59 protein-coding genes, 3 tRNA genes and 1 other RNA gene (2 of these 63 cut by a window edge) are annotated in these 55,205 nt (G+C 56.7%); 24 read left to right on the plus strand and 39 right to left on the minus strand.

Annotated features, from left to right (window positions below; translation table 11 throughout):
* On the plus strand, nt 1–1,638 hold the 3' portion of the coding sequence (locus HEQ61_RS06800; protein WP_168020153.1) for an SLC13 family permease. 150 nt of this gene lie to the left of the window's left edge; the window shows 1,638 of its 1,788 coding nt (coding positions 151–1,788); its start codon lies beyond the left edge, outside the window; its stop codon occupies nt 1,636–1,638.
* A 30-nt stretch (nt 1,639–1,668) separates the two neighbouring features.
* On the opposite strand, the gene bioB is transcribed toward HEQ61_RS06800, so the two are convergent.
* Entirely contained in the window at nt 1,669–2,703 is a 1,035-nt protein-coding gene (bioB, locus tag HEQ61_RS06805; protein WP_168020154.1) for a biotin synthase BioB, read from the minus strand.
* Nucleotides 2,704–2,904: 201 nt separating this feature from the next.
* On the opposite strand from bioB, the gene HEQ61_RS06810 reads away from it, so the two are divergent.
* From HEQ61_RS06810 to HEQ61_RS06820, 3 genes are all read left to right on the plus strand, one after another.
* Nucleotides 2,905–4,503, plus strand: a complete 1,599-nt coding sequence (locus tag HEQ61_RS06810) for a hypothetical protein (protein WP_168020156.1) — start codon at nt 2,905–2,907, stop codon at nt 4,501–4,503.
* 330 nt (nt 4,504–4,833) lie between these two features.
* On the plus strand, nt 4,834–5,598 hold the full coding sequence (locus tag HEQ61_RS06815) for a PhoH family protein (RefSeq protein WP_168020158.1): 765 nt from the start codon (nt 4,834–4,836) through the stop codon (nt 5,596–5,598).
* Between the two features lie 223 nt (nt 5,599–5,821).
* Nucleotides 5,822–6,535 carry a response regulator transcription factor gene (locus HEQ61_RS06820; RefSeq protein ID WP_066132907.1) on the plus strand — a complete coding sequence of 238 codons (714 nt, stop codon included), beginning with the start codon at nt 5,822–5,824 and terminating at the stop codon, nt 6,533–6,535.
* Nucleotides 6,536–6,551: 16 nt separating this feature from the next.
* On the opposite strand, the gene HEQ61_RS06825 is transcribed toward HEQ61_RS06820, so the two are convergent.
* Both HEQ61_RS06825 and thrC read right to left on the minus strand, forming a co-directional pair.
* Nucleotides 6,552–7,814: a M16 family metallopeptidase gene (locus HEQ61_RS06825; protein WP_168020160.1), complete on the minus strand. Its 1,263-nt coding sequence runs from the start codon at nt 7,812–7,814 to the stop codon at nt 6,552–6,554.
* Nucleotides 7,815–7,850: 36 nt separating this feature from the next.
* Nucleotides 7,851–9,254, minus strand: a complete 1,404-nt coding sequence (gene thrC, locus HEQ61_RS06830; RefSeq protein ID WP_168020162.1) for a threonine synthase — start codon at nt 9,252–9,254, stop codon at nt 7,851–7,853.
* Nucleotides 9,255–9,789: 535 nt separating this feature from the next.
* Here thrC and HEQ61_RS06835 point away from each other — a divergent pair.
* The gene (locus HEQ61_RS06835) at nt 9,790–11,481 is read left to right on the plus strand and encodes a BCCT family transporter (RefSeq protein WP_168020164.1); all 1,692 of its coding nucleotides are present in this window, start codon (nt 9,790–9,792) and stop codon (nt 11,479–11,481) included.
* A 45-nt stretch (nt 11,482–11,526) separates the two neighbouring features.
* On the plus strand, nt 11,527–12,252 hold the full coding sequence (locus HEQ61_RS06840) for an SDR family NAD(P)-dependent oxidoreductase (protein WP_168020165.1): 726 nt from the start codon (nt 11,527–11,529) through the stop codon (nt 12,250–12,252).
* Here HEQ61_RS06840 and HEQ61_RS06845 read toward each other — a convergent pair.
* The 8 genes from HEQ61_RS06845 to HEQ61_RS11510 form a co-directional block, all read right to left on the minus strand.
* Entirely contained in the window at nt 12,225–13,772 is a 1,548-nt protein-coding gene (locus HEQ61_RS06845) for a YifB family Mg chelatase-like AAA ATPase (RefSeq protein ID WP_168020166.1), read from the minus strand. The two genes, HEQ61_RS06840 and HEQ61_RS06845, sit on opposite strands and share 28 nt — an antisense overlap.
* 177 nt (nt 13,773–13,949) lie before the next feature.
* Entirely contained in the window at nt 13,950–14,792 is an 843-nt protein-coding gene (locus HEQ61_RS06850; RefSeq protein WP_168020167.1) for an OmpA family protein, read from the minus strand.
* Between the two features lie 285 nt (nt 14,793–15,077).
* On the minus strand, nt 15,078–15,593 hold the full coding sequence (locus HEQ61_RS06855) for a cold-shock protein (RefSeq protein ID WP_168020168.1): 516 nt from the start codon (nt 15,591–15,593) through the stop codon (nt 15,078–15,080).
* Nucleotides 15,594–15,969: 376 nt separating this feature from the next.
* Entirely contained in the window at nt 15,970–16,563 is a 594-nt protein-coding gene (gene recR, locus HEQ61_RS06860) for a recombination mediator RecR (protein WP_168020218.1), read from the minus strand.
* 20 nt (nt 16,564–16,583) lie between these two features.
* Complete coding sequence (locus HEQ61_RS06865; protein WP_168020169.1) at nt 16,584–16,907, minus strand: YbaB/EbfC family nucleoid-associated protein; 324 nt, start codon at nt 16,905–16,907, stop codon at nt 16,584–16,586.
* 16 nt (nt 16,908–16,923) lie between these two features.
* Entirely contained in the window at nt 16,924–18,711 is a 1,788-nt protein-coding gene (locus HEQ61_RS06870; protein ID WP_168020170.1) for a DNA polymerase III subunit gamma/tau, read from the minus strand.
* 51 nt (nt 18,712–18,762) lie between these two features.
* An RNA gene (gene ffs / locus HEQ61_RS06875) (signal recognition particle sRNA small type) lies at nt 18,763–18,860 on the minus strand.
* A 111-nt stretch (nt 18,861–18,971) separates the two neighbouring features.
* Nucleotides 18,972–20,372, minus strand: coding sequence for a PAS domain-containing protein (locus HEQ61_RS11510; RefSeq protein WP_168020171.1), 1,401 nt, complete (start codon nt 20,370–20,372; stop codon nt 18,972–18,974).
* 158 nt (nt 20,373–20,530) lie between these two features.
* On the opposite strand from HEQ61_RS11510, the gene HEQ61_RS06885 reads away from it, so the two are divergent.
* Entirely contained in the window at nt 20,531–21,313 is a 783-nt protein-coding gene (locus HEQ61_RS06885; protein WP_168020172.1) for a substrate-binding periplasmic protein, read from the plus strand.
* Between the two features lie 25 nt (nt 21,314–21,338).
* On the opposite strand, the gene HEQ61_RS06890 is transcribed toward HEQ61_RS06885, so the two are convergent.
* Complete coding sequence (locus HEQ61_RS06890; RefSeq protein ID WP_168020173.1) at nt 21,339–22,169, minus strand: lipid-binding SYLF domain-containing protein; 831 nt, start codon at nt 22,167–22,169, stop codon at nt 21,339–21,341.
* A gap of 381 nt (nt 22,170–22,550) precedes the next feature.
* Between HEQ61_RS06890 and HEQ61_RS06895 the strand changes: the two genes are divergently transcribed.
* The 3 genes from HEQ61_RS06895 to upp are packed head-to-tail and all read left to right on the plus strand — an operon-like array spanning nt 22,551 to nt 25,493.
* The gene (locus tag HEQ61_RS06895) at nt 22,551–23,579 is read left to right on the plus strand and encodes a hypothetical protein (RefSeq protein WP_168020174.1); all 1,029 of its coding nucleotides are present in this window, start codon (nt 22,551–22,553) and stop codon (nt 23,577–23,579) included.
* Nucleotides 23,580–23,620: 41 nt separating this feature from the next.
* Nucleotides 23,621–24,787: an Acg family FMN-binding oxidoreductase gene (locus tag HEQ61_RS06900; RefSeq protein WP_168020175.1), complete on the plus strand. Its 1,167-nt coding sequence runs from the start codon at nt 23,621–23,623 to the stop codon at nt 24,785–24,787.
* A gap of 55 nt (nt 24,788–24,842) precedes the next feature.
* Nucleotides 24,843–25,493: a uracil phosphoribosyltransferase gene (gene upp / locus HEQ61_RS06905; protein WP_066132859.1), complete on the plus strand. Its 651-nt coding sequence runs from the start codon at nt 24,843–24,845 to the stop codon at nt 25,491–25,493.
* A gap of 34 nt (nt 25,494–25,527) precedes the next feature.
* On the opposite strand, the gene HEQ61_RS06910 is transcribed toward upp, so the two are convergent.
* From HEQ61_RS06910 to HEQ61_RS06935, 6 genes are all read right to left on the minus strand, one after another.
* Nucleotides 25,528–26,085 carry a 6-carboxytetrahydropterin synthase gene (locus tag HEQ61_RS06910; RefSeq protein ID WP_168020176.1) on the minus strand — a complete coding sequence of 186 codons (558 nt, stop codon included), beginning with the start codon at nt 26,083–26,085 and terminating at the stop codon, nt 25,528–25,530.
* Nucleotides 26,085–26,747 carry a 7-carboxy-7-deazaguanine synthase gene (gene queE / locus HEQ61_RS06915; protein ID WP_415877252.1) on the minus strand — a complete coding sequence of 221 codons (663 nt, stop codon included), beginning with the start codon at nt 26,745–26,747 and terminating at the stop codon, nt 26,085–26,087. Before queE ends, HEQ61_RS06910 begins: the two co-directional genes overlap by 1 nt.
* Nucleotides 26,723–27,433, minus strand: a complete 711-nt coding sequence (queC, locus tag HEQ61_RS06920; protein ID WP_168020177.1) for a 7-cyano-7-deazaguanine synthase QueC — start codon at nt 27,431–27,433, stop codon at nt 26,723–26,725. Before queC ends, queE begins: the two co-directional genes overlap by 25 nt.
* Before the next feature lie 108 nt (nt 27,434–27,541).
* A complete protein-coding gene (locus tag HEQ61_RS06925) occupies nt 27,542–27,805 on the minus strand; it encodes an Lrp/AsnC ligand binding domain-containing protein (RefSeq protein WP_168020178.1) in 264 nt (87 codons plus the stop codon).
* Between the two features lie 76 nt (nt 27,806–27,881).
* Nucleotides 27,882–30,464 carry a protein translocase subunit SecD gene (gene secD / locus HEQ61_RS06930; protein ID WP_168020179.1) on the minus strand — a complete coding sequence of 861 codons (2,583 nt, stop codon included), beginning with the start codon at nt 30,462–30,464 and terminating at the stop codon, nt 27,882–27,884.
* A 150-nt stretch (nt 30,465–30,614) separates the two neighbouring features.
* The gene (locus HEQ61_RS06935) at nt 30,615–31,397 is read right to left on the minus strand and encodes a hypothetical protein (protein ID WP_168020180.1); all 783 of its coding nucleotides are present in this window, start codon (nt 31,395–31,397) and stop codon (nt 30,615–30,617) included.
* A gap of 128 nt (nt 31,398–31,525) precedes the next feature.
* On the opposite strand from HEQ61_RS06935, the gene HEQ61_RS06940 reads away from it, so the two are divergent.
* The 3 genes from HEQ61_RS06940 to HEQ61_RS06950 all read left to right on the plus strand — a co-directional run bounded on the left by HEQ61_RS06940 (nt 31,526) and on the right by HEQ61_RS06950 (nt 33,462).
* Entirely contained in the window at nt 31,526–32,212 is a 687-nt protein-coding gene (locus tag HEQ61_RS06940; RefSeq protein WP_168020181.1) for a response regulator, read from the plus strand.
* Nucleotides 32,213–32,295: 83 nt separating this feature from the next.
* Nucleotides 32,296–33,306, plus strand: a complete 1,011-nt coding sequence (pip, locus tag HEQ61_RS06945) for a prolyl aminopeptidase (RefSeq protein ID WP_168020182.1) — start codon at nt 32,296–32,298, stop codon at nt 33,304–33,306.
* Between the two features lie 79 nt (nt 33,307–33,385).
* Nucleotides 33,386–33,462: transfer RNA gene (locus tag HEQ61_RS06950), tRNA-Arg, on the plus strand.
* Nucleotides 33,463–33,485: 23 nt separating this feature from the next.
* Here HEQ61_RS06950 and folE read toward each other — a convergent pair.
* Nucleotides 33,486–34,148, minus strand: a complete 663-nt coding sequence (gene folE, locus HEQ61_RS06955) for a GTP cyclohydrolase I FolE (RefSeq protein ID WP_168020183.1) — start codon at nt 34,146–34,148, stop codon at nt 33,486–33,488.
* Between the two features lie 295 nt (nt 34,149–34,443).
* Between folE and HEQ61_RS06960 the strand changes: the two genes are divergently transcribed.
* Nucleotides 34,444–34,517: transfer RNA gene (locus HEQ61_RS06960), tRNA-Gly, on the plus strand.
* Between the two features lie 121 nt (nt 34,518–34,638).
* Here the strand turns inward: HEQ61_RS06960 and HEQ61_RS06965 are convergent.
* Both HEQ61_RS06965 and HEQ61_RS06970 read right to left on the minus strand, forming a co-directional pair.
* Nucleotides 34,639–34,821 (minus strand): helix-turn-helix transcriptional regulator, encoded by a 183-nt coding sequence (locus tag HEQ61_RS06965; protein ID WP_168020184.1) that lies wholly within the window; start codon nt 34,819–34,821, stop codon nt 34,639–34,641.
* A 664-nt stretch (nt 34,822–35,485) separates the two neighbouring features.
* Nucleotides 35,486–36,388, minus strand: coding sequence for a hypothetical protein (locus HEQ61_RS06970; RefSeq protein ID WP_168020185.1), 903 nt, complete (start codon nt 36,386–36,388; stop codon nt 35,486–35,488).
* A 33-nt stretch (nt 36,389–36,421) separates the two neighbouring features.
* Here HEQ61_RS06970 and HEQ61_RS06975 point away from each other — a divergent pair, with 33 nt between their 5' ends.
* The 3 genes from HEQ61_RS06975 to HEQ61_RS06985 all read left to right on the plus strand — a co-directional run bounded on the left by HEQ61_RS06975 (nt 36,422) and on the right by HEQ61_RS06985 (nt 38,868).
* A complete protein-coding gene (locus HEQ61_RS06975) occupies nt 36,422–37,315 on the plus strand; it encodes a hypothetical protein (protein ID WP_168020186.1) in 894 nt (297 codons plus the stop codon).
* A 240-nt stretch (nt 37,316–37,555) separates the two neighbouring features.
* Nucleotides 37,556–38,245 (plus strand): reverse transcriptase domain-containing protein, encoded by a 690-nt coding sequence (locus HEQ61_RS06980; RefSeq protein WP_168020188.1) that lies wholly within the window; start codon nt 37,556–37,558, stop codon nt 38,243–38,245.
* A gap of 53 nt (nt 38,246–38,298) precedes the next feature.
* Nucleotides 38,299–38,868: a hypothetical protein gene (locus HEQ61_RS06985; protein WP_168020190.1), complete on the plus strand. Its 570-nt coding sequence runs from the start codon at nt 38,299–38,301 to the stop codon at nt 38,866–38,868.
* On the opposite strand, the gene HEQ61_RS06990 is transcribed toward HEQ61_RS06985, so the two are convergent.
* The 6 genes from HEQ61_RS06990 to HEQ61_RS07015 form a co-directional block, all read right to left on the minus strand.
* Entirely contained in the window at nt 38,865–39,233 is a 369-nt protein-coding gene (locus tag HEQ61_RS06990; protein ID WP_168020192.1) for a hypothetical protein, read from the minus strand. The genes HEQ61_RS06985 and HEQ61_RS06990 overlap by 4 nt on opposite strands.
* A gap of 9 nt (nt 39,234–39,242) precedes the next feature.
* Complete coding sequence (locus HEQ61_RS06995; protein WP_168020194.1) at nt 39,243–39,407, minus strand: hypothetical protein; 165 nt, start codon at nt 39,405–39,407, stop codon at nt 39,243–39,245.
* A 643-nt stretch (nt 39,408–40,050) separates the two neighbouring features.
* On the minus strand, nt 40,051–40,365 hold the full coding sequence (locus HEQ61_RS07000) for a hypothetical protein (protein ID WP_168020196.1): 315 nt from the start codon (nt 40,363–40,365) through the stop codon (nt 40,051–40,053).
* Between the two features lie 51 nt (nt 40,366–40,416).
* Nucleotides 40,417–40,623, minus strand: a complete 207-nt coding sequence (locus HEQ61_RS07005) for a hypothetical protein (protein WP_168020198.1) — start codon at nt 40,621–40,623, stop codon at nt 40,417–40,419.
* A gap of 145 nt (nt 40,624–40,768) precedes the next feature.
* On the minus strand, nt 40,769–41,473 hold the full coding sequence (locus tag HEQ61_RS07010; protein ID WP_245183172.1) for a recombinase family protein: 705 nt from the start codon (nt 41,471–41,473) through the stop codon (nt 40,769–40,771).
* Between the two features lie 220 nt (nt 41,474–41,693).
* Entirely contained in the window at nt 41,694–42,605 is a 912-nt protein-coding gene (locus HEQ61_RS07015; RefSeq protein ID WP_168020200.1) for a hypothetical protein, read from the minus strand.
* A 112-nt stretch (nt 42,606–42,717) separates the two neighbouring features.
* Between HEQ61_RS07015 and HEQ61_RS07020 the strand changes: the two genes are divergently transcribed.
* Nucleotides 42,718–43,095: a MarR family winged helix-turn-helix transcriptional regulator gene (locus HEQ61_RS07020; protein ID WP_168020202.1), complete on the plus strand. Its 378-nt coding sequence runs from the start codon at nt 42,718–42,720 to the stop codon at nt 43,093–43,095.
* A 9-nt stretch (nt 43,096–43,104) separates the two neighbouring features.
* On the opposite strand, the gene HEQ61_RS07025 is transcribed toward HEQ61_RS07020, so the two are convergent.
* The 3 genes from HEQ61_RS07025 to HEQ61_RS07035 form a co-directional block, all read right to left on the minus strand.
* Nucleotides 43,105–43,671 carry a hypothetical protein gene (locus HEQ61_RS07025; protein WP_168020204.1) on the minus strand — a complete coding sequence of 189 codons (567 nt, stop codon included), beginning with the start codon at nt 43,669–43,671 and terminating at the stop codon, nt 43,105–43,107.
* 508 nt (nt 43,672–44,179) lie between these two features.
* Nucleotides 44,180–44,374 (minus strand): hypothetical protein, encoded by a 195-nt coding sequence (locus HEQ61_RS07030; RefSeq protein WP_168020206.1) that lies wholly within the window; start codon nt 44,372–44,374, stop codon nt 44,180–44,182.
* A gap of 566 nt (nt 44,375–44,940) precedes the next feature.
* Nucleotides 44,941–45,246, minus strand: coding sequence for a hypothetical protein (locus tag HEQ61_RS07035; RefSeq protein ID WP_168020207.1), 306 nt, complete (start codon nt 45,244–45,246; stop codon nt 44,941–44,943).
* Nucleotides 45,247–45,481: 235 nt separating this feature from the next.
* Between HEQ61_RS07035 and HEQ61_RS07040 the strand changes: the two genes are divergently transcribed.
* Nucleotides 45,482–45,571 (plus strand) — tRNA-Ser (locus tag HEQ61_RS07040).
* Between the two features lie 35 nt (nt 45,572–45,606).
* Here HEQ61_RS07040 and HEQ61_RS07045 read toward each other — a convergent pair.
* The 9 genes from HEQ61_RS07045 to HEQ61_RS07085 form a co-directional block, all read right to left on the minus strand.
* Nucleotides 45,607–45,996: a hypothetical protein gene (locus HEQ61_RS07045; protein WP_167820890.1), complete on the minus strand. Its 390-nt coding sequence runs from the start codon at nt 45,994–45,996 to the stop codon at nt 45,607–45,609.
* Between the two features lie 29 nt (nt 45,997–46,025).
* Entirely contained in the window at nt 46,026–46,808 is a 783-nt protein-coding gene (locus tag HEQ61_RS07050; protein WP_209315651.1) for a class I SAM-dependent methyltransferase, read from the minus strand.
* Nucleotides 46,798–47,811, minus strand: coding sequence for an AAA family ATPase (locus tag HEQ61_RS07055; protein ID WP_168020209.1), 1,014 nt, complete (start codon nt 47,809–47,811; stop codon nt 46,798–46,800). The genes HEQ61_RS07050 and HEQ61_RS07055 overlap by 11 nt, the downstream gene beginning before the upstream one ends.
* Complete coding sequence (locus HEQ61_RS07060) at nt 47,798–48,427, minus strand: hypothetical protein (RefSeq protein WP_209315652.1); 630 nt, start codon at nt 48,425–48,427, stop codon at nt 47,798–47,800. The genes HEQ61_RS07055 and HEQ61_RS07060 overlap by 14 nt, the downstream gene beginning before the upstream one ends.
* The gene (locus HEQ61_RS07065; RefSeq protein ID WP_167812232.1) at nt 48,427–48,705 is read right to left on the minus strand and encodes a DUF2312 domain-containing protein; all 279 of its coding nucleotides are present in this window, start codon (nt 48,703–48,705) and stop codon (nt 48,427–48,429) included. Before HEQ61_RS07065 ends, HEQ61_RS07060 begins: the two co-directional genes overlap by 1 nt.
* Before the next feature lie 173 nt (nt 48,706–48,878).
* Nucleotides 48,879–49,307, minus strand: a complete 429-nt coding sequence (gene ssb, locus HEQ61_RS07070; protein ID WP_168020210.1) for a single-stranded DNA-binding protein — start codon at nt 49,305–49,307, stop codon at nt 48,879–48,881.
* Between the two features lie 12 nt (nt 49,308–49,319).
* Nucleotides 49,320–49,661, minus strand: a complete 342-nt coding sequence (locus tag HEQ61_RS07075) for a hypothetical protein (protein WP_168020211.1) — start codon at nt 49,659–49,661, stop codon at nt 49,320–49,322.
* The gene (locus HEQ61_RS07080; RefSeq protein WP_167820885.1) at nt 49,654–49,872 is read right to left on the minus strand and encodes a helix-turn-helix transcriptional regulator; all 219 of its coding nucleotides are present in this window, start codon (nt 49,870–49,872) and stop codon (nt 49,654–49,656) included. The genes HEQ61_RS07075 and HEQ61_RS07080 overlap by 8 nt, the downstream gene beginning before the upstream one ends.
* A gap of 451 nt (nt 49,873–50,323) precedes the next feature.
* Nucleotides 50,324–50,947 (minus strand): XRE family transcriptional regulator, encoded by a 624-nt coding sequence (locus HEQ61_RS07085; RefSeq protein ID WP_167804491.1) that lies wholly within the window; start codon nt 50,945–50,947, stop codon nt 50,324–50,326.
* Between the two features lie 813 nt (nt 50,948–51,760).
* Here HEQ61_RS07085 and HEQ61_RS07090 point away from each other — a divergent pair.
* The 5 genes from HEQ61_RS07090 to HEQ61_RS07110 form a co-directional block, all read left to right on the plus strand.
* The gene (locus HEQ61_RS07090) at nt 51,761–52,096 is read left to right on the plus strand and encodes a hypothetical protein (RefSeq protein ID WP_167804490.1); all 336 of its coding nucleotides are present in this window, start codon (nt 51,761–51,763) and stop codon (nt 52,094–52,096) included.
* Between the two features lie 372 nt (nt 52,097–52,468).
* A complete protein-coding gene (locus HEQ61_RS07095) occupies nt 52,469–52,822 on the plus strand; it encodes a hypothetical protein (protein WP_167812237.1) in 354 nt (117 codons plus the stop codon).
* A 50-nt stretch (nt 52,823–52,872) separates the two neighbouring features.
* Nucleotides 52,873–53,568, plus strand: coding sequence for a YdaU family protein (locus HEQ61_RS07100; protein ID WP_167820881.1), 696 nt, complete (start codon nt 52,873–52,875; stop codon nt 53,566–53,568).
* The gene (locus HEQ61_RS07105; protein WP_167820880.1) at nt 53,552–54,409 is read left to right on the plus strand and encodes an ATP-binding protein; all 858 of its coding nucleotides are present in this window, start codon (nt 53,552–53,554) and stop codon (nt 54,407–54,409) included. The genes HEQ61_RS07100 and HEQ61_RS07105 overlap by 17 nt, the downstream gene beginning before the upstream one ends.
* A gap of 499 nt (nt 54,410–54,908) precedes the next feature.
* Nucleotides 54,909–55,205 carry the 5' portion of a hypothetical protein gene (locus HEQ61_RS07110; protein WP_167820879.1) on the plus strand. The gene runs 84 nt beyond the window's last position, so only the first 297 of its 381 coding nucleotides appear in the window; it begins with the start codon at nt 54,909–54,911; the stop codon falls past the right edge of the window.

Genomic DNA, 55,205 nt, shown 5'->3' on the forward strand with positions numbered 1-55,205 from the left:
AAGGAAGTTTTTTCGGTCTTTTCCAACAGTGCTCCGGCAACTATTGCGGCCATGTTTATCCTGTCTGGTGCCCTTGTGCGTACCGGTGCTATTGAAGCCTTTGGCGGTGTTATCCACCGTATTGCCCGCTCGCGACCAACCGTGGCAATCAGCTTGTTGATGGGAGGCACGATGTTGATGTCGGCCTTCGTCAATAACACGCCGGTTGTGATTGTCATGATCCCGGTTGTGATCGGTTTGGCGGTTTCCCTTCAGCAGTCACCGTCAAAGTTTCTGATTCCCTTGTCCTATGCCACGATTATGGGCGGTACTTGTACCATGATCGGAACATCAACCAACCTGTTGGTGGATGGTGTAGCCCAAGGGCTTGGGATGGAGCCATTCGGGATCTTCGAGATCAGCGGGGCCGGTGTCCTGATGGCCATTGCCGGTATGATTTATGTGGTCCTGGTTGCTCCCCGTCTTCTTCCCGACCGGCAGAGTCTCAGTACGCTTGTTAGCAACCGGTCTGGCCCCCGTTTTATTACCGAGGTTGTTATTCCCTATGATTCTCCATTGATCGGCAGCCTTGCTGTTGAGGTCAACTTGTTTCGTCGTGCAGATGGGCGCCTGATTGATGTGGTTCGCGGTGAAGAATCCCTGCGTCGGGACCTTAACAGCGTGGTTCTTGAAGCAGGGGATCGCGTGATCCTGAAAACACGAGCCGGTGAGGTCATATCTCTGCGCGATGACAGCAAGGTTGAGTTTCCAGGTGCGCATGCGCTTGAGCCACTGATTGCGCGTCAGGCAACCATTGCTGAGGGACTGGTTGGGCCGGGGTCGCCAATGGCGGGGCATCCTGTTGGCAATCTACGTCTTCGTCGGCGTTATGGTGTTTATCCCTTGGCTGTTCATCGCGCCGGTGAAAATGTCTCCCGGGATCTTGATTCTGTTGTTCTTCAAGTGGGTGACACAGTCTTGATGGAAGGGTCAGCCGAGGATCTGGAACGCTTGTCCACTGATCAGGGGCTGATTAACTTGTCTGAACCCAAGGACCGTCCTTTCCGCAGGACCAAAGCTCCTTTTGTTGTCCTCATTATGTTGGCTGTTATTGCCTTATCCGCTCTTGGTGTTGCAGAGATTTCAGCGCTGGCGCTTATTGCGGTGGCTCTTGTTCTTTTGACGCGCTGCGTTGATGTGGATGAAGCGTACCAAGCGGTAGACTGGCGCATACTGGTTCTTATTTTCGGGATGTTGGCTGTTGGTCTGACGTTGGAAAAGACAGGGGCTATAAAGGTGGTTGTTGGCGCGATGGCACCTTATTTACATGGGCATTCGCCATGGGTCTTGCTGATTGTTGTATACGTCATCGTGTCACTCATGACCGAGATCATCACCAACAATGCGGTGGCTGTTCTGATGACGCCGATTGCTTATAATCTGGGGGTCGAGATCGGCATTGACCCACGGCCCCTTGTCGTTGCCGTCATGTTCGGGGCATCTGCAAGTTTTGCAACGCCGATCGGTTATCAGACCAACACCATGGTTTATACGGCAGGGGGTTATCGTTTTACCGATTTTCTGAAGATCGGTGCCCCGTTGAACGCGATTATTGGCTTGGTCTCGGTTCTGATTATTCCCTTGTTCTGGCCCTTCTGACCCGGGATTCAGATTCCCGGGTTCTTGTTCTCAGTCGTTGGGATTTTGTGCCATGGGGGTTATCCCCAGTCGGGCCAGAAGGTCATTGTCCCGTGCTGTCGGGCTATTTTCTGTTGTCAGCAATTCTTCGCCGTAGAAAATGGAATTGGCACCAGCCATGAAGGCAAGAGCCTGTGTGCTGTCATCCATGGCATGGCGGCCTGCCGAGAGGCGAACAACCGAACGCGGCATCAGGATACGTGCAACGGCGATGGTGCGGACAAACTCCAGAGGGTCGACGTTCCCCCCTTTTCCTTCGTCGGCCAAGGCAGTTCCCTTGATTTCAACCAGCATGTTGATGGGCACGCTGTTGGGGTGCGTCTCCAGCGTTGCCAGTGTATGCAGCATGCCGGCCCGATCTGCCCGGCTTTCTCCGAGACCGACAATCCCGCCGGAGCAAACCCGGATGCCGGCTTCCCGCACGGCCTTCAGCGTATCAAGGCGATTCTCGTAGGTACGGGATGAAATGATACTTTTGTAGTATTCGGGCGAGGTATCGACGTTATGATTATAGTAGTCCAGACCCGCCTCGGCCAATGCATTGGCCAGTTCCGGTTTCAACATGCCAAGGGTCATGCAGGTCTGCATGCCTTCTTCTTTCACCGCGCCGATCATCTCGACAATGGTTGGCAGATCCCGTTCGCGAAGCTGGCGCCAGGCTGCCCCCATGCACAAGCGGGTCGCGCCGTTCTCGCGGGCCTTGCGGGCTGCGGTGCGAACTTCTTCAACCCCCATTAAAGGTTCAACCTTCAGCTTGGCTTTGGCCGTTCTTGACTGGGAGCAGTACTTGCAGTCCTCGGGGCAGGCCCCGGTCTTTATGTTGACAAGGGTCGATCGCTGGATTGTGTTGGGATCAAACCAGCTGCGATGTATGCTCTGCGCCAAGCTGACCAGATCAATGAACGGCATGTCAAACAGGGTTTCAACATCGTGTCGTGTCCAGTCTGTTCTGGGTATGCTCCAGTCCCGTCCCTGAAACTGTGCCGGCAAGGATGGCATGGGCAGAGGGATTGGTGTAACGGTCATGACAAAATGCTCCGGACCCGGATAATTGGCTGCAAGCCTGTATCACACCAATTTTCTGTCGGCAACCCGGCCGTCTTGTTGTGTGTCTGCGTTACGCCTGCTGAACACAGGGGGTGGGTGTGGCGATATTTTTGCTTTCGCGGGGCGTGAAATATGTTTACCAAACAAGGTCTGTCTTTCTGTTTTTCGGGTGCAAGAATCATGGGGCGTGGTTACGTTCTGGCGGGGTTGGTTGTTGCTGTTCTGGTTCTTGCCGGTGTGCTTGTCCGCCCCGGCATACCGGTTGATGTTCCGGATTCCTCCATGAGTCGGGTTCCGTGCGTTTCCTACGCCCCGTTCCGCGATGGCGAGAGTCCGTTCGACCCATCTTTCCATGTGACCCGGGAACGTCTGGCCGAAGATCTGGCCCATCTTAAACCCTTGACCTCTTGTGTCCGCACCTATGCGTCATCCAATGGTCTGGATCAGCTGGCTGCCGAGGCCGAGAAGCTGGGCATGCATATTCTTCTCGGGATCTGGATTGGATCCAGCCCGGTTGATAACCGGAGCGAGATCGAGCGGGCTGTGACCATAGCCAATGCGCATCCGCAAACGGTTCGGGCCGTGATTGTTGGCAATGAAGTCCTGTTACGGCGCGAGCAGGCTCCTGAAGGGATGGCCGCGTTTCTCCGCGAGGTGCGGTCCCGTGTTTCCCAGCCTGTGACCTATGCCGATGTGTGGGAGTTCTGGACCAGGCATGCGGCGGTCCTGAAAAACGAAGTTGATTTTGTGACGGTGCATATCCTGCCGTACTGGGAGGATGAGCCGGCTGATATTGATACCGCCTTGCGGCATGTGCGCGATGTCCGCGAGTCCGTGGGAGCCCTTTTTGTGGGCCAGGATATCCTGATTGGCGAAACGGGGTGGCCAACCCGTGGAAGGCAGCGGGAGGGTGCTGAGCCTGGTCTTGTCAACGCCACGCGCTTTATTCGTGGTGTGCTGGATATGGCAGACAGCAATGGTTGGCGTGTCAACCTGATCGAAGCCTTTGACCAGATGTGGAAGCGGGACCAGGAAGGAACGGTTGGTGGATACTGGGGGCTTCAGCAGACTGGAGGAAAGCCGAAAATTCTGCTGAAGGGACCGGTTGTTGAGGATCCGGATTGGGTGAAATGGGTCTTGGTGGCCTTGGGCACCGGTATTTTTATTTTCGTCGCTATTGTTTTTGTAAGCAAACGTATTGATCGTGTCGGGTTTGCCATCTCTGTCGTTGGGGCCTTGGCTGCGGGGGAAGTCATTGCCCTTCTGGCTCGTCATTCTGTGCTGTCCAGCCGCTCTTTGCTGGAGTGGGGCGTGAATGGGGGCGTTGGTTTACTGGCCGTTGTTTCCGCTGTTGCTTTCCTGTCTGTTTTGCAGAGCAAGGAACCTGGGTTGGGTGTATGGCATGGTCTTTTGTACCGGATGACCTTGGCTGTTGCTGCGACCAGTGCTTTTGGTCTTGCTTTTGGTGGACGCTATCGTGATTTTCCGGCCAGTATGGTTCTGATTGTGGCTGTGGCGCTGGTGCTGCTGTGGATTCGTGACTCCCGGGTCTTGTTTGCACTGCCCGGGAAGCCAGAAGACGTCTGGTTGGCCGGGACAAGCGTTCCCGCCGTCTTGTTTGCCTGCTCTGTTGAGACATGGCGTAATGATGATGCTCTTGTATGGGGAGCAACGGTTATTGCCTTGGTTTCTCCGGCGATTTTCCGGGCTGTTTATTCCCATAAACCGTCATTTTACCGGCCTTCCGGGGCTGCCGGGCCGGTGGACAGGACCGGTTGACAGCTTTTTCTGCTTGATCGCTCCTGTTGTTGCCGGGCGTTGTGAAGTACCATTCAGTGTATCACGGCCCCTGTCGGAGGATCTCCGGTTTGGACCACCTCTTTCGTTGCGGCATGACTTTGCTGCGGGTTTTGTTGGGTTTGCCGCCTGCGTTTTCTTCGTCGGCGGAAGGGACCCTTCCAATCCGTACTGGTGTCTTCTTTTTTGTCCCTGTTTCCACTCGTGTCTTGCCCCGTACTTTCTGGACGGGGCTTTTTTGTTGGCATTGTTCCGGAACGGGGACAGTGCCTGTCTCTCTTTCCCTTTTCTCTTTCAGGAGAGGTTCTGCCTATGGCCAAGCGCACCCATCGTTCTGCACAGGTCGAAAACTCCCGTGTTCGTGCTTTGATGCCCGAGGCTATGGTTTGGGATCCGTTGGGTGGAACCGCTCCGTCTTGTGGGCGTGATGTGGATGATCAGCGCCGTGACAGAAGTTATATCCGTCGCATTCGCCCCCACAGCGATAATCAGTCGCTTCTTATGGATGCTGTTGAAACCCGCAATCTTGTTCTGGCACTGGGTCCGGCCGGAACGGGAAAAACATACATTGCGGTTGCAAAAGCTGTTGAAGCATTGGAGAGTGGTTCGGTCGGCCGTATTATTCTATCCCGCCCGGCCGTCGAGGCCGGTGAAAGTCTCGGGTTCCTGCCCGGTGCCATGGAAGACAAGCTGGCGCCCTATCTGCGCCCTCTTTATGATGCCCTCAACGATCGTCTTGGTGCAAAGAAGCTGCGGCAAATGTTGGCAGATGGGACGATAGAAATTGCCCCGGTTGCCTACATGCGGGGGCGTACCCTGAATAACTCCTTTATCGTTATTGATGAGGCGCAAAACTGCACCTACGGCCAGATCAAGATGATGCTGACCCGTCTGGGCTGGAACTCAACCATGGTTCTGACCGGTGATCCGGATCAGACGGATCTTCTTCCGGGCCTTTCAGGGCTGCGGGATATTGCCTCCAGGTTGGAAAGCCTTGAAGATGTGTCGGTTATAAGGCTACGCGAATCCGATATCGTTAGGCATCCATTGGTAGCTTCCATGCTGACGGTTATATAATCCAGGGGAGTTATTGGCGCGGCCAGTAATGACTAATGGCTGTGCCAATACGCTCCAAAAAAACCAAGGGAAGATTTTCTATAAAGTATTAAACGCATAGATACTCTCTCTTGGCTGGACATTATACTTTCCAGTTGTCAGTGCCCCGGAAATTTCATATCTCCTGAACAGAGTCACATTATGCTGCGCGGTGTCCGGATCGCTTAATCAGGGGGCGAAAACCATGACAAAAGAGCAGGCCCACATTCTTCTGGTCGAAGATGATCCGGCGACACAGGCACTCCTGTCTGCGTTTCTGCGAGAGGCAGGGTATTCTGTAAGCGGTGCATCCACGGCCGAGGCCATGCGTCAGGCCATGGCCAGGGCAACGGTGGACTTGATCCTCCTTGACCTGAATTTACCGGATGGCGATGGTATCCAGCTTGCCCACTCTGTGCGCAAGCAGTCACGGGTTCCGATCATTATGGTGACAGCGAGAGCCCAGCCGCGAGATCGCATTACGGGGCTGGAGCTGGGCGCAGATGATTACGTGACCAAGCCCTTCCATCCCAGGGAGTTGGTGGCTCGTGTTCGTAATGTCCTGGGTCGTTTGAACGGGAACAAGGAAGCTCCCGGCGGTGTTGTGTACAAGTTTGCTGGTTGGGAGATGGACCTTCTATGGCGTAAGCTGACCAGCCCGGACGGTGACCCGATTTCAATGACAGCGACGGAATTTGATTTGCTCGCTGTTCTGGTTGCCCGTGCTGGTCAACCATTGACACGAGATCAGCTCCTGGAAGCGACAGGTGCGCCCGGCCGTGAGGTCAACGATCGCTCGATTGATACTTTGATCAGCCGCATCCGTCGTAAACTGGGTGATGCCCGTGGCGGCCAGAGGATGGTCGAGACCTGCCACGGGCATGGCTATCGCTTCGCTGTCGACGTTCAGGCCGGTTGATGCCGGCCTGCGCTTTCTAGACTGCAATCATGCCCTTGATAGCGTCCAAGTCCGGGACATTCCGGCTTGGACCCAGTACAGCCAGCGTTGGTTCTGATGCAAAGATCAGGGAAGCTGCGTCACGGACAGCAGTGGCATCGACAGCCTCGACCATGGCGACCAGTTCATCCGTATCCACGATCCGCCCATGTGTGAACAGCTGCCGAGCCGCCGTTTCCGCGCGGTTCGAGCTGCTTTCCAGCCCCATCAGGAGTCCGGCCTTGATTTGGGCCCGTGCCCTCATCAGTTCATCGTTCTGCACGATTGTATCGACAATTTTCCGGAGTTCCGTACACAGGACAGGCACCAGTTCGGCAGCTTCGTCATTGCCGGTGCCGGCATAGATGCTGAACAGCCCGCCATCGGTTGTTGAATTGGTGTAGCTGTAGATGGAGTAAACCAGTCCCCGTTTTTCACGAATTTCCTGGAACAGCCGGGAAGACATGCCTCCGCCCAGAAGTGTCGAGAGCACAGCGGTGGCGTAGAAGTGCGGATGGTCATACGCCACACCGTCAAAGCCGAGTACAAGGTGAACCTGCTCCAGATTCTTGTCCTGCCGGCTTTCTCCACCTTTATAGAGCGCCTTCTCAGGGGTAACAGACGGGAAAACCGGCAGGCTTGTGAAGGTTTTTTCGACCAGATGGACAAAAGAATCATGATCAATATGACCGGCCGCAGCAATAACGGTCGAGTGTGTCGAGTAGGTACTGTTCATGTACCTCTTCAGTGTTTCGCGATCGATGCTGCGTACGGTCTCGGGCGTTCCCAGAACAGCTCGTCCCATGGCCTGATCCGGGTACGCTGTTGCCTGGAAGTGGTCAAAAACAATATCGTCCGGGGTGTCCTCGGCCTGATTGATTTCCTGCACAATGACGGACTGTTCCCGCTTCAGCTCTTCCGGGTCGAAAACAGAATGTTGCAGGATGTCGGCGATGATATCGGTGGCCAGTGCGACGTCGTCCTTCAGGACCTTGGCGTAATAGGCTGTATTCTCGCGTGAGGTCCACGCATTGAGAATACCGCCTACATCTTCGATCTCTTCGGCAATAGCGCGGGCGGAGCGGCGGGCCGTCCCCTTGAATGCCATATGTTCCAGCAGGTGGGAAATGCCGTTCAGGGGGGCTGGCTCATGACGTGCCCCGGCATCCACCCAAGCCCCCAGGGTGACGGTTTGTACGGTGTCCATCCGGTCGGTCAATACCCGCAGGCCGCTGGGCAAGGTCGTGATGGTGACGGTCATGGAAACTCCGGAAACAAGAGGGTTTGTGTGGTTCTGTTAGGCATGGATGCGTGACCGTGCCGCGCGTACATAGGCCTCTACGGCATCGGCCTGACGGCTTATCCGCTCCATGCGTTCGGGCAGCTGGAGCAAGTCTTTCAGGTGATGGGGCAGGGCCGGTTCCACACCGCAGGCTGATCTTACCGCGTCAGGGAATTTGGCCGGGTGGGCTGTGCCAAGGCAAACAACCGGGGTGCCGTGCGTGCGCGATGCCTTTTGTCCAGCGGCAACGCCAATCGCGGTGTGTGGGTCAAGAAGCTCCCCGGTCAGGGTATGGATGCTGCGCATAACCCCCATGGTTTCCTGGTCATCAAGGCGCGTGGCCTCAAACAGTGTCCGTACCCGTTCAACGGTATGGGAGGGGGGCGAGCATGTGCCTTGTTCGCGGAACTGTTGCATCAATATTTTGATCGTGCCAGCGTCACGGTCGCAGAGATCAAACAGGAGCCGTTCCAGGTTTGATGAAATCTGGATATCCATCGAGGGGCTTATGGTCGGGACAACATCCTGAATGGAGAGGAAGCCGGTGTGGACAAAGCGGGTCAGGATATCATTGCGGTTTGAGCCAATAACAAGACGCTCGATCGGCAGGCCCATGCGTTGGGCAACGTAACCAGCAAAAACATTGCCAAAATTCCCGGTTGGTACGCTGAAGACAACCGGTCTGTCTGGTGCTCCCAATCGCAGGGCAGCCCAGAAATAATAGACCACCTGCGCCATGATCCGTGCCCAGTTGATGGAGTTCACGGCAGCCAAGCCAACGTCTTGACGAAAGGAAGGCGAAGCAAACAGAGCTTTTACAATATCCTGACAGTCATCGAACGTACCATCGACAGCCAGACAGTGAACATTGCGGCTTGTTACGGTCGTCATCTGGCGGCGCTGGACGTCAGAAACACGACCGTTCGGGAACAGGATGAAGATCTCGATGCTATTTCGGTCCCGGCATGCCTCTATGGCGGCTGACCCTGTATCGCCCGATGTCGCGCCAACGACGGTGATGGTTTGTCCTCGTTTGTCCAGAATATTGTCAAACAGGTGCCCCAGCATTTGCAGGGCATGATCCTTGAACGCAAGCGTTGGCCCGTGGAACAATTCCAGGAGCCACAGATCGGTATCCAGCTGTTTCAGTGGAGCAATGGCTTGATGGGTGAATGGTGCGTACGCGGCACGAACCAAGGGACGTAGATCCGCTTCGGTCAGGCTGCCTTCAGTGAAGAGCGACAGAATGTGAACCGCGAGATCTTCCCACGACAGGCCGCGCATGGCGCGTATATCAGCCGGGGACAGGGTGGGCCACGTTTCCGGTACATAAAGCCCTCCATCTTCGGCAAGGCCAGACAGCAGAACGTCGTCAAATCCAAGGACCGGAGCTTGGCCCCGTGTACTGACATATTTCACCGGATTGTCTCCACACTGGTGTACCGGATGCAGGGGGGCAGAGACTAGCGCCGGATGGGCCTGTCGGCAATGGGGCAGAGAGGAGGATCGAGTGTTTGCTGATTTATATGGAGCTTCCAATCTGGCTGATAATGTTCTTGTCGCCATATCAGTAATCGAATCGGGGCATTTGTATGTATATGCAGTGATCAGATTCTATATCAGGATGTCATGGTTCTATTGAGGTGAGTGGCCGATCTGAATAAAAATCCATGTTTATGTGGATATTTTATGCTCTTCTATGTTAATTATGGCTGTGTCTTCTTTCTAAAGAAGTACTTACTGGAGGCTTTTATCTAGGTCTCCATGGATCCTTGGGTCTATTTGTCTGTTGGCTTGACCCTTCTCTTCGGTGCCTTGTTGGCGTACCGGGATCCGCACAAACGTCCGGCTTGGTCGGTCATGGCGTCGGCACCTCCTCGGTGTCGTGCGGGCGATTGTTCGTCTGCATTCGTCTTTACGCAGAAATGACAACTGAACAAGAGGAACATGGTGTATGCGGCATGAAAAGATTGACCTGACAGACCGTGATGACCAGATCACGGAGACTGTCGAATCAATCCCTGAGCCAGAGGGTGAAACAGAAATTATCGAGACAGATTATACGGTGGGGCAGGATAATATAGCCCGCCAATGGACACTTGAGTTTGATTTTCACCATATTGTATTTACAGTATCAGCCTTGTCCGTTGTGTTTTTTACCTTCATTACTCTGGCCCTCCAGAATGATATAGAGCCTGTTTTTGTTGCGATACGAGATGCGATGACGTCCCGTCTTGGGCCGTTCTTCCTGTTTTCGGGCAATATTCTGGTTGTGCTTTGCCTGGTGCTCGTCGTGTCTCCGCTTGGGAAGGTGCGGCTGGGAGGGCCGGACGCAACGCCGGATTATGGCTATATCGGCTGGTTTGCCATGCTCTTTGCTGCGGGTATGGGCGTTGGCCTTATTTTCTTTGGTGTTGCCGAACCGATGACACACTTCTCGGCGTCTCTCGCTGGTGTCGGGTTGGGAGATGGTGGAGCAAGAATTGATACCGCCCCGTTGGGCGGAGCCTCTGGAGATGAGGCATTGGCGCGATCCTTGGCCATGGCGGCGACAATTTTCCACTGGGGTCTGCACCCATGGTCCATTTATGCTGTTGCTGCACTGGCGCTGGCCCTGTTTTCCTATAACAAGGGGCTTCCCCTGACACTGCGTTCTATTTTCTATCCCCTGATTGGAGAGAGAGTCTGGGGGTGGCCAGGGCATCTTGTCGATATTTTGGCTATTTTTTCGACGGTCTCCGGGTTGGCCGTGACTTTGGGTGTCGGGGCACAACAAATCGCGGCCGGCCTTGATTTTCTCATGGGTATTGGAACATCCAATGTGATGCTTGTCCTGCTGGTTATTGTCATTACCATGATTTCTGTCTGGTCGATCGTCAAAGGGCTGGATGGCGGCATTCGCAGGGCATCCGAGTACAGTATGCTTCTGGCCGTTATCTTCATGCTGTTTATTGTTGTTGCCGGTCCAACGGCGGATCTGATGTCAGGCTTTGTACAGAACGTGTTGGGATATGGGCAGTATATTTTTCCCCTGTCCGTTCCGTTCGGGCGTGAGGATACCGGATTTGTCGCATCCTGGACGGCTCCATACTGGGCATGGTGGATCAGCTGGTCGCCTTTTGTAGGAATGTTCATTGCGAGGATCAGCCGTGGCCGCACGGTGCGGGAGTTCCTGGTTGCGGTTCTGCTTATTCCGACCCTGCTGTCCGTTCTCTGGATGACGGCTCTGGGAGATACAGCCATAGCCCAGGTGGTGCACAACGACTTTACAGGGGCGCAGGATGCGGTGCTTGAAATCAAGCTGTTTGAAATGCTTGGTCAGTTGCCCCTGTCTGGTCTGGCCTCTGCCGTTGGTGTTGTCCTGATCATTCTGTTTTTCATTACATCGTCAGATTCCGGAAGTTTGGTGGTTGATACGATTGCTGCCGGTGGCAAGGTCAATGCACCGATTGTTCAAAGAGTTTTTTGGGCGTTGTTTGGTGGATTGGTTGCCATTGCCCTGTCTTTGGGCGGGGGGTTGGCTGCCTTGCAAGCCATGGTCCTGTGTACAGGGCTGCCGTTTGCTTTTGTCTTGATGGTGGCCTGTTATTCCATTGTACTGGGCTTGGTGAATGAGCGTAGGGTCGGTGCTTCCCCAGGTGATTGAGCTGCGGATGCCGGTGACTTTCCCTGTACAGGAGGTGTCGTTCCAGTGGTCTCTGCCCGGGATTGTGATTGCAGTGCAGATCATACCGGCATTGCCGTTGTTATTGGTGCGTCGGGAGCTATCGGTCATGCTGTGTCCGAACACTTGTCAGCAACGGAGGCTTTTGAGTCTGTCATTGGGCTATCGCGTTCCGGTTCTGATTCCCTTGATCTGTTGTCTGAAGACAGTATTGCCCGCTCTGCTGAACGGATTGCCAAGTCCGGAAAAGTGTTACGTTTGGTATTTGATGCCACAGGATTTCTGCACGGTGATGGAGTCAATCCGGAGAAAACGTGGCGCGATCTGAATCCGGTGGCTATGGCGCATGCTTTTGCCATCAACGCCATCGGTCCAGCTCTTTTGATGAAGCACTTTTTACCGCGTTTGCCCCGGCGTGGTCGTTCCGTTTTTGCAACCTTGTCAGCCAAGGTTGGCAGTATCGGCGACAACAAGCTGGGGGGATGGTACAGCTATCGTGCGTCCAAGGCGGCGCTGAACCAGCTGGTCAGAACCGCTTCAATCGAGTTGGCGCGAACGCATCCTGATGCCATATGTGTTGCCCTCCACCCGGGAACTGTTGCCAGCCGTCTGTCCGATCCTTTCCGCAAGGACGGACTGGATGTTGTTTCCCCGGACGAGGCTGCAGCCCGTCTTGTCAACGTCGTCTCTTCACTGGATGTATCGGCCTCGGGGCAATTCCTGGATTATCGCGGTTGTCCCTTGCCGTGGTAGGCTGTTGTGCGCACGGATCTCCAGGACAGGGCCTCGGCAATATGAACCGTGCTGACCGGGCCGCCGCCATCAAGGTCGGCCAAGGTTCTTGATACCCTGAGAAGACGGTTCCAGCCTCGTGCTGACAGATGCAGTTGGTTTGCAGCTTTTTCCAGCAGGGCGCGGCCAGCATCATCCGGTTGCGCAACGGATTCCAGAATTCGGCCATCAGCCTGTGCGTTGGTGCGAATGTGCTGGTCCGGGCACAGGCTCCTGTATCGCTTCTCCTGCAAGGTTCGGGCCGCTGCAACGCGCCCTGCGATACAGGCTGACGTTTCTCCTTCCGGTGCTCGTGCCAGATCTGCGGGGGGTACGGACGGAACATCGACGTGCAGGTCGATACGGTCCATCAGGGGGCCAGACAGCTTGTTCCGGTAGTCATCCCCACAGCGTGGCGCTTTCGAGCAGGCCATGGATGGTTCTGTCAAGTAGCCGCAGCGGCATGGATTCATCGCAGAAACAAGCTGTACGCGGGCGGGGTAGGACACGTGGTTGTTGGCCCGGCTTATAACAGCGTGCCCGGTTTCCAGGGGTTGGCGCAGGGCTTCCAGTGTTGCGCGTGGAAATTCAGGTAGTTCGTCCAGAAACAGGATGCCATTGTGGGCAAGGCTGATATCACCGGGACGTGCCCGCAATCCACCCCCAATCAGGGCAGCCACACTGGCAGAATGATGGGGATCGCGATACGGGCGTGTGGTTATCAAGGCGCCTTCTGGTAACGTGCCGGCAATGGAGTGAACCATGCTGACCTCCAATGCTTCCTGTGCAGACAAGGGGGGCAGTAATCCCGGCAGGCGCCGTGCCAGCATGGATTTCCCGGAACCAGGTGGGCCGCTCATCAGCAGGTTGTGTCCACCGGCGGCAGCGACTTCCAGGGCGCGGCGTGCGCTTTCCTGCCCCCTGACGTCGGCCATGTCATGTGGGTATGCAATTTGTGTGGCAGATTTTGCTTCCGGTGGGGTCAGGATCACATCCCCGCGGAAATGATTGATCAGCGCCAGCAGGGAAGGGGCGGCCAGAATATCCTGTCGTGCTCCGGCCCAAGCGGCCTCACCGCCTTGTGCTGCGGGGCAAATAAGCCCGCGTTCGGTACCACAGGCAAAGAAGGCTGCTGGCAGAACGCCAGAAACGGGCGCCACGGATCCATCCAGTCCTAGCTCGCCAAGAACAACGAAATGTTCCAGGTCTTCCTGGGGCAAGATTCCCATGGCAGCTAAAACCGCGCATGCAACAGGAAGATCGAAGTGGCTTCCTTCTTTTGTCATATCAGCCGGGGCAAGATTGACAGTTATACGTTTGGGAGGCAGGGCCAAGCCTATAGCCCCCAGTGCGGATCGGACCCGTTCCCGGCTTTCGCCTACGGCTTTGTCGGGAAGTCCGACAATGGTGAAGGCGGGAAGACCGCTTGCGATGGATACCTGCACTTCAATTGGAACTGTTTCGATGCCCTGGAAGGCTACCGTATAAACGCGCGCTATCATCTTGGGTTGATTATTTTCCGTGTAATGTCTTTTGCAGGATACAGAAGCCCGGCTCTTTCGAAAGGAAAAAATGAACAGCGCCCGTCTTGCCAACGGGCGCTGTCTGGAACACTGGCTTGGCCGTATTGCTAATGTCTCCGAGGAGTGCAAAAGGTCGTGCCAAAAGACCTTGTGTGATTATGGAGCTGCCTTGATGTGGATCTCAACCCTTCTGTTCCGGGCTTCGGATGCTTTGTCAGGCGTCTGGATCATGGGATGCTCCTCGCCATAAGCCTCCAGGATCATGGCCGCAGGACTGACGCCCAGATGCGACAGGGTATTGGCAACGCGTTCTGCCCGCTTCTGGGACAGCTCCATATTGATATGTTCTTTGCCGGTGGTGTCGGTATGGCCGGCAATCATCAGCGTTGATGATTTGCGTGCTTTCCAGGCCGCTGCAACATCCTGAAGCACCTTCATGGCTTGTGCATCCAGGTGTGTTGAGCTGGTGATAAAGTGGACTATGAATGCATCCTGTGCCTGTCGGGCCGGCTTTAAAGACGATCCTTTTCGCAGTTCGGCCATCGTGTCTTCAAATACTTTTCGACAGGCCGCGATATCATCTGGCTGATGCCCTTCTTCTTGTTCCTGCATCCAGCAATCAAAGCCCGCTGCTTGGGCCCGTGCAGCCTTGACCGGCATGGTGTCGCGTGCCCCGGCATCCAGGACGGCTATCAACGCATTGCGTGCTGCCCGTAATTCGTTAGCAGCCTCCGGAGTCAGGTCACGCTCCTCGATCGCCTGGGGAAGGATGATGTCTCCCCTGGCTGCGGCTTCTGCTCGTCGCAGGAAGTAAGCTGTATCTGTCCAATCGTATTCTGCTTTTTCGGCTGCTGCCAACTCGACATATTCGGTGTGGAGGACACGCGTGAAGGCATTTCCCTGTAGAGGGAGGGTTTTTGTACCCTCCACATCCCACTGATCTGCGCACGCACCCAAGAGAGCAACAGCCGAAACCACCAACATCAACTTCTTGAACATTGTCCGGGATTCCTCATCGGCATTATGAAACACACCAGAGCATCAAGCCGCGCCATGGACAGTCACGAAGGCATTGACCCGTTTTTGTATTCTTGTTGCTCCAGACCCCCGGACTGATGTGCCGATATGTAGACCGGAGAACACAGCCGGGTATTGATCGCTACAGTATCGTTTTTCAGGCAATCGCGACAGATCTTTCATGAGACGCGACTGTACGATTATACTGGAGTTGCTAAAAAAAACGCGGCCTTTGCGACCGCGTTTTTCTCAGTATAACCGGATGGGTTACTGAATAAGTTCGACGTCTTCTGCCATCGGCCCTTTTTTGCCCATGCGAATGTTCAAGCGAACCCGCTGCCCACTTTCCAGGTTCTGCAGCCTGGAACGGCTCAGGGAGCCTATGCCGATGAATACATCCTTCCCGCCGGAATCAGGGGTGACAAAGCCAAACCCTTTTTCTGCACTGAAGAACTTGACGATGCCTTCGATTGTTTCTTCAGCCCCGTCGGAGTAGCCACCGCCGCCACCGTCGTTGGACAGAACGGCATTGGTCGTGTCAACGCTCAGGATCTGTGAGACTTGGGGACCTTTTGGTCCTTGTTCCAGGTCACAGACAATCTCGGCGCCTTGATCGATGGCGCCAAGCCCGGCCCGCTGGAGAACAGAGATGTGAAGGAAGGCGTCCGATGAGCCATCCTGGGGCGCAACAAAGCCAAAGCCCTTGGATGCATTGAACCACTTGACAGTAGCCGTAATTCCCGACTGCAGCGGGTTGGACGGCCGGAAGGACCGGGTATTCATAGCGAACAGAAAACCTTTGAGAAGGGTAATAACCAAGGTAATGGATACCTTATTTTTCTTCTCTCTCCAAGCTTAATGAATCGGGAAATGCATCTTTTTTTTTGCATCAGGACATATTTGTGGGTGGGATACGATGATAAGAAACAGAATAAGCGTAACCACACCAACATAAAAACATTGTGTATGGAATAATAATGGTTATTTCTATCAAATAATTACTCGATTCCCCCGTATCTGTACTCTTCCCTGTAGCGCATCGTACGCCCTGTTTCCTTGCTCCGCCTGATCTCTTCTTTCCAAGCTTGCTGGAGGGATCTTGCCCTGAAGTGAGTAGGAGTAAAGTCATGGGAGAGAGGGGTTTCGGATGGCACGGGTTTTACATGGGACGGCGTGCCTTTAACGCCTGTACTAAAGTACCGTCATCCAGCCAGTTCAGCTCTCCGCCTACAGGTACACCGCGTGCCAAGCCAGATGTTGCAATCGGAAGGGGGCGCAGTGTATCGGCGATATAGTGTGCTGTTGTTTGCCCATCCAGTGTCGCGGGAAGTGCCAAGATAACTTCTTGCACTTCTTTTCTCTGGATTCGCTCCGTCAGCCCGCTCAGCCTCAAGTCTTCGGGGCCTGTCCCGTTTACGGCGGACAAAAGTCCCCCCAGCACGTGATAATGCCCGGAAAAGGCCCCGGACCGTTCCAGCGCCCACAGGTCGTCTACGTGCTCCACCACGCAAATAACAGATGGGTCACGCCTGTGGTCTTCGCACAGTGAACAGGGGGCCTGTATATCCAGATTACCGCATTCCGGGCACATGCATACGGCACGCTCCACCTCTTGCAGTGCTGCAACAAGGGGAGCCAGAACTGTCTCCCGGCGTCGCAGAAGGTGCAGAACCACACGCCGCGCCGACCTTGGCCCAAGGCCGGGAAGGCGAGCCACAAGTCGTGTCAGGCGTTCGATGGGGTTGCTCACAATGGGCGAATATCCTGTCTGTTTCAGAACGGCAGCTTCATGCCGGCAGGCAGGTTCAGGCCCCCGGTTACTTTCTGCATTTCCTCGCGCATGGCTTGTTCAACCTTCTGGCGGGCATCATTATGTGCAGCCAGTACTAAATCTTCCAGAACGCCCTTGTCGTCTGGGTCAATCGCAGCAGGATCGATCACAATGCGGCGCATGTCGCCTTTGCCGTTCAGGGTCAGTTGGACCATGCCCCCGCCAGAGACGCCCGTGACTTCCATCTCTTCCAGCTTGGCTTGCACTTCGGCCATTTTTTGCTGCATCATCTGGGCCTGTTTCATCAGGCCGCCAAGATTTTTCATAACTCTTAACTCCGTTTCAGGATTCCGGTTGTGCCGGGTTCCCAGTGTCATCAGCCGTTGGTGTGGCAGGAAGATCACGAACCGTGCCGATGCTGGCTGTCGGGAATGTTTCCAGGGTCGCCCGAACCAATGGATCTGCACGCACGCCGGTCATGGTTTTTTCAAACAGCGTCGGTTCACCGGCCTCCCTCGAGATGCTGATGACCCACCGCATGCCCGTCCATTCTCCCAAGCAGCGGGCCAGTTTTCCTGCCAAGTCTGAAGGTGTCTCGTCTTCCGGTCGGAATTCCAGGCGCCCGGGTTCGTAAAACACAGGGTGCACCGTGTGCTCAAGGTGATACCCCAGTATAGCCTCGCGTTTTGCAGCAACCAAAGCAACCATCTTCTCAAATGTTTCAGGTCCGGTCGCCGCTACGGACTTTACACTGGCAACAGGCGTACAGTCCTCCTGTACAGGGTCTGCCTTTAGCGCGGTCTGTGTACTATACGGGGCATGAGGTGTCGGCCTGGTTTGATCCCCTGCGCTTCTCAAGGGTTCCGGTGCCGGCTGTCGCGGGGAGGGTACGGTTGGGGAAGCTTGGGCAGGGCTGGAAGCTTTGTCTGGTGTGGATTGTAGTTTGGCAATGACATCGGCTGGTGCAGGTAAGTCAGCCGCATAAGCCATGCGGATGATCCCCATTTCCAGGGCCTGAAGCGGTTGTGCTGCTGTTCGGACCTCCGCATGGATTTTCAACAGCATCTGCCATGTGCGGGTCAACACCCCCATTGACAGACGTGACGCCATATCGGTTCCGCGCTTGGCCATATCCGCCGGGACAGTATGATCAGCTGGTGCGTTGGGCGTTGCTTTCAGGCGTGTCAGCCAGTGCGTTAACCCCTGCATGTCTTCCAGCATGACGGCAGGGTCTGCCCCTGCCGCATAGTACGCCTGTACAGCCTCCAGTGCATGTGGCAGATTCCCCTCCAGTACGATTTCCAGAAGGTCCAGGGTCTGCCCGCGGTCTGCGAGGCCCAGCATGTCGCGGACCTGTCGGGCATGGATACTGGAACCGCAGTGGGCGATAGACCTGTCCAGCAGGGACAAGCCGTCCCGCACGCTGCCATCCGCGGCCCGGGCAATGAGTGCCAAGGCTTCGTCATCTACAGTGACTCCTTCAAGCCCGGCAATACGCTGGAAGTGTGCGGAAAGTGTCTCAACGTCAATCCGCCTCAAGTCAAACCGCTGGCAACGTGACAGAACCGTTACAGGAACCTTGCGAATTTCCGTGGTGGCAAAGATGAACTTGACGTGGGCAGGGGGCTCTTCAAGGGTTTTCAACAGGGCATTGAACGCTGCCCCGGACAGCATATGGACTTCATCAATGATATAGATTCTATAGCGTGCACTGGCGGGGCGATAGCGGACCCCTTCCAGTATATCCCGCATATCCCCGACGCCGGTCCGGCTTGCGGCATCCATTTCCGTGACGTCAACATGGCGATCGGCTGCAATGGCCTGACAGTGCGTGCATAGACCGCAAGGGGTCACAGTTGGTCCGGTGTTGCCATCCGGTCCTATGCAGTTCAGAGCCCGTGCAATGATCCGCGCTGTTGTCGTTTTTCCGACACCGCGCACGCCGGTCAGCATCCAAGCCTGTGCCAGGCGGTTGGTTGCGATTGCATTGGAAAGGGTTTTGACCAGCACATCTTGCCCAATCAGGCCCGATAAATCAGTCGGTCGGTACTTGCGTGCCAGAACCCTGTATTCCTGTGCGGTCCCGGTGGTTTGTGCCGGATCCGGATCTGGACAGGATACATCGGTCATCCGACGGAACTCGCTCTTGATTATGCCTGGGAAGCAGAGGACAGAAATAAGGCGGAAGACTGGACAACGACCCGAACCGGAAACTCGTTGGGGCTGCTTCCTTCCGGACCTGACCCGGTTGGCGAGGGGTTCGTCCGCCGCCAGTCTTCCGTGCGCACTATATCAGTGGAAAGGGGCTGCAACGCAAGCATCTATTTTGCAGTCCCTGTTTTCTTCCTGTCTGGCAGGCAGTTGCTTGAGGCATGGTGGTGTCGGGTTATTCAGTCGGACGTCACCAAAGAGGCGTCGCCTGCATCTTGATCTGTAACAAGGAACTGAATACACACATAGCAGGCTATTCTTCCCCTGCTGTCATGAACAGCAGAAATGGTTGTATCGACACGACGGCTCTCTCCGCTCCGCGTCCTGTTGATAAGCTCACCATGCCAAATTTTTCCGGCAGTAATGGTATTCCACATGTTTTTATAGACGTGGTCCGCTACTTTTCCGCTTTTCAGAAAGCGTGGGTTGCGTCCTTCCACGTTTGCCAAGGTGTACTCAAATATATCTGCAAAGTACTGATTTGCATACAGTATAGCCCCATCCGAGCTTGTGATCATAAGGGCAGCAGGGCTTTGCTCCATAGCTTGGGCAACCAGGCGAATGCGTTCTCCGAGGGCGTATTGGTTTCTGACATCCAGTGTCAGGAAGATGAACAGGAGACCTATCCCAAGCGGTGTCAGAACCATTGAGACCAGCAAGAGGTGGTTGTTGAGCAGCCATGCTGCCTGGATGTCTTCCTGTACGGCTGTCAGAACAAAAGACAGGGGATAAACATCTGAAAGTCTCTTCACATGCCGGCCGGATTTATGGCCCAAGAGGGATGGTTTTTCAGTGATGCTCGCACCTGTGGCTCCTGATTCTTGGCTTAGAATCCCACCAATGATTGCACTGCGGGACGGTGTTCCATTTTCAAGGTAAAGGGGCAAGGCAGCCAGAACCGGACCATCCAGACGGGCTATAACAGCCTCGCCATTGGGACCGGGGCGCGCGGCAGAAAGCATTTCCAGGAACCAGCCCGGGTTCATAGCTGCAATAACGTGACGTGAATCGGACGTATTCGTTTCGTCTTCCAACATGACGGGAATGACCCATGGGCCATCAGCTGTTGTTGAGGATAGATCAATCGGAATCGAGCCAACACCGATATAGCGGCCACTGCTGGCCCGCCCGATTCTCAGGCGGCTCCCCAAGCTCAATGGCCCGCTTTGCTCCAGCCCATATACCTTCGGAGACAGTCTTTGTCCCGCTGAAAGCGGGTTGGCCGAGTCAGCCAGAATGGTGTTGCGACCATCAATGATCAGAACCTGTCGGATGTGGGGAGATGACTGAAGGCTTTCTGATACAAGGCGATGCAGCAAGGGAGATGGATTTTGTATGGAGGAAGAGAGGGCTTCCCTGGCACCGGACTGTACATATGTAAGTATGACGTCAACGGAGCCAACGGCGTGGGTAATGGATCGTTCAAGGAGTACAGCCGATGTTTCGAGAGCATTCTGAACCGAAGATTCACTCTGGGAATGGCTGTTCCAGAGAACGTATGCGGAGACCATGCAGGACAGCAAGACGGCAATGCCGCCAATCCAGATGACCGTTCTTCCCGCGTAAGTTGATCTGGTCACGGATATTTCACCCAGTTCAAGCTTGGCGGCAGGCAAAAGCAGTTTGCATGCTTGTGGACTGTATTGCAGGGATGGATGGTTCTCAAAGACCACTGTATCAGGTTGGTCTGGTTTGACATTATTGGTTCAGGACAGTCATCCTTCGGAGGGATTTTCGCGTGTCTGCATCCTGGCCCTGCCGTTTTTTCTGCCTGCTGGCCTTGGCTTTTGTTTGGCTGGCCGAGAGCTCCTCCGTAGTGGCTGCCAACAGTCGCCTTGAAACCATTCTTGCCAAGGGCGTTCTCCACGCTTGTGGTGTATCTGAATACCATCAAGCTGGGCAGCCTGATCGCGATGTCGCCTTGTCCCGTGCCCTTGCTGCCGATCTGGGCGTGGAATTCCGCCACGTGGATAGCACGCCTTCTTCGTTGAGGCAGGATGTTCACAGTGGTCGCTGCGATATCGTTGCTGGAGTAGCGATGACCGGGAGAGAGCCTGGTTTTCAGCTTTCCAATCCATACCGAACTGGTCAGATTTACGCCATTGCCAGAACCCTTGATCCTGGAATCGGGAGCTGGTCTGACCTTGACAGCCAAGATCGTGTTGTCCTTGTCCAGGCCGGCAATGGCTTGTCTGCCTTGGTCAGGGTAGCGCTGCCGCATGCCGAGATTCTGGAAGTTGATAACAGCCACAGAGGTGAGCACGAGGTGCGAGCCGGGAGGGCCGATGCGTTGATTGTTGATGATGAATCTTTGGTCGGAACAATGAACGAAGCGGGTTGGGCCTGCACTCTCAGGCCGTTGATGCCGATGGTCACGTTTCCGTATGCTTTTGGTGTTCCTGCAGATGATGCCGTATGGTTGGGGCACATCAACACCTTTTTGGGCTCTACCCTTGCAGGCGACGATCCGGAGAATGTGCCAGTCAGGAAGCGTGTGTCCCGGGACGTTGCCCGCCGTTGATATTGCCGGGTCCATTCTGCGTGACCTAGTTCAAATCCTGTTTCTGGACAGGTGCCAAGCGCATCGGCTTATCTGCCGTTGATGTTTCCGGATAGGTTTGTTCTTCCATATCCTGATTGTGCGACATGCTCTCCGACTCCGTTGCGCTTATGCTTCCGGATGTTTCAGTGGTTGGAGCAACACGGAGCGCGCGGTACAGGGGCTCGGCTTCAGGCAATGGCCAGCGGCGCTGGAACAGAATATCTCTGTCATTTGCGGTCGCACCATAGATTGCAGTGTTCCAGTCTTCCCGCAAAGAAATAGCGGCACCTTCGATAGCGCCACCGCCGTATGCGCCCTGTGAATGTGCGTACGCGATGATATCCTGCTCTAAATTAGTTGTTGTTGCTGTTTCTATATTTGCGCCAAATGTGGCAACGCTGATTCCCGCCATGGCACCAAGTTTGAACTGGTCTGACAAAATGGATTCCAGTCCCTTTTCTGTCATGATCATCAAAATACTCTGGACGCGTTGTCCGCCAATTTGCAGCCCGATGCTGCCCCCGGCCATGGAATAAAAAGCAGGGGGAGAGAAGGTGCCTGCACTGTCACGAACGGTCAGGACACCATAGCCATAAGCCCCGCCCAGAATAAAGCCACCCTTGTAGAAAGACGGGATAACCATGACCGCGCGGGCCCGGGCCAGATAAGGATCCATATCCTTGCGAAAATTGTCGTCTGCTCTCACCTGCTCGACAACAGCAACCGCTTGTGCCAGAACAGCGCGGGCGTCGGCTGCATCGCCGGCACTGGCTGTAGAAACATGGGCCAGAAGAATGGCGGGGACAAGCAGCACCAAGCGTATCAGGCGGAACATGGTGTAAGGAATCTCCAGCAGAATCAGGTCGGGAAGCTTATAGCACAGGAGCTGTAGTGCCACTGTGTGATACGCGTTTCGGTCGTCATGAGCAATCGGATTGCGTTGTCGCCCCCTGTATTTTTGGTGGGACCCTGCGCTTGATGTCACACTTTCCCTGTAATTGATCACGATACATTGCTCCGTTCGGATGGTCCGGGATGCATGATGCCCGCATTGTAACGTGCGGATGTGCACGAAATATGGCCATATTTCGATTGCCTTGTAGGGCTCCTTACAGAAGGAAGTTAGAGCGTGTTTCGCGATTTATCTTTATTTTCGGCTTGTCTTTTTACGGTATGCCTTTCTGTTGCTGTAACACAACATGCAACGGCTATGCCGATGGCTTCGTTTCCCTGCAATAAGGCGCGTACGCCTTTTCAGCATCTTGTGTGTTCAGACCCCGTTCTTCTGGAGCTGGATGGTCGTATGGGCCACCATGACAAGGCGTGGCTCGACAGCACCGTGCAGAACTGTGGGATTCCGCAGCAGGGCGGTGCTCCTGGGGAGCGTGCCCGTTGGTCGATGGTGCCATGTTTGGTCAGCGCATACCGCCAGTACCTGGGTATCAACATGCCGTTACCGGGCGCTGTGGACGGGCTGGTAACAAGAGAATCCGGTCGAGGCTTCATTCATCCGTCGTGTATCTCGGTTTTGCTTGAGGATTACGACAAGGGACACCTTCTACCGTTCCCTGTTGCCGCTTGTAACCGCGGCTATTCCCATGTTGAGGTTCAGAGCCAGGTTCATGGCTGGCTGAGTGCTGATGCTGCAAAAGATGGAGACATGGCCTGGACGTCTTGGTCTGATGCGGGGGTTCTGCCTGATGGCCGTTGGGTTGCCGCTGTGAATCAAAGTGGCGGTGGAAACGGGTCTCTGGGGTCAGTCTGGGCTTTTGACCGGCATGAGCAATCAGGAGCAGGCGATGAAATTCTGAGTATTCAGCGGCTGTATGCGGGTGGAGATCGCTGTAACGGCGGTGTTGACAAGGCGGTTGTTGATCATTCCGGCATTCTTGTCTCTGTCAGTATTACGCCCGTTGGTTTGCTTCAGGCGATGGACAAGACCCTGACGGGTTTGGATGATCTTCCTGACTGTGCAGCCTGCTGCATCGGAACAGCTCGTTATCGTGTGCCTGTCGGCTCTGATGGGAAAGTTTCGGGAACTCCTGTGCTTGTCTCTCTGGGCTTGAACGAAGACAGGGACTACGGCGGGTCGTCTGTGCAGGCTACGTGCTTTGCGCGTACGGTGGAAGGCGCTGTGATCGGTTATGGCAAGACCTTGGATCCCGTTCGTATGCTTGGCGTTGTTGATGCCTTTATGGCATGCACCCGTGACCGTGGTGACCAGAGTGTTCAGCGACGCTTGTAATGTCTCTTGCCCCATTCCGGTATGGCAGGCACCATACCGGAATGGGTACATGTGCTACAGCCGCTTGTGATGTCATATCCCGCCGCCGGTTGTTGCGGTTGGCGGCGTCTGTGCCTGCATTGTTGTTATCAGCAGGGTGTGAATCCGATTCTGCTGGTACGGCGTACCTGGGGTGGCGTGGGCCACCGTCTGTCCCCGATATCCGGGTTCGTTTGGCGGGTTGGGCTTCTCTGGCACCCAGTTCCTATAATCTCCAGCCTTGGAAGATTGCTCTTGAAGGGGATGATGTCCTCTGGCTTCTGGCTGATGCGGATCGTGTTCCTTTTCGTGCGGATCCTGCCTTGCGACAGGCAACATTGGGGCAGGGTACATTCCTGGAACTTCTCGTGCTGGCGGCTGCTGCCGAGGGATGGGGCCCCGCGTTGTCGCTGTTCCCGGATGGTCCTTATGCCACACGTGATGACATGCGTCTGAAGCCTGTTGCCCGGGTTGCGCTGTCCCGTGATCCGGCTGTTCTGCCACCCCCCCTTTTTGCCGCAGTCCGTCAGCGCCGGACGTGTCGTGGTGCTTTTACGGGGCAGGCTATCAGTCGTTCGTCTCGTGATACCTTTCTGTCCGGTGCAGGTGCAGCCCGCGGGGTGTCCGTTGGCTGGATCGATCGTGGTTCAGGGCTCGAGCGCCTGAAGGGGCTGGTGATAGAAGCAATGCGCCTTGAAAGCATGAATGCGGATCTTGTTGCGGAGAAATCAACTTTTCTACGTTTGACCAAGGAAGAAGTTGCGGAATGCCGCGATGGTGTTGTGCCCTCCTCACCCCTGCCCGGCAGGGGTGTTCGTTTGTTCTATGGGCGACATGCCTTTTCTGAACCAGGTTCATGGCTGAACCGTTGGGCTTTCTCGCATGCTGTCAGTTATGTGGGAGAGGCAGACAGCTTTGTCTGGATTTCTACAGATGGCGACAGCCGCGATGATCAGATAAGGGCCGGTCGTGTTTATGCCAGACTTGATCTGGCTGCGGCTGCGCAAGGTCTGGCCATGCAGCCTTTCTCGGCTCCGCTTGGTGACTGGGATGGTGTGGCCGGTGTGTGTGATGACCTCCACGCACTTTTATCGATCCCCGGACGGCGTATACAGATGCTGGCCCGTGTCGGCTATGCAGATAGCGCATCCCCGACCCCACGTCGCAGCGTGGTTGAATTGATGATTTAGAATGAGAAAGTGTTATAAGCAGCGCCAGCCTTGCTATCACGACACAGAGGACCTCATGAAGCGCTCGGACGAGTTCCCGAACCTTTTCATCTGCGATCATCCGCTGATCCAGCACAAGCTGACCCATATGCGGGACGTTCAGACATCTACACGGACATTCCGTCAGTTGTTAAGAGAAATAGCCTTGTTGATGGGCTACGAGGTCACGCGTGACCTGCCACTGGCTTATGAGCGAATCAATACGCCTATGACACCCATGGATGCGCCGGTTATTGCAGGCCGGAAACTGGCTGTTGTTCCGATCCTGAGAGCTGGTAACGGAATGGCTGACGGCCTTCTTGAGCTGGTTCCCGGCGCACGTGTCGGTCATATTGGCTTGGCTCGTGATCATGATACCCACATGCCGGTCGAGTACCTCGTCAAGCTTCCCGACTGTGAAGGGCGGACCTTTATTCTGGTTGACCCCATGTTGGCGACGGGAAACTCGGCAGCCCATGCTGTTGATGTTCTTAATCGGCGCGGTATTCCCGACGAGCAGATTCTTTTCCTTGCGCTGGTTGCTGCGCCTGAAGGCATGCGCGCTTTCAACAAGAAGCATGCCGGTGTGCGTGTCTATGTTGCTGCCCTTGACGAACGTCTTGATGAACAGGCTTATATTCTACCCGGGCTGGGTGATGCCGGTGACCGCATGTTCGGAACCAAGTAACGCGCTTTCCCCGTAAGTTGGAACGGGAGTGCGGCTAACGCTGTACTCCCGCTTTTTGTTCGCTGTACTCAGCCCGGCAGTTTGGTGTTTCCCACACAACAATGCGTTCCAGGACAGCCAGCCCCTCGCTGCGTATTTGTACCCTGTCCTGCAAGCGTTGATACCAGTGCCGTGCCAAGGCTTCAGCTGTTGGGGCTTCTGGTATGATGTACAGACGGGTTGCAAGATGTGTATTGGTTGTCACGACAAAGCCATCCCGTGAAACAGCCTTCTCTAACCCTGCCATCCATTCGCCCTGTTCCTTTCCGGCAGGACAGAACATGGACAGGAGATCTGTATCCGACACTTCGGCGATAAAGCCGTGGTCGCAGGACGCATCGATGACGGCCATCATCTCTTCTTTCAGGAAGCCAAAGTCCAGAACCATACTGTCCTGTTCTCCGCCCCGATGAAGAGAGGATGCGTGGCAGATGGCTTCCACCTCGTAACGGTGCCCGTGGATATGCCTGCATTTTGATCCGTGTCGCATGATCCGGTGGCCGGCATCAATGCCGATACGACGGGTGATGAGAAAATGGTGGCCGTCGCTCATTACGGAATTCCAGTCAGTTTATGTATTTGCAGGCTCAGACGCCATTGAGGGAGCTGTTGGCATGTCTGGATGCAGGTTGCGAGTGACTCTGTTGCCGCATGACCATCCATCGGCTGCAAAAAGAAATGCCGGAATTTCAGCCCGGCCAGATACACAAGGTCCAGCCCCTGTTGAGGCCAGGCCACCTTCAGCTCGTCGCCTTGCGTCAGAACCAGGTTGGAACCGGCTTTGGGGCTGACACAGATCCAGTCTATTCCATGCGGGGGGTCTTGGGTGCCGTTTGTTTCCACGGCAACCTCCATGCCGGCTTCATGGAAAGCTTGGACGAGGGATGTGTTCAGTTGCAGGAGAGGCTCCCCTCCTGTGCAGACAACATAGGGAGTACCGCCCAGTCCGGCGTTTTGATCCCAGCATGCGCGAACCGCGTGGGCCAACGCACGGGCAGAGGTGAATTTACCTCCTCCGGTTCCATTGGTTCCAACAAAGTCGGTGTCGCAGAAAGAGCATGTTGCCGTGCTGCGATCCTGTTCTCGTCCGCTCCACAAATTACATCCGGAAAAGCGGCAAAAGACAGCAGCCCGACCACTTTGGGCTCCTTCGCCCTGAAGGGTATAAAACAACTCCTTGATGCTATAGGTCATCGGTGGGCAGCCTGCTGCCATGCATCCCACCCTCGTGCCCGAAGTTCGCACGCCGGGCAGGTACCGCATCCATAGCCCCACGGGTGGCGATGATCGCGGTCGCCGGCATAGCAGGTGTGGGTTTTCTCAAGGATCAGATCTACAAGCTGTCCGCCGCCCAGATCATGGGCCATTGCCCACGTACCGGCTTTGTCGACCCACATCAGTGGAGTTTCGACAACAAAGCGGCAATCCATGCCAAGATTCAGGGCAACCTGCATCGCTTTCAGAGTATCGTCACGGCAATCCGGGTACCCCGAGAAATCAGTTTCGCAAACGCCGGTGACCAAGGTGCGTATTCCGCGCCGGTAGGCAATGGCTGCGGCATAGGTCAGAAACAAAAGATTGCGGCCTGGCACGAATGTATTGGGAAGTCCGTCGGACCCCGTGCGGAAGGCAACGGTTTCTGTCATGGCGGTCTGACTGATATCCGCCAGTGAACGGGCGTCGATGCGGTGGTCCACGCCAAGCCGGTTGCCCCAGTGCTTGTGCAGGGACGCAATGGATTCCCGGAAGCTGTGCCGAACTTCCAGTTCAATGGCATGGCGCTGTCGGTAGTCAAAGCCGACAGTTTCCACCCGTGTATAGCGTTCCAGAGCCCAGGCAAGGCATGTCGCCGAATCCTGACCGCCGGAGAACAGCACCAAGGCTGCATCATGATCCAGCATGGATAAAACCAGATGTGTTCAGGGAACCGAGGGGCACATAGGTAACCCCACCGCCAGTCCGCCGCAAGCCCCTATAGTACGGGCGACCTGTTCAGCTGTATCAGGATCCTACTTTTTCCCGTGCTGCGGTACGGTAAAGGCATTGAAGGTGATCACTGTAAAGGTATCGGCAACCCCGGACAGGGTTTGTACCTGCTCGGTGACAAAGCGGCCTGTATCGGTCTCATCCTCAAGATAAAACTTTGCCATCAGATCATAAGCGCTTGATATGGAGTAGATCTCGGAGATGTTGGAAATTTTTTCCACGGCTTGCCCCGCAACCCGGTACGCCTGCCCGGGGTTACATTTGATCATGACAAAAACAGGTTTCATATGAAGGCTCCATTATACCGGATCCTGTCGCCATGCCGCCCTTGCCCCATTCAGGCGGCATGGCCTTGCCATCCGGTCAGGTTTTGGTGGTTTCCCGCTCTTCCGACGGTACGAATCCCCCCAGATCGTACGCAGTACTTTTCTTGGATGTATTGTCCCCGTCATCTTGGGGTTGTCGCAGTCTCTCCTCGCCGAGATACAGAAGAATCGGTGCCGCGATGAAGATCGAGGAGCTTGTCGCCAGGATAATCCCGAACAACAGAACCCAGGCGAACGGTTGCAGGGATTCGCCGCCAAACAGCGCCAGTGGCAGGATGGCCAGCAGGGTGGAGAAGGACGTGGCAACGGTACGGCTCAGGGTCTCGTTGATCGAGAGGTCGATCAGCTCCCGGAGAGACATCGCCTTGTAGATACGCAGGTTCTCGCGGACCCTGTCATAGACAACCACCTTGTCATTTATGGAAAAGCCCATCACGGTCAGGATCGCGGCAATGGCGGGCAAGTTGAACTCGATGCCGGTAAGGGCAAAAAAGCCGACAACCTTGGTGACATCCAGCAGCATGGTTGCCACGGCACCAACGCCAAACGGCCATTCAAACCGGAACCAGATATAGAGCAGCATGGCAATGGCCGCCAGGCCCAGTGCCAGCATACCATCCCGGAACAGCTCCTCGCTGACCGAGGCACCGATGTTCTCCACGCGCCGGATGATGGTGCCCGGAATATCAGACTGAAGGGCAGACTGTACGGTTTCCACAACAGCGGCCTGCGCCTTGTCGCCGCCACTCTGACGCTCCAGGCGGACCAGAATGTCCGTGTCGCTGCCAAAATGTTGCAGTTTAACCGGCCCTATGCCCAGTTTCTCCAGGTTGGTCCGCAGCGTACCGAAATCTGCCGGTTCAGGAGTTCGGATCTCCACAACCGTTCCACCGGCAAAATCCACGCCGTAGTTCAGTCCCGGAGTAAAGAACAGCACCACAGAGGCCAAGCTGAGAGCTGCCGACAGGCCCAGGCCAATGTTGCGGCCTTTCATAAAGGCAATACGGGTATCATCGGGAACAAACCGCAGGCGACGCCCGGGATGCAGCTCGGTCGGCTGGCGTAATCTCAGCCACCGGACGATCAGCATCCGCACCAGCAGGATGGCTGTGAACATCGAGATCAGGATGCCAAGACTGATCGTCACAGCAAAACCCCGAACAGCCCCTACGCCGACCATATACAGCAAGAGCATCTTGATCAGGGTGGTCGCATTGGCATCGACAATCGTGGCATAGGCCCGTCTGAACCCGGTTTCGATTGCTCCGGCCGGAACTTTGCCCCGCCGTGTTTCCTCGCGGATACGCTCATTGATCAGGATGTTGGCATCAACGGCCATGCCCAGAGACAGCAGGAGGCCGGCGATTCCGGGAAGAGTCAGGGTGGCTCCCATGGCAGACAGCGCCCCGATGGCCATGGCCAGGTTGACCAGCAAGGCCATATTGGCATAGAGACCGAAGCGACCATACGCGGCAGCCATATAGGTGATGACCAAGCCAAAGCCGACCGTCAGGGAAATCATGCCGGCACGGATTGCATCGGCGCCAAGATCCGGCCCCACAGTCCGTTCCTCGACAACGGTCAGAGGCGCAGGCAGGGCCCCGGCCCGTAGCAGGACAGCCAGATCATTGGCGGAAGCCGCATTGAAGGAGCCGGAAATCTGCCCCCGTCCCCCGACAATGGGCTCCCGGATCACCGGAGCAGAAATAACCTTTCCGTCCAGAACAATCGCAAAGGGCTTGCCGACATGCCGTGTGGTGATATCAGCAAAGCGGCGTCCGCCAAAGTCGTTGAAGGCAAAGGTAACAAGCCATTCGCCGGTTCTCTGGTCAACAGTTGGTCGGGCATCGGTCAGGTGAGACCCATCAACCTCGGCTTGCCGCCGTATCACAATGTGCGATGGTCCGCGTCCGGTGTCCGTCATGGGCAGCCACTGGAAACCGGGTGGGGCGGGTGTACCCGGACGCAGGGTCTGGTCACCGACCATGTGAAAGCTCATCTTGGCGGTTTGCCCCAGCAGGGCCTTGATCCGGCCGGGGTCTGACTCACCGGGAAGCTGGACAATAATACGGTCTTCGCCCTGCCGGGCAATCATGGGTTCCCGCGTACCAAGTTCATCGATACGCCGCCGGACAATCTCGATCGATTGTCCGACGGCCTGCCGTGCCCGTTCTTGCATGGCTGCCGGATTGGGACGCAGCACAATGCGGGTTCCCTCGGCCTCAATCTCGTAATCCCGGTAGGCTGTTCCCCCGACACTGACGGCAGAATCCAGTTTTCCCAAGGCATCGAGGGCAGCGGTTTTTTGCCCTGCATCCACCAAGTCGAAGCGAACGGTTCCACCATCAACACCCAGCCCTGTATAGCGTATCCGTGCATCCCGCAGCAGGTTGCGTGTGCTGTCCACGGTGCCTTCGACCCGTTCCTGTGACAGCGTGTCCAGATCGACCTTCAGCATAAGATAGGACCCGCCGCGCAGATCCAGGCCCAGATTGATCCGGGTATCGGGCATCCATGATGGCATGTCCTGTTCCGGAAACAGGTTGGGAAGGCCAAGAAGAATACCGACCAGGCAGATCGTAATGACCAGTGTTGTTTTTATCTTTGAAAAATAGAGCATCAGCAGTGTGTATCCGTCAGGGGGCAGGGGCGGACAGCCAGATTACAGTAAGGCCGGGATGAGTCCCCGGCCAGATAGGGCAAGATAATATATGGTTTCCAAGTATGCATGCGCTCGGCTTGTATTGATGTCCATGCCAGAATGTGGGCGTCAGTCTACTGCCCGTGCCAGTGAAGGCAAGCCTGCTGACGGCAATATTTGCAGAAAATCTGGTTCGGTCAGGGTGATGAGGTAACCTGCGCGCTTTTCAATATAGCCCCGGATCTGCACGTTCCGTCCGGACAGTTTACGGAGGGTCATGCCCGCCCTTTCCAGCCGTCTGGTTGTTGCCGGTGGCAGAAAGACAGAGAAATCAGTGCGCCAGTCCGCTCCGAAATCCAGATAGGCTCCCTTGTTTGTGCGGGTTGTACGACGCACTATACCCTCCACAATCCGGAAGGTTCCCTGGTCATCCTGCCCGACTGTATCGGCTTGCTTCAGGATCTTGGCCTGTTGCCACTGTTCGCGGTCTTTCATGCGGGTTCCGGATTCGCGACCCAGAAGTTTTCGCGCCGATTCGCCGGCGCCGGGTGTTGGCACAACAAAGGCCAGGCCGGACAGGACCAGTTGTTCTTGTACCCACAGGTCGTCACGCTCCCTGTAGACATCACCCGAGAGCCTTCCATGCCGATCCGGCAAGGGGGGGGAGGCCGATATGCATATACGCTCACCATCCAGAAGGGTTCTCAGGTAGGGCAACGTGACAGGGTCTGTGATGGTGTCTATGCCGTCCAGTTTGATGGTTGTGCCATCCTGAAGGGCAATGGATCGCAGGTTTTCTACGCCCCCGAACACCCCGCACGACCTTTTCGGGCCTGCCTGTGCAGGTATGTGTAACATAAGGCACAGAACAACCTGAAGGCACAGGACTTGGGGAAGAGACCCCGAAAACATGATGTTTCTTTCCGGTACAGAAAAATAGTCCTTCAGACCTAACCCGAAGCCTTGCGCGGCATCAAGGACCCTGCAATCCTTTCCATGTGAGCGAACATGGCAGCTCGGGAGTCGGGATCATCAACCAGGTGCGCAAAAGTTACGGCGATACCGGTACCGAGGTCGAGGGTGACCGGACAGGTACTGTCTGCGGCAAGGTCATGGTTGCAGATGACCATGCCGTTTTCCGCGAAGGGCTGCGCCTTTTGATGGAAGCGCGCGCTTTTTGTGGTGTTGTGCTGGAAGCCTTCGACGGGGATTCTGCACGTGCAGCCGTGCTGGCGCATCCGGATATTGACCTTGCTGTTCTTGATCTCAACATGCCGGGTATGGAGAGTATGGCTCTCCTGAAAGACCTTCGGTCCAGCCATCCGGCCTTGGCCATTGTTGTGTTGACGGCTTCGGAGCGGCGGAATGACATGCGGGCGGCCATGGCTGCCGGTGCTACGGGCTATATTCCAAAGTCCTTTCCAATTAACAAGATCCTTGCTGCCCTGGAAAAGATTCTGGCCGGTGAGAACTTCTTTCCGGCGGATGCCCTTCCAGATGATGGGATACCGCCCGAGCTTGGCAATATTTCTCTCAGCCCCCGCCAGCGCGAGGTTCTCTCCCTGATTGCGCGAGGCAAGAGCAACAAGGAAATTGCCCGCCTTCTGGATACAGCCTTGCCTACCGTCAAGAACCATGTCGCCAATATATTCGAGAAACTCGGGACCAGAAATCGGGTTGCGGCTGTCAATCTGGGTCGCAAGGTTGGCCTGATACCAGACGAATAGCCTCTCCTTTCTGGTATGATGCCGTGATGGCAGGACCTGTGGTGCTGCTTCTGGTCTGTTCAGGTCTGGGGATTCTCCAAGAGATGTGCGCAAAACCTACCCAGCACCACGTTGATTCTGTTGATATCAGAAAGCGTGGAAAGCCATATGATCTGGTCGATACTTATGCATCCGGCTTGCTGGATGTTGGTGATGGTCATCAGCTTTATTGGGAGGAATGCGGGAATCCGGAAGGTATTCCTGTCGTTTATATTCATGGTGGTCCGGGTGCTGGGTGTGCGCCTGTTCATCGTACGTTTTTCAATCCATCACGGTATCGTATTGTCTTGTTCGACCAGAGAGGGGCAGGACGTTCCCTTCCCTATGCTTGTATCCATGCCAATACGACCAGGCATTTGATTGATGACATGGAGGCTTTGCGGGTCTTTCTCGGGATTGATCGCTGGCTGCTGTTTGGTGGGTCGTGGGGCAGTACGCTGGCTTTGGCCTATGGACAGGCTTACCCCGGTCGCGTGCTGGGGTTTGTCTTGCGCGGTGTGTTCCTTTTTACACGTGCAGAGGTAGACTGGTTTCTGAACGGAATGCAGCATTTTTACCCCGAAGCAGCCCGCTGTTTTTACGAATTTCTTCCCGAGGATGAGCGGTCTGTCTGTCTGGAGGCAATGTATCGTCGCCTTTGTGATCCAGATCCAGCCATTCACGGGCCTGCAGCAGATGCGTGGGCCCGGTACGAGGATGCCTGTGCCCGCTTGGTGCCCCTGCCTTTTATCCCGTCGATTGTTCGTGAAGATGGGCAAAGATGCAGTCTTGCCATTGCCAGACTGGAGGCCCACTACATGATCCATAAGGGGTTCTTGGCCGAGAACCAGCTGCTGGATTGTCTCGATACCGTACGGCATCTGCCCTGCCATATTGTACAGGGGCGCCACGATGTGATTTGTCCGCCGCGTGCGGCATATGCCTTGAACCAAGCGTGGCCGGGCAGTGCACTGGTCATGGTTCCCGACAGTGGTCATGCCGCCATGGAAGCCAGTTTGCGCAGTGCGTTGGTTGCCGCTGTTGATACGTTTGCCAATCAGCTTGGGCAGGGCTGACAAGAAAAACTGGAAAAGAAGTGGATCAGGCTGTTATAAGGACGCGGTTCTTGCCCGTATCGGGCAGGACGTGTGGTATGTCTCCGTAGCTCAGCTGGATAGAGCACAGGATTCCTAATCCTGGGGCCGTGGGTTCGAATCCCGCCGGGGACACCATCATCCTTCTTCCCTATATGATTTCAGCGGGTTGAGCTGATCACGGCCAGAAATTCTCGCCGTGTGGCGCTGTCTTCCCGGAAGGCTCCCAGCATGCGGCTGGTGACCATGTTGACACCCGTTTTGTGAACGCCGCGGGTTGTCATGCATTGGTGGCTGGCTTCTATGACGACAGCAACACCTTTTGGCTCCAGCACATCCTGTATCGCGCCGGCAATCTGGGCTGTCACTTTTTCCTGAATTTGCAATCGCTTTGCATACAGATCCACAATCCGGGCCAGCTTCGAGATACCGACAACCCGCCGATCCGGCAGATAGGCAACGTGGGCCCGGCCAATAATGGCTGCCAGATGGTGTTCGCAATGGCTTTCGAAGGTGATGTCTTTAAGGACAACCATCTCGTCGTACCCCTCGACCTCTTCAAAGGTGCGACGCAGGTATTCCTCGGGGTCATTGCCATAACCGGAGCACCATTCCTCCCACGCACGGGCAACGCGGGCAGGCGTTTCAATCAGTCCTTCTCGCGTGGGATCATCCCCGGCCCACCGCAGCAGGGTGCGCACAGCTTCCTCGGCATCCTGTCGTGAGGGGCGTTCGATGGCCTCGCCCTGTGTGACGGATGACTGAACCGTGGACAGTGTGCTGGTCGGTGTAGAGCGCAATGTTTCTCTCCGGGGATCGGTCATTGTTTCACCTGGGCTGTGCGCGGGCGTCAGGGGACGTTGTTTTCCTGACTGTCGGATCATGTTCATGCTTGTTGTGTCAAGCAAAAAGCAGGCTTTTGTTTGATGATCAGAGCGGCCTTGCATGTTGAGTCTGTGCCTTGGAGAATTCCCTGCTCTGTTGTTCCAATCAGGGCGGATTGATCCTCGGGCCACATCGAATGATGTCTATTCACCGTATCTTTCTATTTATGGCCTTGCCAAGAACGTTGGCTGACCGTATAGATCCTGTCCTCGAACAAGGATTGTACCTTGGTGTGCGGGTGTAGCTCAATGGTAGAGCAGAAGCTTCCCAAGCTTACGACGAGGGTTCGATTCCCTTCACCCGCTCCAAACTTTTCCACAGAAAACCAGTTAGTTAGAGCCGGTCGCAAGGTTGAGCGCTTCGCGTATTCGGGCCTTGAATACGCCTATAGTACGTTTTCAGCGGGGATTTCGGGGGAGGCGGGGCACCTTACTGACATGCCCCGTTCACCCATGCTTCCAGGTCGGAGCGGGTGTACAGGACTACCTTGCCCCCTGGCCTCCTGAACTTTGGCCCCTTGCTCTGGCTGGCCCAGTTGGCGAGGGTCTTGGGCTGAACATGCAGGAACGCGGCAGCCTGTTCGCGGGTCATGTACGTGGACTGAACTTCCATACGGTTCTCCAGAGACGACGAAGCCCGCACGATGGCGGGCCGATGGCGGTTGATGATGTGAAGGGGAAGCTCCCACCCGCGTGAGCGAGTGAGGGCGGTAGGGGTTACCTGAACGAGTACGGATCATCGTAAGGGGCGTAATACGACGATGCGTATGCCCCGAACTTCTTATCGAACTCGCGGTGGCTCTGCGGATTGGCCTTCAGGTATTCGATTGCCCCCTGAGAGGGGGTCGGGAACAGCTTGCGACCGCAACGGGGCAAAGAGTTCCCCCCGATTTACGGTCGTACCGTAGACCTTCTGAAATTCCCTGAGATTGTCCTCATCCTCGGTGTCTCTCATCATGTTCACGACAACATCGGGAAGGGTGCGAGCGTCCATTTGCTGGAGCTGTTCAGCGGCGTAAGGCGCGGACGAGCTTGCCTTCCCCTGATGCCACGCGGGGGCAGTCTGCTGCTGTTTCGGCGGTGCGGCGGGCTACTGCTGCTTGGCCGAACTCACCGGCTGGGGTGCCGATTGTCCTTGCTGCTGTTGCCCCTGCAAAGAATCCGTATTGGCGTACTCGTTGTTGGCCCTCACCAAGTCAACGGCCTTCTTCTGGGCCTCAGTTCGGAAGTCGGTGAAGCTCGCACCAAGGTTGGCCTTACTCCATTTCCTGGCCCAGTCATAGAACTCGGCAGCCGCTTGGGGGCGACCAACGCTTGCTTGCCGAACTGCCTTTCGGGCTGCTAATGATCCCTCGGTACACACCGTCTTGGAGCTGGTGCATTTCCTGAGACCCCAGGATCGGGTCCTTGCGGCCCTCCTGGTACTGGAGGATTTCCTCGTTGATCTTCTCGAAGCGTCCACGGGTCATCAGACCGTGGGTGAAGGCATTCATGGCCCGAACCCGGAGCTGGGTCGGGTCCTCCTGCCCGGTGTACAGGCCCTTGGTGATCTGGAAGACGCTGTTCGGGTCGTCCGATTTCACCTCTTCCCCGGCCCCCGGGTAGACCTGCTGGAAGTGCAGCATGGCCTGGGCCTTCATCGGGTCCAGACGGGTCAGTTTCTTGAACTGGGGAGACTTGCGGAGGTCCTGGGTCGGATCGGCACTGATCTCGTCGCCAAGGGCGGAATGGAGGGTCCACTCCTGTTCCGCCCGGTCGTGCTGATCCGTCGCCCAATCGTGCTGCTGCATGGTCCACTTCCAGGACTGTTCAGCACGGGGCTTGGTCACCTCATCGTGGTACTTCCGGTCCTCGACAGCCCAGGTCCAACGCTGGTCATTGCGCTGGCGCTCCTCGATATGCTGCTGGGCCTGCTCCATCTTGGTCCGAATGACCGGGTCCTTGGACAAGACGGTATTGCCGGTCTTCAAATGGTCCAGCACGGACAACATGCTGGGGTCTTTGGAGGTCGAGGCAGCATCCATTACGGCTTCAGCCATGATTTGCCGGGACTTGGACCCAGATAGGCCCTTGCTGAACATCCCGTCGATTTCCGACTGAATGCCTGCCGCCCGTTCCTCCACGGGAAGATCGGTACGGGTGGCCCAGCGGCTCACGGAAATGCGGGAGTTGGCATCCACGTCCTTCTCGATCTAAGCCACCCGGAACCGGACATGCTCCTGTCAGACGTTGTGATTGTAATGATCGATCAGCGGGTCCAGCACCTCGGTCAGCTCAGTGGGACGGAACTCACCACCGCTGGCCTTGATCTTCTCACGGAACGCCTGGGACTGCTGGGCCAGGAACTGGTTCAGCTTGCCGGTGTCATCGGAGTTCTTGAGGTCACCATTCTGGTTCTAGGCCAGGGTCACGTCCCGACCATACTTCTCGCCAAGGGCGCGGAGCTGCTGCTCACGCCACCCCTTCTGGAACCAGGGGGAGGCACCAGCCGGGATCACGCCTTGGTCCACGAGGTCCTTGAACGCCTTCTTGTTCAGATCGGCGTCCTTCATCAGGGCATCGCGGTACGTTTGGTTGTCCTGTGCTGCTTCCTCTTTGGCTTGCTTGTCGATGTACGAGCCTGCCAGCTCCATCAGCTTGGGCTGGATTTGACCCAGGCCCTGGGCAAGCTGGGTGATCATGCTGTCGCCCTGCTGCTGAACGGCTTCAGCCTGAGGGCGGTAATAAATGTCCACGGGACGAGCATCGGGGCGAAGCTGGGCCTGTGCGAGGTCTGCGACTTGAACGCGGTCTTTCATGTGGTTCCGTTCTGTTGTGGGCACACCTCGGGGACCGGCAGCATGGGGCTGTTACCGGAGAGGTACGCTTCGTTGGGGGCAGGGCAAGAGGGGCAGAGGCTGGTTGGATTGACCCACCCGCCTGTAACGCTTATGGTGTGCATCACCCCTAGCATGAGGCTCCCGCGATGGCGGTCCTCCGAGGTATCGGTTCTCCGATGCCCAGGATGTCCGCTTGCTGGTCACCCTGAATGTTGGCTTTCCGGAGCCATGGGGACGTCCTTGGTTGTGGTCACGGTGTTCCGTTCTGGCGGAACACTGGCCTGCTAGGGGATTAGCAGAGGAGTGCCGAGATGAAGAAAAATTATCTCGGTCCGGTTCTCGGGCTGATCGAGTTGGTGACTGCTCTCGTAAAGCTCGCCTACTGGATTGAGAAGCTCGTGACCGTGACCGCTAACTACCTGAGACGCCCCATTGAAAATTAGGAATTATACGCAGAGATTTCAGCTATCTAGCGGGAAGTTCGTCTACGTTCAGGAGGACGAATGTCGCGCCAAGGGGCGGCAATTGTTGAGGTGGTCTCTGAAGAAATGGAGGCCACCGGGCTTTTATTTTCACTACCAGGATGGTGGGCATGTCGCGGCCATCAAGACCCACTTGGGAAGCCAATACTTCGCCAGGGCAGACCTGGAACGGTTCTTCTGGCACGTCACCCGGAACAAGGTGGTCCGAGCGTTGAAGCGGATCGGGTTCTGGTACGGTGACGCATACGAGTACGCAGTGAATGCGACCGTTGCCGACAAGGGGCGCTACTTCCTGCCCTTCGGCTTCGTTGAGTCCCCCTACCTCGCTACCATCTGCCTGGACAAGAGCAAGCTGGGGCTTGCTTTCCGGGAGTTGATGGACAAGGGGATCAAGCTGTCCGTCTACGTTGATGACGTGATCCTGTCCGGTGACGACAAGGCAGAGCTTGAGCAAGCCTTGGAGTTGATTGGACGGGTGGGCAGCGAGGTGGGATTCCCCCTCAACGCCACCAAGGTCCAGCGAGCTGGGCCAGAGGTGTCCGCGTTCAACATCGAGGCTGGCACTGGCCGGATGGCTGTGACAGACCACAGGATGCGGGAATTTGAAGCGGCAGTCCTCGAAGCCGGTGACGACCCCAGGTCCCGTGCCATCATCGCTTACGTCTCGACGGTGAACCGGGACCAATCCGATGCCCTGACCGAGCTGCTGGAGGCCGCGCCCCATGCCGCCCCGTGATTGTCCTTGCTGCCCCCTCGCAAGGGGGGCATCGGGGCGGGTCACGGGTCAGCATGGGGCTTGCCCTGGTCATGTGCCTGGGATCAGGCGTCCACCCGGCCAATGGTCGGCGGCTTGCCCGAACCGTTCGCCTTGATGGTGTCGAACAGCTTGGTCATGGCCTCGGTTGCGCTGGACTGGAGAATGCCGTCCTTGTCCAGGAACACGACGTTTTGATGGGGGTCTCTCATTATGGAGATGAAGCCACCACCGGGGCAGGTGATGACAGTGGTATCAATGGCAGAGTTCATGTGCTGTTGGTCCTTGGGTTAGACGGGGACGGCGCAAAGGTCGTTGTCGTTGAAAGCGGGTTGCTGGGGGATCGGGGCTTGGTCGTATCCGTGGACAGGGCGCTGAAGCTGGCGGATGGTCTGGTCCACCTTCTCGAAATGGAGGACGACATACGGCAGGGACAACGGGGTGACGTTCCCGTTGGTGTCCCTGGTTATGCCCTCATGCCAGACAACAAAAGGCCCCCACTCAGCAGGGGCCTTCCAGGTCTTCTTCTTGTACCCTTCCACGGGTTCGTCGGGGTCATAGACCTTGGTTCGCAGGTTGCCGTTGGTGACGTATTACGCCATTAGTGGCGGGCCTTGCTGATCTTGATCAGGCCAGAGCGGACAGCCGCCCGATACTTCATTTCCCCCTTGGGGGTCTTCAGGATCAACTTGCCATTCTGGCCCTTCCTGATCTCCAGACCCTCGCCAAGCTGGGCCCTCAGCAGGGCATCCGGGTTGATGGTGTCCAGGTTCTCCAGGTACGCCTGGGCAACCTTCTGGTATCCCGAGGTGGTCCGCTTGCGGGCCTGATCCTGGACGGCCTGTTTCATCAGATCGCGGCTCTTGGGGGCCTGGGAAGCCCACGCGAACACGTCATCCGCATGGGGGCCGACACGATCCACCACGGCACGGGCCTGAGCTTCAAAGGCTCCCCGCACCTGATCCACCATGGCGCGGACCTAGGCAGGCTCCTTGCCCATCTTGGAAGCGGCTTGGATGATGTGAGCCTCCCGCACCTCCTGCCCGTTGGAGATGTCCAGGACCGCCCCCACGGCAGTGCTGGGGCTGACATGGTTGCCCTTGTCGTCAATGATGGTGGTCGGTTCGGGGGTGATGTGGCTCATGGTGGTTCCTATGGGAATGGCGAAATACCACCCGACCTCCTACGAAATAGGAAGACAGGTGGTGACAGACGAAGGCAGGGGATAGGCGATGGTCAGCCTCTGGGTTCTAGGGGTTCACCCTGTCCAGCAGAGGACATTCCATGCTGTTCAGCATGGGTTGTTTCTTGGGGGAGGTGGTACGGGTACTCCGTCCTTACCCACACCTCAGTCAGACCAAGGTGGAATCTTCCAAGCAACCAAATGACAGCATCATGATAACCAAGGCTGTACCAGTAGAGTGACCATGAGGTAACAGCATTGGTATGTGATCACAGAGGCCCCATGTATTGGTGCAAACTATTTCCAAAGCACTGATACGGCAGGGAAATTTCATATGAGTCGTGGTCTGGCAACTCGGCAGCCACGGGGTGGTGCGGAGAGGTCACAGCCCCACACCACCCCGGCCCACAGTCGGACAGGAACCACCCTGCACATGTATTGGTGCAACCAAATTGCTCATGGCCCTGGGAGTTGATTTAAGGGGTGCTGGAGACTCGAAGGGCCGGCGCTGGTGGGGTCTCGTAGCCCATGGGGCTGCAATCGACTCCAGCGAGTCCCTGGCGGGCTTGCTGGGCGATGGCGATCTCACGGATGGGCTGGGCGTTCAGTCCGCATTGGTGCAACCTATTACCCGGAGACCACGAAGACCGTCATGGCGTGGGCCTTCGGCGTCCCCGCCTGGGTGGTCAGGTAGATCGCCTGCTTGCGGTTCAGGTGGAACTCGGTGATCCTGCGTGGCCCCCTTGGTGCCACGAGGTAGTAGCGTGTTGGTGCGGCACACTGCACCGAACTGCTCCAGCGTGGTCATGTGGTTCTTGATCAGGCGGCGGATCATCCGGTCTCCCGAGTAGCCAAGAGCCTGGGCAAGGTCCAGGTCACGGACGGTCTCGGTCTCGGTATTGATGCTCAGAAACGACAAAGCCCCCACCGGAGGACCGGCAGGGGCTTGGCAATGGCAGCCTGGGAAGGATCAGGCGAAGGACGGAACCTCCCCGCCCTCCAGCAGGGAAGCGAACGCCTGCTGATCCTCGGGTGACATGAACGACAGACCCGCAGTCAGGGCACGCCCCATCCAAGCCAAGAGGTCGGTGGTGTCCATGATGCCGCCCCGGAGGTCGTTCCCGGCCTCGGTGATCAGGGTGGAGATGGTGGCGGCTGCGTTGGTCTGGGTGGTCATGTCTGGGTTCCCCTGGTGGTGCGTTGTTGCCCCGCCTGTATGAGTCCTCGGGGAATCTGTGTAAAATGAAAAAACAAAATTAAACCAAATATTTAATGACGATGTCGCAACTGTCCCGAGGTCGTTAGCGTTTCTCCCCCCAGGCTCACGCCTCCAACCGCCTCAACAGACGGGACACGCTCATGGGGTGCCACTGCCCACCGGCAGGCGTCGGGACGTTCCGGTCGTTCAGGGCCTTGGCGATGCCGCCCATGCTGGTGATGCCCTCGGCGCGGATGGTGGAGATGATCGGAAGCAGGCTCACGGCCCTCTGGTTAGCCCCGGAAGCCCGAACCTCTGCTGAACGCTCCAGACCCCGCCCACGTTGATCCTCGGTCAGCTCGTACCCACGATACCCGCCCAGCTTGACCCCTCGGGCCTTGGCTGCGGCAAGGGCAGCCTTGGTCCGCTGGCTGATCTTCCTGGCCTCTTCCTCGGCAATGGCAGCCTCAATGTGCAGGCGGAAGGGATCAGCCTCGGGCATGTCGCAGGCGACGAAGCGGACATCCGACTTCATCAAGGTGGCGATGAAGGCCACGTCTCGGGCCAGCCGGTCGAGCTTGGCAATCAGCAGGGTTGCCCCAGTCTTCCGGCAAGCCTCCATCGCTGCACGAAGCTGGGGCCGGTCCTGGTCGGTCTTCCTGCCGCTCTCCACTTCCACAAAGGGTGGCTTGATGGTGGTGTCCCCATCCCGGAGGAACCGACGCACAGCCTCTTGCTGCGCCTCCAGCCCCAGACCAGACCGGCACTGCTTCTCGGTGGATACCCGGTAATACTCGACATAGCTGGTCATGGCAGCCTCATCACACATGCTGTCAACATCCGTTGATACCATGTGATACGACTGAGGGAGTCAGGGTGTCAAGGGCGTGGGCAGGACCAAGGCGACACAGAAGCCGGGCGGAAAGGTCCGCACACCCACCCGCGCCTGGGATCAACTCTGTGTGCCCGTGCGTGACGCGAGGCCCCCGCCAAGGGGGGAAGCCGCGCTCTCGCCAGTACGGAGAGGGGGACGAATTTTTTCGCTGGTTTTAAGTGGTGCCCACCTCTGGCGTAGACCTGTGCGCCTCCAGGAAGGGATCGATCACGGCCTGGGCCATCGCAACCTGTGACATATTCCTTCTTGCAAATTGAGGCGGTGTATTGATGAGGGAGGCGAACCGGGCCGGATCGATGTCGAGAACTGTCTCGTAAACCACACCCCCATTCCCATCAACGACATGCATAACAACGCTTTCCACGATTTCGTGGTCCTCAAGGTGATAGGCGTGGTCAATAAACGCAAGGTCTATGCTGTAATACCCCTGTCCTCGCGTAATCCGGCCACTCTCGTCAATCCTGACGTTTTCGATTTTTGATGTAATTGCGCCTTTCAGCTCATCGTTGCTGACAATCTTTTGCCCAAAGAGAGACTGGGCATCAGCCATGTATGCGAAAATCCAAGGCACGTTTCTTAGGTTGGCTCCAGTGTAAAGATAACCCTCTTCACCCATGTACGTTTCAAGCATGGATTTTGCCAAATTATCTGATATGCGAACTCCAGTATCTTTTTCAAGAATGTAGAGAACGCGATCAAAGTTATCGGCCAGAATGCGAAGGATTTTTAGTGGAAGGCCATCAATGGATTTACGCTTGGTCTTTCCGCCAGAGCTTCGGGCGGAAACGTAAGGGCACCACTGGTGGGCTTCTGGACCGAAGTCAGGAAAACCATCGATCCTTTTGCCAGTATGCTTCCCATATGGCCTATCGGTGTTGCTGAGAGGCTTGTACAGCCCAATTATTTGAATTGGATTGTCGCAGGCGGGGCAGACTGCATACTGTCTCCATAGCCCATCTGCCGCCTGCTGATAATGCGGGTATTTCTTGTCGGTGTCGTATTCAAAATTCGTCTTCTCGATTTCTTTAACGACATGGGATTTTGAAGTCAGCTTGTATACCCGCATACCCCAGCCCCTTCACTCTTGATCTGTTGCAAGCATAACGTCAGTTCAAAAATCAGGTAAGTGGTGATGGCGCTACCCGTTTTTCTTGCGACAAGGACGAAAGGGACGTGCCGTGGCATCATCGTCCGATCTGTCCGAGACAGGAGAGCGACCAATGGACCTCTCTCAGTTCAGCGCCTTCATGCTCGCCTTCACCAAGCGATACCCCAGGACCCACGCAACAGCCTTGCAGGTCCTGCTGGGCGTTGCCGACAGCCCCGGCATCACCACCCGCGACCTTCGGGAGGACATGGGGCTGACCCAGTCGGCCATTTCGCGGAACGTGGGGCTGTTGGGGGGCGGATACGCCCACGGTGGCAAGACCGTGAAGGGTTACGGGCTGGTGTCTGCGTACCCCTGCATCGAGGACAACAGGACCCATACGGTGATGATTAGCCGCAGGGGAAAGAAGGTGCTGTCTGAGTTGCTGGCCGAAGCCCGCATATCGTGACGGCGGGGCTTACCCCTTTGGAAGCATCCCTAGGATCGGCAGGTCTCTCAGTGCCTCGGATGTTGTACTTGAGAGGAACGCATCAAGCAGGTTTCCCGTTGATCGGGCGGCATGATCGAAAGAGGGGTGATGGGCCTTCGCAACAAAGAAGTCTCGGCTACATGCTGAGAGCGTGTTGATTAAATTGTCAGGAACCACGCTGTTTTCACCCACCCGGCCAACAATGAGAGTGTCGTGCGTCAAGGGAGTATAAACAGCGTTGATCGTTCCAACATCGGCAAATACGAGTGGAATGTACTTCCCATCAGAATTACGGCAGACAGCAATGCAATCCGGCAAGGGGATGCCTCCCTCACCAATGTGCAGTTTGGACCACTTCATCTTCTGCAACTCATCCATCCGCAGCTCTGGAGAAAGGGTTTCGCCTAACGCCTTGTTGTGGGCACGACGTGTTGCGCTGTCCACCTCGCCCAAGAATTTGGCGGTAAGCTCTTTCATCGCCTCAACCTGGGTGGGAAAGTAGCTGCCGAACCCACTCTTCATCATCTGAAGGGCAAAGCGTTCAAATGCCTCCAAGGAGAACCCCGCCTTCCTAAGCGCAGTTTCATGCCGACGAAAGAGAGAATAAATTTCCTCAAGCATTAATTTAGACGGAGATGCACCCTCTAGGCCGAGAAGCTTCTTTGAAGTTTGCTTTTCGAGAAAGAGGTTGCTGCACTTTTAAACGATGGCACTTCCAACTTCAGAGAAGGAATCCCTGAAGTGAGCTTGACGTATGCTTAGATGAACATACAGCTCTGCAACAGCAGCTTCAGGGAGGTCCGAGCAAATCTCGGATTCACACAGGCTGCGGTTCACGGCTTCCCATTTGAGAGCCAGAATTTTCCCAATGCGGGCGCCCGTATAAAAGAGGAGTCGGGATGCGCTTGCACTCTGCTGGGCGGGGGATTGATCGAAGTCGGCTAGGAGCGCCCGTACCTGTTCTTGGGTGAGGACAACTTCCCGCTCGCCGTCGCGATGCTTCCTGATCGACTTGTCATTGCGGAAATCGGAGGCTGGGTTGAATTTTCCGTCCGTTGTCCGGTTATAGAAGGTCGAGAGGATGGGCCTGATTAGCTTGCCGTCCGCTCTTGGCTTGGGTGTCCCTATAAGCGGCCAGGATGTCGGCCTCGGCGATGGTCGAGGGCTTGCGGGTGCCTAGGGCGGGGATGATGTGGTTGTTGATGACGGACTTCCATGTCTTTCGGGTGCTGTCCTTCATGCTGTGGGTTCCGAGCAATGCCGTCAGCTCCTCAGATAAGGGGCCTGCTTGATGGCGGCGGTTGGGTCCGCGTCCTTCTGCACCTCCCTCAGGATGTGGATGGCTTTCTGCCGGTCTGAATCATATGACAGCGCGTCGGAGCGCCCGATCTTGTGGCGCTTCTCCTCACCGGCCCTGAATAAGGAGCGTCTTGGCTGTCTTGTCCACGTAGACCCCGAACCCAGGAAGGGAGGTGTCCCAGACGCATTCTCCGGACTTGCGCTCGGGAATGGTGAGCGTCTTGAGCTTCGCAGCGCTTAGCTTCAACTTCATGATTTCCCTCACCTTATTCGACGGAAGCCAGAAAAGCTTATGACGTGGACGGCAAGGTAATTTGTAAGGAGTCTGTAAGTCAATGCTGGAGAAACGAGGGGATCTCGAGGAGGTGAGCGGGAAGTGCGGGGCAGCGAAACCAAGGAAAAACAGCGCATTAATGATCTTGCGGGATAGCGCGGGAACCTATAGGCTATAGTTCCCAAGCTTACGACTAGGGTTCGATTCACTTCACCCGCTCCATACGTTACAACAAGTTCTGTTGACTTTTGTTAATGCCGCCGTCTCATCAGGCGCCGGGTTCCCTGTGCCACAGGTTCTCTCTTTCCTCGGGCGATCAAGATCAGCAAAATGCCCAGTGGGCCGCTTACAGCCCATGCTGGCAGGGCCAGAAGATCAGCAAGTATGCGGTCAAGGGCCGTGTTTGGCGCTGGTGCTGTATGGCCGGCAAGGAGAGCCAGAAGCTCGCCGGTTGCAAGTCCACTTTCTGAACTGGTCCCAAGCGCCATGACACCTTCCGCCGAGGCAGAAATCAGCGCAAATCCCAGAAAAAGCCAGCCTATAATTTTCCCGGTCATGGTGCGGTAGATCCCAAAGAGGCGTTCCTCCTGTCCGGAGATAAGGCGCCTGTCCCCACATGGGAAGCATGCCACAAGTGTTTGGCTGTGCAATCAGGGTCTTCAAGACTGCGCCACATGGACAAAAATACTTTTTCTCCAAACAGCCATTGCATTTTGCGTTGTCGTCGGCTAGAAATCCACCTCGCCGTTCTTTTTAAGGGGCGGTGAAGCAGGGTAAAAGCCCTGCGCTAGGGGAGAGGTGGCCGAGTGGTTGAAGGCGCACGCCTGGAAAGTGTGTATACGGGAAACCGTATCGAGGGTTCGAATCCCTCTCTCTCCGCCATATTCGTTCTCTAAAGCATTGATTTATAAGAAGTTTCAAAAAGAGAAGCGGCGCTGTCCCACACTTTGTCCCACACTTTGCCGCGATAAGAATCGGCGCACCTTTTTTGGGCCTGCTTTTGTGGAGGCACTCCGCCGCCCTTTTTTGCCCTGTCCTGTTCCCTCCGCATCTCCCTCCCGACCGTCTTCCGCCGCCGCAAGTACAGCGACAACAAGTTCTTCGCGCATCCGCCGCAAGGCCCGGAGATCCATCAGAGCGAAGAGCCCATACACCAGGGCATTGATGATGACGGCACCCGTTACCAGTCCGGCTGCAATCTGTGACCAGAGCGGGCGGTGCAGATAGACGCCCATGCCGCCCGTAACCACGTCCTTGACCAGCAGGCCCATCATCAGCCAGAGCGCAATGACCAGAGCCCACGGCACCGTCGGCACCTTCGGTGGTATGTTTATACTTATCCGCATACCGTTCCCGGTGAGGCATGATGGCTCTTGCCGCCGCGCTGGGCCTGCATGCGATCGGCCTTGAGGGCGCGAACAGCCTGGATGGTTTCAAACGGGTCATAATCGCCGGGCTTTTCAAGTGTGGTACGGCATGGCGGGATGTGGCGCAGCGGCGGTTGTCCGGCCAGATGTTTGTTGATCACCAGCCAAGCGTAAGCGGTTGCCGTCGAAGTGTCCGGCGCAACCAGCCCCTCTTCCATCGGAAGCCGCTCAACGAACGGAGCGACCGTGATATGCCCGCACCACGGCTTCCAGATGCTGTGCCAACGCTCGATGCCTTCCAGAAGTTGCAGGCGCCCCAGCATGGCTATGCCGCGCCGGGCTTGTGACAGGCCTATGCGGATAAAATCACCGACGTGCCGAAAAGGCGGGTTTGTGATGATCCAGTCCACAGCGGCAAAGGGAGATGGCGTCTGGTGCGGGCTTTCGAGCGCCAGGAAATCGAAAGGGGTCCCGAAGCCTCTGGGTACAATGTCGCTGGCCACGACACAGGCCGCGTATTCCGCCAGGGCGCGGGCCATATGACCGCCGCCACAGGCTGGCTCCCAAACACTCTGGCCGCGCAGGTCCAGAATATGTTCGCAGAGCGCCCGCGTACCCCACGGGGGTGTAGGAAAATATTCGTGGCGGTCCAGCCCCGTTCCGGAAAATCGTTGTGCCATGACCGCCTGGGCCACGGGCTTTGTTCGTGTCGCGTTCATGCGGGGGGTCTTGCTCACGCAGCTAATCAGCATGACGCTGTCCTTTGTAGTATACGGTTGGCCTTGATGCGTTTACCCGTGCTGACCAAAGCTTCAGGTTTTCGGCAATGATCGCCTTCATTGGTCGCTCGCCCATTGAGAGGACCTTCTGGCGGAATAAATCGAGACAAAACTGCTCGGCTTCGCTGTAGCTGACAGGCCCAAGGCGCTTGGCAAGCGTCTCGGCGGGGATGGCTTCCGGCTCGTTCAGACGGGACAGGAAGGTAGTGATGAACGCGGCCATCTGTTTTTGTGTCGGCTTGGGAAGTTTCATGCGTATCTGGAAGCGCCTCCAGACGGCACGGTCGAGAAGTTCTGCATGATTTGTGGCTGCCATAACAATAGTGTAGCTTGGTAAATCATCGATCTGGAGCAGCAGGCTGGAGACGACGCGCTTGATTTCTCCCGTTTCATGGGTGTCACCGCGTTCTTTGCCGAGGACATCAAACTCATCGAAAAACAGCACGCAAGGTGTGGTCCGTACATAGTCAAACAGCTGCTTCAGGCGGCTTGCGGTTTCGCCTAGATAGCTGCCGATCATAAGTTCATAGCGCACGACAAACAGCGGCAGGGCCAGGGCCTCCGCCACCGCTTCGGCAAGAGTGGTTTTCCCGTTTCCGGGTGGCCCGACGAGGAGTACCCGGTGCCGAGGCTCCAGGCTGTGCGACCGTAACAGGTCTGAGCGATGCTGCTCCTCGATCAGCTGTATGCAGGCTGTTCGCACGAGGTTCGGGAGTATGAGCTCCTCCAGCCTGCGCTGTGGCTGGATCTCGGCGATGAAATCCCGACCACGATGGACAGGCCCAACGGGTATTGCCTGCAAGGGGTGTACGCCGTTGCCCATCCCATTCATTGCCTTTGTCAGTTTTTCGGCCAGAACATTGTGCTGCTTCGATCGTGCCTCGGTGATGATGGCTTCGATCGTCGACTTCATCAGCCGCAGGTCGCCAGAAGCACCCGCCTTTACTAGGCTGACGAGGAGGTCACTGCGGGCCATTGGTCGGCTTCCTTACATGACGCTGTCTTGTCCTTGACGGCGCGGACAGACTGGATGGGCTGACGCTCCCCCACTGCGCAGCCATGGCTTCGGCGATTCCGGGATAAGTCCGGCTGCGAAGCTTCCAGCGTTCGGGCGATGGCGGCATGTGATGGATGCGTGCTTGCCGCCCGTCGACAACGTGGGTGGGCTGAAGCGGAGGCAAGCCTTTCAGCCACAGACACGTAGCCTTGGTCTCCCCATGCCCAAATTGCCATGGCTGGATGATCTGATCCGGCTTTCGCCAGAGGCTTGACAGAACAGAGACCGGATTTTCAACGGCGATGCACGGAATCTGGCTCGCAGCGAGATGCATGACAAAGGATACGGCGGCTTGCTGCCGCCCGTCCTGACGCTTCTCGCTGAAATGCCGGGCACCAGATACAGCCAGGTCCGTGCAGGGAGGATGGAAGATCGCCAAATCCCACGGGTAGTCCAGAACATCCCGCACATCGCCCTTGTAGTGTGGCCCCGGCGCTTCAGACTCAAGCAGGTCACAAGATAAAGCCTCATGACCTGCCGCCCGGAATGCGTCGCGCACGGTTCCGGAAAATTCACACCCTACAAGAACACGCATCAGTCCGCCCCTGCGCTGGCAAGCCGTTCCAGAGGGGCTATTGCCAGCGCCATCCGATAGAGCGCGAGAAGTTGTTCTTCTTCCTCAAGCTCATGCGTGCTCTTCCGTCGCAGGCTGATAAGCTTACGAAGGATCTTTGCATCGAAACCGGTTGATTTTGCTTCGCTGTATACGTCTGCGATGTCGGCGCAAAGGCCGCTTTTCTCGTCTTCGAGCCGCTCAATACGCTCGACGAAAGACCGCAGCCGATCAGCGGCGGATGTATCCATTGCTTCCATAGCGCGGCCCCCCTTACTTTCCGCACCGGCAGGACAGGTAGCCTGTGTATCGCTCAAGGAAGGAGATCAGGTTGAGCAGGGCGCTCCCCGCACCGCGTCGGCAGGTTGATCCCCCACCACCAAGGCACTTGATGAATGCAAGCAGTCCGTTCATGAGCTTTCCCCTAGAATGGCTAGAATGGTATGTTGTCGTCTGAAATTTCAGACAAGGCAGGTGGTTCGGACGCGGTGTACGGCTCTCCGCTTTCCTGTGCCGGGCGGTCGAGCAGGAAGATGCTGCCCTTCCATTGTCCGAGGACAATCTCTGTCGAGTAGCGTTCCATATTGTTCCGGTCCGTCCACTTGCGCGTCTGCAAGCTGCCCTCCAGCAGGACCCTCGACCCCTTGTGCAGATATTTCTCAGCCAGCCCGATCAGATTTTCGTTGAAGATAACGACGCGATGCCATTCGGTTTTTTCGCGTCGCTCTCCGGTCTGGCGGTCTTTCCAGCACTCCGACGTGGCGAGGGAAAGGGTGACGACTTTGCCGCCCTCTTGGGTCAGCCTTATCTCGGGGTCACCGCCCAGATTGCCTAGGAGGGTAACCTTGTTGATGCTGTTCACGTCCGCACCCCTTCAGCTTGATTGTGTTCCAAGATGAAGGGCTACGCGTTCGTTATCGTTTCCCGGCGCCGGGGGCGGGTCCGAGACCGCGATGTCGCACGCGATGCCCTCTTTTTTCAGCTCGTCTTGCAGGTAGACCAGAAGCCCGCTCAGGCGTGACAGCCGGTCCTTGCTTTTTTCGGTGTTGGCGAGCTCGCCCAGAATGGTTGCTGTAAGGGAGTCGAGGGAGTGTGGCTCCTGTACCCCGCCGCGGTCGCGGCCAGACGTGAAGAGCCGCCCAACACTGTCGATCCGGATTTCACGGCCTGTTTGACCGCACCAGCCCCGGATCTCGCGCAGGGTGACCTCAGACATGGCACGACGCCTTCCGTTCCCGTACGCTTGCCGGATCTACAATGTTCTGGTCCTCCCAGCGGATGACCTCCGTGACGGGATAAAGGATGTTGCTGCTGATCTTTATGTAGGCGGGACCACGGCCCAGGCAGCGCCAGTTCGTCAGCGTCGCGCGGGCCATGTTCCAGCGCTGGGCCAGTTCGGTTTGTGTAAGGAATTTGCGGTCTTCCATGGTTTCCTCCGTTGGCGCACGGCAGCGCAAAAGGCTGCCCGGTTCTTGTGCCGGGTCATCGCTGATGGATGTCAGAGCTACAGCGTGATCAGAAGATCGGGGCCAGGTGATGCCAACGAAGAAGACATGGCGTGCCCTGCTTTGTCGTCATCACGAGCCAGGCTGTAACGATTTTCATCCCCTTGTTTTTGAAAAGAGTGCCTGCCGATGGGTTGCACAAACACTCGATGAGCGAACACAGGTTATGCATTCGCCCGGTGACCGTCAAGGACGTTTTTGCGTATAAGAAAAATAAATAACGAATTACGCTATATAACGTCCTGTGGCGCTTAAATGATGCCTATACCGCTTTATAACGGCTGCGCATTTTCATCATTGCCGCTCTCGGGGGCTTTAATGGCTAGCCCAAAAGCAGGTGGACGGTGCTGGGCGGCAAATGTAGATACAGCGGTTATATTTTCTTACCGACCCAGATAACACGTCCAACGGCAGAGATACTTGAGCTCTCGACCCTTTCCCCATCCCCATAAGCTGGGTTATCAGGCTTTATGTGAACAAATTCACCGCTGAATGTTGTAGAAATTCTGCGCACGCCCTTGAAGGCGCTGGTGCAGAAAAACAACAGTCCCGGGCGGTCCGGACGAATGTCACGCGTATCGATCAAAATCTGGTCGCCGGGGCGCAGGGTGGGCTCCATATCATCGCTGTCGATAGTCACCACCCGAAGGCTGACCAAAGGCCGCCGCGTGATGGTGCGCAGGTATTCCGGGTGCAGGATCAGCGGAAGGTCCATATCAGAAAAGCCATTTATAACAACAGCTTGGGCAGATGACTGCCCGTGGATGGCGACAGGCGGGGGGCCAGCCCCATTCGTGTCAGAGATTCCGGTAAGCTCGCTTTCACTCACTCCAAGGGCGGCGGCAAACTGCCGAATCCGAACAATGCTGAGCAGATGGTCGTCGCCATTCTCTATCCGGCAGATCGAGGTAACGCTGAGGCCCAGCGCATCACCTATCTGCTTTTGAGTTATCCCCCGGGATCTACGTAACCTTTGTATTGTCGCGCCGATTGACATTGATTGGTCCTTCTTTTTCATATTCTGCATAAGCTGGGTAAACAGGCTGAGAAATTCAGGCCTGACAGCAAGTGTTACCAGCAAAGGTTGCCGGATGAAAAAAATTATCCGGCGATGGATGAAAATGAGTGGTCGTTATAAAGCGGTATAAGCATCATTCAAACGTTACAGAGCAATCCATTAGCCGGATTTTGCAGATTTTGCCTATCGTTGCTTTTTTGCCCGGTCATTGAGCCGGGGGGGGGGTAGCGAATGCCCCGGAATCAGGCGAATCGGTGCAGCCCAGCGTTTCCGCCCCTGGGCGCCCGGGGCGAAAGGCAACTGGGATGCTTCCCCCCGCGAGCCGTTGGCCATAGAGGTCCCGCTTGTGCAAATGCAGTGCCCAGCACATTTGGCACTGAAAATAAGCACTATTTTTCCATTAACATTTTGATTGTAAAGAATTCACCTTATGCTCCGAGCATTGCTCGGCATGTGCAGAGGCATTCCCAATGCAGAAAAAAGCCCTGAAGGCTAGCCTAATCCATTGATTAAAAAGAAATTATTCTATGCCCGCGCATGCGTACGCGTTAAAAACTCTAACCAACTAAATAAATAACTAAAAAAATAAAATAAAACAGGCGCGTGCACGCTCGCCCATATACGCGCACGCGCCTGTGCGGATGTGCGAGGCGGGAAACGGAAAGAAACGTCTTCAGAGGATATTTTTTTTCTTGATACGCAGTCAGTCCTGCGTTACCACCATGGGTAACGCCCCTGATACGGGCTTCACCGCCAAACCACCTGGAACAAACCCACCAGTAGGAGGTCACCATGACCGCCCACAGCGCCCCTGCACGCGTAGCCGTCAGAGAAGTCGTCCCCGTCAGCAAGAAAGTCGTGCCGATTGATCTGCTTGGCGCACTTACTCGTGCCGTCATCGATCAGGACGGATGCACCTGGCTCTATCTCGCCGACGTCTGCGCGGTAATCTGGGAGACTGCCGAGATTGAAATGACCCCCGAATTCATGCAGTCCGACTATTTCGCCGCCACGCCGGACGGCGCCATGCTGCTCAGCGGCACGGTCCCGATCGCCATGCACGGCGACGTTATCGGGGTTGTACGGTTCAGTGACGAAGGTCTTGAGTGCTCTCCGGGCCATCTGTGATACCCGGTCAACCGTAGCGGTACCGGGCAGCCCAGCGCAGAGACAAACCACAGGGGCGGACGTTTGAGATCCATCAGGGAACAGGCCATGAATGCAACGCGTACCCCATTCACAAAAAATATTGACAGGGCGCCATGCTGCCGACACAGTGCGAACGTCGTGGCAAATTCCACGACCGGGTTTCACAGCCCGCACTACAATAGGCGCCCGGACCGCGCCATCAACAGCGCGGTTTTCCTATGGTCGGGCGCACAGGAGAGCCTTCGGGCTCGCCGTTTTCCTATTGGCGGTACTGTGAATCCTGTACGTCCGGCCACCAAGTTTCACAGCGCGGTGGCTGGGTTCCGCAACCCGATAAATAGGAGGTTCGCCATGCGCGACCACAGCACCCCTGCGCACGCTTTCACAAAAACCGTTGTTCCGCTTGCCCTCTCGGGCCACCCCGTCCGTACCATCGTTGATGAAGACGGCGGCACCTGGTTCCAGTTCGCCGACGTATGCTGGGCTTTGGCGGTGCACGAGCCGTTTGACGAGGCCGCCGAGGCCTTGGGCCCCTGCTATTCCGGCGTCACGCCTGACGGCATCACCCTGATCAGTTCCGAAGGCCTTGCCTGCCTGATGGCCGATATTGCGGAGAGAAAGGCGGCAGAAAAGAACAAGCGCCGGTCCGCACGGCTTTCCCACTCTGTCGCGGCCACCCCTGACAGGGTCCCCGCCTGCGGCTGACGCAGCCCGTTTACAGCGACATTCGTCTCCACATGGAGGGGGAGGACAGCATGACCTGCTATCCATTCCACATCGACGCCTACATGAAGGCGGCTTATCATCTGACCTGGGACGAGGATATAGCCTACAGGCGGCTGCTGGACCTGTATTACACCACCGGCAAGCCTCTTCGACTGGACCGCCGCGACCTGTATTGGCGGGTCCGCGCAACTACGCGCAAGCAGAAAGCCGCCGTGGACCGTGTTCTTGAAGAGTTCTTCGTCCAAACGACGGACGGCTGGCGCCAGCCACGGTGCGACCGCGAGCTTGAGGCCGCACGGCTGCGGCGGGAACGGGCGGAACAAGCGGCAAAGGCACGCTGGAGCCAAAATAAAGAGACCGATGCACTACGGCCAGAGGGCAAGCCAGCTCCCGCAGAACCGGCGCCGGGGGCAAAGGTTGCCGCCAAAAAGCCCAGGAAGCCGGAAACCCCGGTGCCCCCCGATTTCTGGCCCGACGAAACCGGGTGCGAGATTGCGGCGAAACACGGCGTAGACCTGGCGCGGGAGAGCGCGCGGTTTATCAGCTATCACCAGTCAAAAGACAGCCGTATGCGTGATTGGCAAGCCGCGTGGCGGGGGTGGTGCATGCGGGCGCAGGCGTTTTCGTACCCGGCCCGGGCAGCCCAGCGCGGCACATCACGTCACAGCGGCTTTGATGCCTTGGATTATCGAGCGGGGATTAACACCGATGGAACATTCGCCTGACCTGACCCCTTTGTCTGACCTCACCGCTTTCCCGGCTCCCACTGCGGCGGCGGAGCACATGCAGACGTGCGACCGCCACGGGGCGTACCGGAATACGGGGGTGCAGCTGCGCGATGAAATCCTGTGGGTCGGCTGTCCCGGCTGCAATGCCGAGGCAACCGACAGGCGGCGGCGCGAGGCCGAGGAACGACGCCTGTCGGAGTGGCGGCAACAGCGGGCAAAGGCCGAGGAGGAACGCATGCTTGCGGTTATCCGCGCGGCCCGGATTCCGCTCCGTTTTTCAGGGCGCGGCCTTGAGTGCTTTGAAGCCGCATCTTCGGGCCAGAAGCAGGCCCTGTCCGTCGCCCGCAACTATGCCGAAGCCTTGATAGAGGGGCGCACGGGTGGACGGGGTCTTGTGTTCTCCGGGCGACCGGGAACCGGGAAAACACATCTGGCGGCAGGGATCCTGCAAGCCGTTCTGCCGGGGCGCCGGGGACGCTACATGACGGCGCCCGACCTGATACGGGCTGTTCGGGCAACGTGGCGCCCGGAATCCCCGGAGCGTGAGGACGAGGTTCTGGAACGCCTCACCGCCTTTGATGTGCTTGTGCTCGACGAAGTTGCGGTCAACAGCGGTACTGAAAATGAGCAGACCATCCTGTTTGAACTGATCGACCGCCGTTACCGGGCTCTGATGCCAACCGTCCTTGTGACCAACCAAGACCGTGCCGGATTACACCGTGCCCTGGGCGAACGCAGCTTTGACCGCCTGACCGAAACCGCCCGCTGGGTGGTATTCGATTGGCCAAGCCGCCGCCCCGGCATGCAGGGTCTGACACCGTGCAGGGGAGTAGCGTGAGATGGAGCGCAGGTTTGACCCCTTGATGGCACAGGCGGAACATGGCACGGTTGCCCCATGGCTGGACGTACGGGGGAGCCTTCGGGCTCGCCGTTTGCCTTTTGGCGGTAATGCGAAACCTGTACGTCCGGCCACCACGCTTCGACTCGCGGTGGTCGGGTTTCAGCGGCAACGACTGGTGAGCACGCTTAGTACCGTCCCGGATCGCGACGGTATTCCGGGCCACCTGATTCCATTCACAAAAAATATTGACAGGGCGCCATGCTGCCGACACAGTGCGAACGTCGTGGCAAATTCCACGACCGGGTTTCACAGCTCGCACTACAAAAGGCGCCCGAACCGTGCCAATAAAAGCGCGGTTTTCCTATGGTCGGGCGCACAGGAGAGCCTTCGGGCTCGCCGTTTACCTTTTGGCGGTACTGTGAATCCTGTACGTCCGGCCACCAAGTTTCACAGCGCGGTGGCTGGGTTCCGCAACCCGATCAAAAGGAGGTTCGCCATGCGCGACCACAGCACCCCTGCGCGTTTATCCGATCAACTCATTTACACATCCGCCCATATTGGCCGCTCCGTCCGTTGTGTCATGACCCGGGACGGCGGTCTGTGGTGCTGGCTCTCCGATGTCGTGGAGATTCTGGCGCAGCCCGAGTGGCTTGATAACGCCCGCTGCCTGGTCGAAGACGAAGCGTGGCTTTCCCTGGCGCGAGCCTGCCAGGGTTCGGCACCGGACGGCGCCAGACTGGTCCACCACGACGGGCTTGAGTGCATTGCGGACGCCTTCTCAAAACTGGAAGAG

This window comes from Haematospirillum sp. H4485, from assembly GCF_012102745.1.
In the GTDB taxonomy this organism is placed as follows: domain Bacteria; phylum Pseudomonadota; class Alphaproteobacteria; order Rhodospirillales; family Rhodospirillaceae; genus Haematospirillum.

Bases quoted from the DNA above. Each gene is read 5' to 3' on its own strand.
- HEQ61_RS06820 (WP_066132907.1), top strand. From the start codon at position 5,822: ATGACAAAAGAGCAGGCCCACATTCTTCTGGTCGAAGATGATCCGGCG.
- HEQ61_RS06890 (WP_168020173.1), bottom strand. From the start codon at position 22,169: ATGTTCCGCCTGATACGCTTGGTGCTGCTTGTCCCCGCCATTCTTCTG.
- HEQ61_RS07005 (WP_168020198.1), bottom strand. From the start codon at position 40,623: ATGACCACCCAGACCAACGCAGCCGCCACCATCTCCACCCTGATCACC.
- HEQ61_RS06835 (WP_168020164.1), top strand. From the start codon at position 9,790: ATGCGGCATGAAAAGATTGACCTGACAGACCGTGATGACCAGATCACG.
- HEQ61_RS07105 (WP_167820880.1), top strand. From the start codon at position 53,552: ATGGAACATTCGCCTGACCTGACCCCTTTGTCTGACCTCACCGCTTTC.
- queC (WP_168020177.1), bottom strand. From the start codon at position 27,433: ATGCTGGATCATGATGCAGCCTTGGTGCTGTTCTCCGGCGGTCAGGAT.
- HEQ61_RS06855 (WP_168020168.1), bottom strand. From the start codon at position 15,593: ATGAATACCCGGTCCTTCCGGCCGTCCAACCCGCTGCAGTCGGGAATT.
- pip (WP_168020182.1), top strand. From the start codon at position 32,296: ATGTGCGCAAAACCTACCCAGCACCACGTTGATTCTGTTGATATCAGA.
- HEQ61_RS06900 (WP_168020175.1), top strand. From the start codon at position 23,621: ATGGGTACATGTGCTACAGCCGCTTGTGATGTCATATCCCGCCGCCGG.
- queE (WP_415877252.1), bottom strand. From the start codon at position 26,747: ATGGCAGCAGGCTGCCCACCGATGACCTATAGCATCAAGGAGTTGTTT.
- HEQ61_RS06850 (WP_168020167.1), bottom strand. From the start codon at position 14,792: ATGTTCAAGAAGTTGATGTTGGTGGTTTCGGCTGTTGCTCTCTTGGGT.
- HEQ61_RS07055 (WP_168020209.1), bottom strand. From the start codon at position 47,811: ATGGCCCGCAGTGACCTCCTCGTCAGCCTAGTAAAGGCGGGTGCTTCT.
- bioB (WP_168020154.1), bottom strand. From the start codon at position 2,703: ATGACCGTTACACCAATCCCTCTGCCCATGCCATCCTTGCCGGCACAG.
- upp (WP_066132859.1), top strand. From the start codon at position 24,843: ATGAAGCGCTCGGACGAGTTCCCGAACCTTTTCATCTGCGATCATCCG.
- HEQ61_RS06810 (WP_168020156.1), top strand. From the start codon at position 2,905: ATGGGGCGTGGTTACGTTCTGGCGGGGTTGGTTGTTGCTGTTCTGGTT.
- HEQ61_RS07095 (WP_167812237.1), top strand. From the start codon at position 52,469: ATGCGCGACCACAGCACCCCTGCGCACGCTTTCACAAAAACCGTTGTT.
- HEQ61_RS06895 (WP_168020174.1), top strand. From the start codon at position 22,551: ATGGCTTCGTTTCCCTGCAATAAGGCGCGTACGCCTTTTCAGCATCTT.
- HEQ61_RS07075 (WP_168020211.1), bottom strand. From the start codon at position 49,661: ATGTCTGAGGTCACCCTGCGCGAGATCCGGGGCTGGTGCGGTCAAACA.
- HEQ61_RS06870 (WP_168020170.1), bottom strand. From the start codon at position 18,711: ATGACCGATGTATCCTGTCCAGATCCGGATCCGGCACAAACCACCGGG.
- HEQ61_RS07015 (WP_168020200.1), bottom strand. From the start codon at position 42,605: ATGCGGGTATACAAGCTGACTTCAAAATCCCATGTCGTTAAAGAAATC.
- HEQ61_RS07010 (WP_245183172.1), bottom strand. From the start codon at position 41,473: ATGTGTGATGAGGCTGCCATGACCAGCTATGTCGAGTATTACCGGGTA.
- HEQ61_RS07050 (WP_209315651.1), bottom strand. From the start codon at position 46,808: ATGCTGATTAGCTGCGTGAGCAAGACCCCCCGCATGAACGCGACACGA.
- folE (WP_168020183.1), bottom strand. From the start codon at position 34,148: ATGACCGATCCCCGGAGAGAAACATTGCGCTCTACACCGACCAGCACA.
- HEQ61_RS06990 (WP_168020192.1), bottom strand. From the start codon at position 39,233: ATGGTGGATCAGGTGCGGGGAGCCTTTGAAGCTCAGGCCCGTGCCGTG.
- HEQ61_RS07090 (WP_167804490.1), top strand. From the start codon at position 51,761: ATGACCGCCCACAGCGCCCCTGCACGCGTAGCCGTCAGAGAAGTCGTC.
- secD (WP_168020179.1), bottom strand. From the start codon at position 30,464: ATGCTCTATTTTTCAAAGATAAAAACAACACTGGTCATTACGATCTGC.
- HEQ61_RS06865 (WP_168020169.1), bottom strand. From the start codon at position 16,907: ATGAAAAATCTTGGCGGCCTGATGAAACAGGCCCAGATGATGCAGCAA.
- HEQ61_RS07065 (WP_167812232.1), bottom strand. From the start codon at position 48,705: ATGGAAGCAATGGATACATCCGCCGCTGATCGGCTGCGGTCTTTCGTC.
- HEQ61_RS07080 (WP_167820885.1), bottom strand. From the start codon at position 49,872: ATGGAAGACCGCAAATTCCTTACACAAACCGAACTGGCCCAGCGCTGG.
- HEQ61_RS06925 (WP_168020178.1), bottom strand. From the start codon at position 27,805: ATGAAACCTGTTTTTGTCATGATCAAATGTAACCCCGGGCAGGCGTAC.
- HEQ61_RS07035 (WP_168020207.1), bottom strand. From the start codon at position 45,246: ATGACCGGGAAAATTATAGGCTGGCTTTTTCTGGGATTTGCGCTGATT.
- HEQ61_RS06975 (WP_168020186.1), top strand. From the start codon at position 36,422: ATGCTCCTGTCAGACGTTGTGATTGTAATGATCGATCAGCGGGTCCAG.
- HEQ61_RS06985 (WP_168020190.1), top strand. From the start codon at position 38,299: ATGGGGCTTGCCCTGGTCATGTGCCTGGGATCAGGCGTCCACCCGGCC.
- HEQ61_RS06825 (WP_168020160.1), bottom strand. From the start codon at position 7,814: ATGACCGTCACCATCACGACCTTGCCCAGCGGCCTGCGGGTATTGACC.
- HEQ61_RS06815 (WP_168020158.1), top strand. From the start codon at position 4,834: ATGGCCAAGCGCACCCATCGTTCTGCACAGGTCGAAAACTCCCGTGTT.
- HEQ61_RS06845 (WP_168020166.1), bottom strand. From the start codon at position 13,772: ATGATAGCGCGCGTTTATACGGTAGCCTTCCAGGGCATCGAAACAGTT.
- HEQ61_RS06910 (WP_168020176.1), bottom strand. From the start codon at position 26,085: ATGAGCGACGGCCACCATTTTCTCATCACCCGTCGTATCGGCATTGAT.
- HEQ61_RS07060 (WP_209315652.1), bottom strand. From the start codon at position 48,427: ATGCGTGTTCTTGTAGGGTGTGAATTTTCCGGAACCGTGCGCGACGCA.
- HEQ61_RS07085 (WP_167804491.1), bottom strand. From the start codon at position 50,947: ATGTCAATCGGCGCGACAATACAAAGGTTACGTAGATCCCGGGGGATA.
- HEQ61_RS06935 (WP_168020180.1), bottom strand. From the start codon at position 31,397: ATGTTTTCGGGGTCTCTTCCCCAAGTCCTGTGCCTTCAGGTTGTTCTG.
- HEQ61_RS07100 (WP_167820881.1), top strand. From the start codon at position 52,873: ATGACCTGCTATCCATTCCACATCGACGCCTACATGAAGGCGGCTTAT.
- HEQ61_RS06995 (WP_168020194.1), bottom strand. From the start codon at position 39,407: ATGAGCCACATCACCCCCGAACCGACCACCATCATTGACGACAAGGGC.
- HEQ61_RS06965 (WP_168020184.1), bottom strand. From the start codon at position 34,821: ATGGAAGTTCAGTCCACGTACATGACCCGCGAACAGGCTGCCGCGTTC.